The sequence below is a fragment of the Streptomyces sp. NPDC030862 genome, from assembly GCF_055571835.1.
The window spans coordinates 1-43684 of record NZ_JBVIEN010000018.1 but is presented as its reverse complement, the minus strand read 5'-3'; the positions used below and the strand labels follow the sequence as shown (position 1 = coordinate 43684).

Below are 43684 nucleotides of genomic sequence, written 5' to 3'. Positions count from 1 at the left end.
CTTTCACGGGGGGGGGGGGGTTGCAAACTGAGGGGAGGGAGACGCGGAAAAAGGGCTTATAGAGGGGGGGGGGGGGGGGAAACCCCCCCCCCCCCCCCCCCCCGCCGTCGTCATGTGTCGCTACTTCTTCCGGCCGCGCTTCTCGCGCACCCGCACCGAGATGTGGATCGGCGTGCCCTCGAAGCCGAACTCCTCGCGCAGGCGCCGCTCGACGAAGCGCCGGTAGCCGTGCTCCAGGAAGCCGGAGGCGAAGAGCACGAACCGGGGCGGCTTGGTGCCCGCCTGCGTACCGAAGAGGATGCGGGGCTGCTTGCCGCCGCGGATCGGGTGCGGGTGGGCCGCGACGAGCTCGCCGAGGAAGGCGTTGAGCCTGCCGGTCGGCACGCGGGTCTCCCAGCCCGCGAGCGCCGTCTCGATCGCCGGGACCAGCCGGTCCATGTGGCGGCCGGTGCGGGCGGAGACGTTGACCCGCGGGGCCCAGGAGACCTGCTGCATCTCGGTCTCGATCTCGCGCTCGAGGTAGTAGCGGCGCTCCTCGTCGAGGTCGTCCCACTTGTTGTACGCGATGACGAGCGCGCGGCCCGCCTCCACGGCCATGGTGATGATGCGCTGGTCCTGGACGGAGATGGACTCGGTGGTGTCGATCAGGACGACGGCCACCTCGGCCTTCTCCACGGCGGCGGCGGTACGCAGCGAGGCGTAGTAGTCCGCGCCCTCCTGGAGGTGGACCTTCTTGCGGATACCGGCGGTGTCGACGAACTTCCAGGTCGTGCCGCCGAGCTCGATCAGCTCGTCGACCGGGTCGCGGGTGGTGCCGGCCATCTCGTTGACGACGACCCGCTCCTCCCCCGCGAGCTTGTTCAGCAGGGACGACTTGCCGACGTTCGGACGGCCGATGAGCGCGATGCGGCGCGGGCCGCCCACAGCGGCGCCGAAGGTCTGCTCCGGGGCCTCCGGCAGCGCCTTGAGCACCTCGTCCAGCAGGTCGCCGGTGCCGCGGCCGTGCAGCGCGGAGACCGGGAACGGCTCACCGAGGCCCAGGGACCACAGCATGGCGGCGTCGGCCTCGGCGGAGGGGCCGTCGACCTTGTTGGCGGCGAGGACGACGGGCTTCCCGGCCCGGCGCAGCAGCTTGACGACGGCCTCGTCGGTGTCGGTGGCGCCCACGGTGGCGTCCACGACGAACACGACGGCGTCGGCGGCCTCGATGGCGTACTCGGCCTGGGCGGCGACGGAGGCGTCGATGCCGAGGACGTCCTGCTCCCAGCCGCCGGTGTCGACGACCTTGAAGCGGCGGCCGGCCCACTCGGCCTCGTACGTGACGCGGTCGCGGGTGACGCCGGGCTTGTCCTCGACGACGGCCTCGCGGCGGCCGATGATGCGGTTGACGAGGGTCGACTTGCCGACATTCGGCCGGCCGACGACGGCGAGGACCGGGAGCGGGCCGTGCCCGGCCTCCTCGATCGCGCCTTCGACGTCCTCGATGTCGAAGCCCTCTTCGGCGGCGAGCTCCATGAACTCCGCGTACTCGGTGTCGCCGAGTGCCCCGTGGTCGTGCTGGTCGTTCATGAAGTCCGTTCCTCGTTCATCATCATCGGCGGATCGAGTGATCCGCTACTCAAGTCTCGCTCAGCGCCCGGTGAGGCGCTTGGCGTTTTCCAGGTGCGCGGTGAGCCGCTCCTGGATGCGTACGGTGGCGTCGTCCAGCGCCTTGCGGGTGCGGCGGCCGCCGGGCTCCCCCGCCTCGAAGGCGTCGCCGAAGACGACGTCGACGCGGCTGCGCAGCGGCGGCAGCGCCTTTATCAACCGCCCGCGGCGCTCGGTGCTTCCCAGCACGGCGACCGGGACGATCGGCGCGCCGCTGCGCACGGCGAAGTACGCCAGCCCGGCGCGCAGCGAGGCGAAGTCGCCCTCGCCCCGCGTGCCCTCCGGGAAGATGCCCAGCACGCCGCCGCCCGCCAGCACCTCCAGAGCGCCGGTGATGGCGGTGCGGTCGGGCGCCGAGCGGTCCACCTTCAGCTGCCCGATGCCCTCCAGGAACGGGCCCAGAGGCCCTATGAAGGCCTCCTTCTTGATCAGGAAGTGGACGGGCCGGGGCGCGGTGCCCATGAGCATGGGGCCGTCGAGGTTGTGCGCGTGGTTGACGGCGAGGATCACGGGTCCGGAGGCCGGGACGCGCCAGCCGCCGAGGACGCGGGGCTTCCACAGCCCGTACATCAGGCCGATGCCGATGCCCCGGCCGACCGCGGCGCCCTTCTCGGACGGGGTCACTTGGCGGCTCGCTTCTCCTCGACGAGGGTGACGACGCACTCGATGACCTGCTGGAGGGTGAGGTCGGTGGTGTCGACCTCGACCGCGTCGTCCGCCTTGGCGAGCGGCGACGTCTTGCGGCTGGAGTCGGCCGCGTCCCGCTTGATGAGCGCCTCGCGGGTGGCGTGGACGTCCGCGCCCTTGAGCTCGCCGGAGCGACGGGCGGCGCGGGCCTCGGGGGACGCGGTCAGGAAGATCTTGAGGTCGGCGTCCGGGAGGACGGTCGTGCCGATGTCGCGGCCCTCGACGACGATGCCCTCCACGGCGCTCGCCGCGATGCTGCGCTGGAGCTCGGTGATCCGGGTGCGCACCTCGGGGACCGCGCTGACGGCGCTGACCTTGGAGGTGACCTCCTGAGTGCGGATGGGCCCGGAGGCGTCCACGCCGTCGACCGTGATGGTGGGGTGGGACGGGTCGGTCCCGGAGAGGATGGTGGGCTTGCCGGCGGCCGAGGCGATGGCCTCGGGGTCGTCGGTGTCCACGCCGTTGCTGATCATCCACCAGGTGATCGCGCGGTACTGCGCGCCGGTGTCCAGGTAGCTGAGCCCCAGCTTGGCGGCGACCGCCTTGGAGGTGCTCGACTTGCCCGTGCCGGAGGGCCCGTCGATGGCGACGATCACGGTTTCCACGGTGTCGGACACCTTCCTGGTACGCGGGAGAGGGGCCGGCCGGTTGCCAAGGGGCCCGGCACAAGGTTACCGACTGCGGGCCGAACCCCTTGCACCCGTTCGGAGGACCCTCCGTGTCGGGCGCCCGCCCGGGCACGGGAGCGACCCCGGCACGGGGCCCCCGGGCACGGGCGCCCGTCCGGCATGGGCGCCCGCCGGCACGGGAGCCGCCCCCGCACGGGAACCACCCGGACACCGGGCGCCGGGCTCCGTCCGCCGGGTCGTCGCTACGGCCGCAGCCCCCAGCCCCGCTCCCGCAGGGCCGCCGCGAGGACCGGGGCCGCGCTCGGTTCGACCATGAGCTGGATGAGGCCGGCCTGCTGGCCCGTGGCGTGCTCGATGCGGACGTCCTCGATGTTGACGCCCGCCCGGCCCGCGTCGGCGAAGATCCGGGCCAGCTCGCCCGGCTGGTCGCTGAGCAGGACCGCCACCGTCTCGTACGCCACCGGCCCGCCGCCGTGCTTGCCCGGTACGCGGGCGCGGCCGGCGTTGCCGCGGCGCAGGACGTCCTCGACGCCGCTGGCGCCGTCGCGCCGCTTGTCGTCGTCGGCGGACTGGAGCGAGCGCAGGGCCTGGACCGTCTCCTCCAGGTCGGCGGCGACGCCCGCGAGGACGTCGGCGACCGGGCCCGGGTTCGCCGAGAGGATCTCCACCCACATGCGCGGGTCGGACGCCGCGATGCGCGTCACGTCCCGGATGCCCTGCCCGCAGAGCCGTACCGCCGTCTCGTCGGCGTCCGCCAGCCGCGCGGCGACCATCGAGGAGACCAGCTGCGGGGTGTGGGAGACGAGCGCGACGGCCCGGTCGTGGGCGTCCGCGTCCATGACGACCGGCACGGCCCGGCACAGCGCGACGAGCTCCAGGGCCAGGTTCAGCACCTCGGTGTCGGTGTCGCGGGTGGGCGTCAGCACCCAGGGGCGGCCCTCGAAGAGGTCGGCGGTCGCGGCCATCGGCCCCGACTGCTCCTTGCCGGACATCGGGTGCGTACCGATGTACGCCGTCAGGTCGAGGCCCATCTCCTCCAGCTCCCGCTTGGGACCGCCCTTGACGCTGCCCACGTCCAGGTACGCGCGGGCCACGCCGCGGCGCATCGCGTCGGCGAGCGTGGCGGCGATGTGCGCGGGCGGTACGGCGACGACCGCGAGGTCGACCGGGCCCCCGGGCGCCTCGTCGGTGCCGGCTCCGCGCGCCGCGGCGGTGCGCGCGCGGGCCGGGTCGTGGTCCACGAGGTGGACGGTGACGCCGCGCCCGGTCAGCGCGAGGGCGGCCGAGGTGCCGATCAGGCCGGTTCCGATGACGAGTGCGGTTCTCACTGGGCGATGTCCTTGCGCAGGGCGGCCGCGGCACCGAGGTACACGTGCGCGACGGCGGATTTGGGCAGATCGGTCTCGACGTGCGCGAGCAGCCGTACGACGCGCGGCATGGCGCCGTCGACGTCCAGCTCCTGCGCGCAGATGAGGGGTACGTCCACGATGCCGAGGTCGCGCACCGCGGCGGCGGGGAAGTCGCTGTGCAGGTCCGGCGTGGCCGTGAACCAGATGCTGATCAGGTCGTCCGTGGTGAGGCTGTTGCGCTCCAGTACGGCGGTGAGCAGCTCGCCGACCTGGTCCCGCATGTGCCCGGCGTCGTCCCGCTCCAGCTGGACGGCCCCTCGGACCGCTCGTACCGCCACGTCCCGCTCCTTCGTCGGCTTGGGTGCTGCTGTGATCAGCCTAGTCAGGCACGGTGGGTTAGAACTGTCCGCATGCTCTTTCACGTCGTCCCCCTCGCCCAGTGGTCCGCCGATCCGGAGGGTCCGTACGCGCCCGGCTCACTCTCCGCCGAAGGCTTCGTGCACTGCTCGCCCGACGAGGCGGCGGCGCTCGCCATCGCCGACGCCCACTACCGGGACGCGCCCGGTCCGCTGCTGGTGCTGCGGATCGACGAGGAGCTGCTGTCGTCGGAGGTCCGCTGGGAGGGCGGGTTCCCGCATGTGTACGGGCCGGTCGACCGCGCCGCCGTGACCGGGGTCCTGGAGGTACGCCGGGAGGCGGACGGCACGGCGACGGGGCTGCTCCCCCGGGCGTAACCGGCGGCCCGGGCGACCGCGCGGCTCCTTCGCGCGGTGCGGCCGGGGCGTCAGGATGCGGCGCATGAACGCAGCGAACGCAGCCTCCACCTCCCGCCGTACCGTCCTGGCGGCCTCGGCCGCCGCGACCGCCGCCGCCCTGGTCACCGCCTGCGGCGGCGGGGGCGACGGCCCGGCGGACGGGGACCCCACGGACGGCGGGTCACCGGCCGGTGAGGAGCTCGCGAAGACCGCGGACATCCCCGTCGGCGGCGGCCGGGTCTTCGCCGACCGGCAGGTCGTGGTGACCCAGCCCAGCGAGGGCGAGTTCAAGGCCTTCTCGGCGATCTGCACGCACCAGCGCTGCACGGTGGGCTCGGTCGCGAACGGCGTCATCCGCTGCCCCTGCCACGGCAGCACCTTCCGCGTGGAGGACGCGTCGGTCGTGACGGGCCCGGCCACCAGGCCGCTTCCGGCCAGGGAGATCTCGGTGTCGGAGGGCGCCGTCCGCCTGGGATGATCCCGGTCATGACACCGCCGACCCCGCCGACCCCGATGACCCCGCCGGTCCCCGAAGACCTGGTGCGCGACCACACCGTCTACTCCTGCGTCATGGGGTCGCGCGCCTTCGGGCTGGCCACGGACGGCAGTGACACCGACCGTCGCGGTGTGTTCCTCGCACCCACGGCGCTCCAGTGGCGCTTCGCCAAGCCGCCGACGCACATAGAGGGCCCGGCGGAGGAGCAGTTCAGCTGGGAGCTGGAGCGCTTCTGCGAGCTCGCGCTGCGCGCCAACCCGAACATCCTGGAGTGCCTGCACTCCCCGCTCGTCGAGTACGTCGACGACACCGGCCGCGAGCTGCTCTCGCTGCGCCGCGCGTTCCTCTCCCGCCAGGCCCACCAGACGTTCGTCCGGTACGCGGTGGGCCAGCGCAAGAAGCTCGACGCGGACGTCCGCCGGCACGGGGCCCCGCGCTGGAAGCACGCCATGCACCTGCTGCGGCTCCTGATGAGCTGCCGCGACCTGCTGCGCACGGGCGAGCTGGTCATCGACGTCGGCGACGCCCGCGGGCGCCTGCTGGCGGTCAAGCGCGGCGAGGTGCCGTGGCCGGAGGCCGAGGCGTGGATGGCCCGCCTGGCGGCGGAGGCGGACGAGGCGGCCGTACGCTCCCCGCTCCCGGCGGAGCCGGACCACCGGGCGGTGGAGGACTTCCTCTACCGCACCCGCCGGGCCTCAGCCCTCCAGGCCCTCCGGGGGCTGGAGACGCTCCAGGCGCACCCGTACGACGAAGTCGTGGAGGGCGTCGTAGGCGGCGGAGGCGGGCGCGTCCGGTAGCGCCGACCCCGCCTGCGCCTCGTCCAGCACGGCGTGCAGTCCCTCCACGTCCGCGCGCACCCGCTCGGTGTCCACGCCGGTGGCGGGTCCGTGCTCGGCGTCGGACTTGGCGGCGATCAGCTCGGCCACGTACTCCGGCGCCGGTACCGACCCGAGCAGCGTCGGCAGGTGGGCCACCACTTCGCCCGTGCGCATCAGGTGGATGCCGGTCAGCAGCACCCGGAAGGTGTACAGCAGCGGCTTGAGCTCCCCGCTCTTCTCGAACAGCCGCCACTGGGTGGCCGCGAACCCACGGTAGTGGTGCGCGTGGTGGGTGGTGAGCACACCCGGCGCGAGCGCGGCCAGCTCGGCGTGCGCGTCCGAGGTGTGGGCCACCAACGGGGACAGCAGCTGCTCCAGTACGTAGCCGTTGCGCCGCAGCATGAGCCGGACGAACTTGCGCAGGTCGTGCGTGACCAGGTGCATCTCCACGCCGTCCCGCTCCCACATCCGGGACCGGGTCTCCTCGGGCTCGCGCAGCCCGATCACCGCGTCGACCGGCAGCAGGTGCACCCCGCGCAGGTCCACGTCCGAGTCGCGGGACGGGAAGCCGTACAGGTGGGCGCCGGAGACGGTCGCGAAGAGCAGCGGATCGGGCTGCTCGGCGACGATGGAGGCCAGGTCGGGCAGGTCAACGAGGTGGGTCATGCGCTCAAGCGTCCCAGAGCGCACCCAGCGTCGACAGCTCGCTCCCGTACTCGACCCGGTCCGCCCAGTCCCTCGGCCACGCCCCGGCCCCCAGGTGCGCCCCGGCGAAGGCGCCCGCGAGGCACGCGAGGGAGTCGGAGTCGCCCTTGGTGCAGGCGGCCCGGCGCAGGGCCGTGAGCGGCTCCTCCGGGAACAGCAGGAAGCACAGCAGACCGGTGGCGAGGGCCTCCTCGGCGATCCAGCCGTCGCCCGTCAGGAGGCACGGGTCGGCCTCCGGGTCGGCGGTGCGCAAGGCGGACTGCAGGGTGGTGAGGGCGGCGACGCACTCGTCCCAGCCGCGCTCGATGAACGCCTGCGGCGTGGCGTCGTGCGCGTACGTCCACAGGTCGCCGAGCCACTTGGCGTGGTAGCGGGAACGGTTCTCGTGCGCGTACGCGAGCAGCTGCCCGACCAGGCCGGCCGGGTCCGCGCCGCGCGACAGCAGGTACACCGCCCGCGCGGTGAGGTCCGAGGCGGCGAGCGCGGTCGGGTGCCCGTGCGTGAGGGCGGCCTGGAGCTGCGCGGCGCCGGCGCGCTGTTCCGCGTCCAACCGGGGTACGAGCCCGAGGGGCGCCACCCGCATGTTGGCGCCGCAGCCCTTGGAGCCGATCTGGCTGGCCTCTTGCCAGGGCAGGCCGCTGTCGAGCCTGCCGCAGGCCACCAGGCACGTACGGCCGGGGGCGCGGTTGTTCTCCGGGGAGTGGTACCAGCTGACGAACTCGTCCCGCACCGGCTGGAGCAGCCGCTGCGGGGTGAACGGTCCCCGGTCCATCGCGGTGCGGATGCCCCGTGCCAGCGCCAGCGTCATCTGGGTGTCGTCCGTGACGAGGGCGGGCCGGGGCAGCTCCATCTCCCGCCAGGGGCCGCACTTCGCGAGGATCGACGGCACGTCGTTGAACTCGGTCGGGAAGCCCAGCGCGTCACCGAGCGCCAGCCCGATGAGCGAGCCGGTGGCCGCCCGCTTGATGGTGGTGGTCCTGGCGGTGGTCGTTCCAGCCGTCATGCCTGCCGTCCTTCCGGTCGCAGCAGTGGCGGGTGCAGGGCCGTGGCCCCGCCCGCCCGGTACAGGGCGGCCGGTTTCCCCCGTCCGCCGGTCAGGCGCGGCGGCCCCTCCACGGCCTCGACGAAGCCGGGCGTGGCGAGGACCTTGCGCCGGAAGTTGGGGCGGTCGAGCTCGACGCCCCACACCGTCTCGTACACCTGGCGCAGCTCGCCGAGCGTGAACGCGGGCGGGCAGAAGGCGGTGGCGAGGCAGGTGTATTCGAGCTTGGCGCCCACGCGCTCGCGCGCGTCGGCGAGGATCGTGTCGTGGTCGAAGGCGAGGGGCCCGTACGAGCCGTACGGCAGCCACTGCGCGTGCGCCGCGTCGCCGCCGCCCCGGGGCTCCGGCAGGTCCGGTACGAGGGCGGTGTACGCGACGGAGACGACCCGCATCCTCGGGTCGCGGTCCGGGTCGCTGTAGGTGCGCAGCTGCTCCAGGTGGAGGCGGGCGGCGGTGGCGCCGGAGATTCCGGTCTCCTCGGCCAGCTCGCGCCGCGCGGCCTGTTCGGCGGACTCGCGGGGCAGGACGAAGCCGCCGGGCAGGGCCCAGCAGTCCTTGTACGGCTCTTGCCCCCGCCGTACGAGCAGGACCTGCAGCCGCTCCTCGCGGACGGTGAGGACGGCGAGGTCGACGGTGACGGCGAAGGGTTCGAAGGCGTGCGGGTCGTAGCCCTCGGGACGCTCCGCCTTCGGTGCGTTCGGCGTGCTCATACCCGCACCACCCCCGCCACGCGGGTGCCGGAGCCCGGGCCACCCCCGTGGGTCCAGGTTCGCCGCCCGTGCGCGGCAGGGGTGATGGGGAGTCGCAACGCCGCCTCCTTAAGAGTCACTATGACTATAAAGGCGGGAAGGTGCGTCCCACAAGCGCGAAAGCCCGCGCTCCTCGGGGAGACGCGGGCTTTCGTACGGGAACGTGCGGTTACAGGCCGACTTCCTTCATCAGCATGCCGACCTCGGTGTTCGTCAGGCGCCGCAGCCAGCCCGACTTCTGGTCGCCCAGCTGGATCGGGCCGAACGCGGTCCGGACGAGCTTGTCGACCGGGAAGCCCGCCTCGGAGAGCATGCGGCGCACGATGTGCTTGCGGCCCTCGTGGAGGGTGACCTCGACGAGGTAGTTCTTGCCGGTCTGCTCGACGACCCGGAAGTGGTCGGCGCGGGCGTACCCGTCCTCCAGCTGGATGCCCTCCTTGAGGCGCTTGCCGACCTCGCGCGGGAGCGGGCCGGTGATCGCGGCCAGGTAGGTCTTCTGCACGCCGTACTTCGGGTGCGTGAGGCGGTGGGCCAGCTCGCCGTGGTTGGTGAGCAGGATGATGCCCTCGGTCTCGGTGTCGAGCCGCCCGACGTGGAAGAGGCGCGTCTCGCGGTTGGTGACGTAGTCGCCGAGGCACTGGCGCCCGTCCGGGTCCTCCATGGTCGAGACCACACCCGCGGGCTTGTTGAGGGCGAAGAAGAGGTACGACTGGGTCGCCACGGTCAGGCCGTCGACCTTGATCTCGTCCTTCTCGGGGTCGACGCGCGTGCCCTGCTCGATCACGATCTTGCCGTTGACCTCGACACGGCCGGCGTCGATCAGCTCCTCGCAGGCGCGGCGCGAGCCCATGCCCGCCCGGGCCAGCACCTTCTGCAGGCGCTCGCCCTCCTGGTCCCCGAAGGTCTTCGGGGTCTTGATCTCGGGCCGGTTCGCGTACCGCTCGCGGTTGCGCTCCTCGATCCGGGCGTCCAGCTCGCGCGGGCGCGCCGGCGTCGTACGGCCGCCGCCGCGCTGCGGGGACTGCCTGGGGCCGCCCTTGGCGCCCCCGCGGGCCGCCGCGCCGCGTCCGCGCTTGGGGGCCTCGGAGGGGCCGCCGCCTACGTCGTAGCTGCGCTCCTCGGGGCGGGGCTTGCGCGGGTTGCTCCCGCGCGGAGTGCGGTCGTCGCGGCTGTTACCGGCACCCCGGTAATTGCCGCGGCCGCCGCTGCTGCCGCGGCCGCCGCTGTTGCCACCACGGCTCCCGCCGTTGTTTCCGCTGCTGTTCCTGCCGCTGCTGCTTCGCATCAAAGTTCCGTCTTGTCGTCGTCTGGATCGAACGACGGGAGCCCTTCCTGACTCTCCGCCTCGATCGCGTCCGCCTCGGGGAGGAAGGGCGCGAGCTCCGGGAGTTCGTCCAGGCCGCGCAGGCCCATCCGCTCCAGGAAGTAGTTCGTCGTCCTGTACAGGATCGCACCTGTTTCGGGTTCCGCGCCCGCCTCCTCCACCAGACCGCGCTGGAGGAGGGTGCGCATGACCCCGTCACAGTTCACGCCGCGCACCGCCGAGACCCTCGACCGGCTGACCGGCTGGCGGTACGCGACGACCGCGAGGGTCTCCAGGGCGGCCTGGGTGAGCCGGGCCTGCTGCCCGTCGAGGACGAAGCGCTCGACGGCCTCGGCGTACTCGGGGCGCGTGTAGAAGCGCCAGCCGCCCGCCACCAGCCGCAGCTCGAAGCCGCGCCGCTGCACGTCGTACTCGTCGGCCAGCTCGCGCAGCGCGTCGGCGACCTCGCGGCGGGGGCGATCCAGCACCTTGGCGAGGTGCTCCTCGGTCGCCGGCTCGTCGACGACCATGAGGACGGCCTCCAGGGCCGGCTTCAGCTCCATCACGTCTCCTCCCGGCCGCTCTCGCGGTCGAACTCGTCGGTCACGGCGACGGCGGCACCGCCGTCCGCACCCGTCCACCGCACGGTGAGCTCCCCGAGGGCGTCGTCCTGCTCCAGGGCGACGGCCTTCTCCCGGTACAGCTCCAGCAGCGCGAGGAAGCGGGCGACGACGGTGAGGGTGTCGGGCGCGTCCTCGGCGAGCTCCCGGAAGGTCGCCTCGCCGCGCTCCCGCAGCCGCGCGACCACCACTTCGGCCTGCTCCCGCACGCTGACCAGCGGGGCGTGGATGTGCTCCACGTACACCTGGGGCTTGGCCTTGGGCTGCATGGCCTTGACGGCCAGCTTGGCGAACCCCTCGGCGCCGATGCTGATCACCACGTCCGGCAGCAGCTCCGCGTGGTGCGGCTCCAGTCCGACGGTACGCGGGTAGCGCCGGCCCTCGCTCTCCAGCCGCTCGCTGAAGATGTCCGCGACCTGCTTGTACGCGCGGTACTGGAGCAGCCGCGCGAAGAGCAGGTCCCGCGCCTCCAGGAGCGCGAGGTCCGCCTCGTCCTCCACCTCGGCGGCGGGCAGCAGGCGGGCCGCCTTGAGGTCGAGCAGGGTCGCGGCCACCACCAGGAACTCGGTGGTCTGGTCCAGGTCCCAGTCGGGGCCCATGGCGCGGATGTGGGCCATGAACTCGTCGGTGACCTTGGAGAGGGCGACCTCGGTGACGTCGAGCTTGTGCTTGGAGATCAGCTGCAGGAGCAGGTCGAAGGGCCCCTCGAAGTTCGCCAGCCGCACGGTGAACCGCCCGTCGCCCTCACCGGACCTCTCGGGCTCCGGCGGTACCGGCGGCTCCGGCTCCTCGGGCGGTACCGGCGGCTCCGGCTCCTCGGGCGGTACCGACGGCTCCGGCTCCTCGGGCTGCTGCGCGGGCGAGGCCCCCGGGCCGCGGCCCAGGGGGCGGCGTGTGCGGCGGGGCGGGTCGTCGGTCGGGGGCATCGTGGTCCAGGAGCGTGGCGAGCGGGGCCCGGCCGGGGCAACCGGCGGGCTAGGGGCGGCTCGCGCAGGCTACCGCCGGGGCCGCCGTCAGCGCCCGCGCAGCCGCCGTACGAGGATGCTCGCGTCGCCGCGCGACTCCAGGTCCGCCAGGACCACGGCGACCGCCTCGCGGACGATGCGGCCGCGGTCGACGGCCAGGCCGTGCTCACCGCGCAGGACCAGGCGCGCGTGCTCCAGGTCCATGAGCTCCTCGGCGGAGACGTACACCGTGATCTTCTCGTCGTGGCGTTCGCGCCCGCTGGGCCGCCGGCTCGCGGACCGGCCGCGGCGCCGGGGCGCCGGAGCGCCCGCAGCCGCGGCGGCGGCCGGCTTCGCGGGAGCGGTGGCGGGCTCGGTCTCGCGGGTGCGCGGCTCCGCCGCCGCCTCGGCCTCGGCGGCCGCGTGCTCCTCGGCGGGCGCCGGAGGGGCGGAGGCCGCCGCCGTGGGGTCGCTCTCGCCCGCCGGCGCCGGCACCCGCGGCTCGCCGTTCGCCGCGCTCGCCTGGCGCCTGGGGGTCGACGCCTGCAGCGCCATGCCCCCGGTCGTACGGAACAGCTCGTCGGCACCGGGCAGACTCACTCGGCGTGACACCGGGCGAGCACCTCCCTGGCGAGCTGGCGGTAGGCGGCCGCGCCGACCGAGTTCGAGGCGTACGTGGTGATCGGCTCACCGGCGACCGTGGTCTCCGGGAAGCGCACGGTCCGGCCGATCACCGTGTGGTAGACGTGGTCGTCGAAGGCCTCGACGACCCGGGCCAGCACCTCGCGGCTGTGCACGGTGCGGGAGTCGTACATCGTGGCGAGGATGCCGTCGAGCTCCAGGTCGGGGTTGAGCCGCTCCTGGACCTTCTCGATGGTCTCGGTCAGCAGGGCCACCCCGCGCAGCGCGAAGAACTCGCACTCCAGCGGCACTATCACCTTGTGAGCGGCCGTCAGCGCGTTGACGGTCAGCAGACCGAGCGAGGGCTGACAGTCGATCACGATGTAGTCGTAGTCCGGCAGCAGGGGCTTCAGGGCCCGCTGGAGCGTGGACTCGCGCGCGACCTCGCTCACCAACTGCACTTCCGCCGCAGACAAATCGATATTGCTGGGCAGCAGGTCCATGTTGGGCACGGCGGTCTTCAGCAGCACCTCGTCCGCCGACATGCCCCGCTCCATGAGCAGGTTGTAGACGGTGAGGTCGAGCTCCATGGGGTTCACGCCGAGGCCGACCGACAGGGCACCCTGCGGGTCGAAGTCGACGAGCAGGACCCGCCGTCCGTACTCCGCGAGCGCGGCGCCCAGGTTGATGGTCGACGTCGTCTTGCCGACGCCGCCCTTCTGGTTGCACATCGCGATGATCTTCGCGGGGCCGTGGTCGGTCAGCGGGCCCGGGATCGGGAAGTACGGCAGGGGACGCCCGGTGGGGCCGATCCGCTCGCGGCGCTGACGGGCAGCGTCCGGGGCGAGGGTGGCCGCGTACTCCGGATCGGGCTCGTACTCGGCGTCGGGGTCGTAGAAGTGCCCCTCGGGCACCTCGTCGTAGGCGGCGAAGTGGGTGGACTCTCGGCCACTCTCGTTGCCGGCCATGGCGTTCACGTGTTGGCCGTCCATCATCTTCATCGTGTGGGCTGTCGTCAGGTGCTGTGGGCCGGTCTGACTGGTCGCGAAGGGGCGGACAGCGACGGAACCGGCATCGCCGACCGATCCTGGCTGACCACCTCCTGGAGTAAATGTCGACTCATTCACAAGTCGTCTTACCTCCTTGGAAGTGGCCAGGGGACTTATCGATAGGTCAGCGTGGCACCATGCCGACGGTTGGCGACTCTATGGCGTGTCACCGCTCCGCAGCAACACAATCGCCCGGACGCGAGCCGATGTGTCGGCAAAGAAACACTCCTCTGTCAAGGGTGCACGGCCACGCATCGACACGTTTCCCGGGTGTGCGAAACGGTTAAAGGGTTACGTTCGAGACGACTTGAACGACGGTCAGGAAGCGTCCGGACACACGTCCGGCCGGACCTTGCGCACAAGGTCCGGCCGGATGTGTGAGGTTGACGGCAACCGTTGACGGTCGGTCCCCGTCAGCCCCGGGCTCGTCAGCCGATGAAGGTGGCGGGGTCCACGTACTCCAGGTCGTGGGCCTCGGCGACCTCCTTGTAGACGACCTTGCCGTCGTGGGTGTTGAGACCCTTGGCGAGCGAGGCGTCGCGGCGCAGCGCCTCGACCCAGCCGTTGTTGGCGAGCGAGACGATGTACGGCAGCGTGGCGTTGGTCAGCGCGTACGTCGACGTGTTCGGGACGGCGCCCGGCATGTTGGCGACGCAGTAGAAGACCGAGTCGTGGACCTGGAAGGTCGGCTCGGCGTGCGTGGTCGGACGGGAGTCCTCGAAGCAGCCGCCCTGGTCGATCGCGATGTCGACAAGGACACTTCCGGGCTTCATCTTGGCGACGAGCTCGTTGGTGACCAGCTTCGGGGCCTTGGCGCCCGGGATGAGGACGGCGCCGATGACGAGGTCGGCCTCGATGACGGCCTTCTCCAGCTCGTAGGCGTTGGAGACGACCGTCTGCACCTGGGTGCCGAAGATCTTGTCGGCCTCGCGCAGCTTGTTGATGTCACGGTCGAGCAGGGTCACGTGGAAGCCCATGCCGACGGCGATCTGGGTGGCGTTCCAGCCCGAGACGCCGCCACCGATGACCACGGCCTTGCCGGCGTGCGTACCGGGGACACCGCCGGGCAGGACGCCGCGGCCGCCGGCCGAGCGCATCAGGTGGTAGGCGCCGACCTGCGGGGCCAGGCGGCCCGCGACCTCGGACATCGGGGCGAGCAGCGGAAGGGCGCGGTTCGCGGTCTCGACCGTCTCGTAGGCGATCGCGGTGGTGCCGGAGGCGAGCAGCGCGTCCGTGCACTCGCGGGAGGCGGCGAGGTGGAGGTAGGTGAAGAGCGTCTGGTCCTTGCGGAGGCGGTGGTACTCCTCCGCGATGGGCTCCTTGACCTTGAGCAGCAGGTCGGCGGTGGCCCAGACCTCGTCGGCGGTGGGCAGGATCTGCGCGCCGGCGGCCACGTACTCGCCGTCCGTGATCGAGGAGCCGACGCCGGCGTTCTGCTCGATGAAGACCTGGTGGCCGTTGCGGACGAGCTCGTGCACGCCGGCGGGGGTGATGGCCACCCGGAACTCGTTGTTCTTGACCTCGCGGGGGATGCCGACCTTCACGTCGATCACGGTCCTTGGCTCGGGGGGGTACTGGGGGCAATGCAATACATACCCGGATGCAGTGGACGCATCGGGATAGACCGCGGTCAATCGCGGCTCACCCAGTCTATTGAAGGACTTCCCGTTGTCTAGCCTTGCAAAGACCTAATCTTTGGCTGAAGCACTGCGGATTTCGTAGGCGGAGCTTTCACTTCCCAGCATGCGCTCGGCGGTCGCGCGGTGCAGCCGGGCCGCCGCCGGATCGCCGAGCCGGTCGAGCGTGTCGGCGAGCCGCAGCTGGAGCGCGGCGAGAAGCCGCATGTCGTCGGCGCGCCGGGCCCACTCGATCGCCTCCTCGCAGGTGCGCAGCGACTCGTGCGGCCGACCCGCGTACTCCTGGACCCGGGCGATTTCGCTCAACGCCCGTGCGTGGCCCGGGAGATCGCCGAGGCGGCGATATCCGGCCGCGGCCGCCCGCCAGCTGCGCAGCGCCTCGCCGTACCGCCCGGCATAGGTGTGTACGGCGCCGAGCCTGCCGTACAGCCGGGCCTGGTCGGCGCGCTCGTCACGGGCGAGGCGCTGGGAGAGGGCCCGCCCGTACCAGTCGGCGGCCCGCTGCCAGTCCCCCAGCTCCTGGTATGCGCCACCTACGGATTCCATCGCGCGACCGGTCGCGTACGGGTCATTTGCGTCGCGTCCGGCGTCCAGAGCTGCGCGATACCGCATCAAAGCGTCCTGGGTCCGCCCGGTGGCGGCGTCCAGATCGGCGAGGTTCAGCAGGGCCGCGGCCCGCTCGCGATGCAGGCCGCGCCGCTCGGCGACGTCGAGCACCAGCTGGTGCAGCCCGTACAGCTCGGGCGCCGCCGTCTCGGGGCCCCGGTGCGCGGTGAGCGCCCGGACGAGCGCGGCGATCAGCCGGCGGGCCAGGGTGTCGAGCTCCCCGTCGGCGACCGCGAGCCGGGCGGAGGCCAGCAGCGCGGGCTGCCGGGTGCGCAGCCACTGGCTGGCGGTGCCCACGCTGGGGAAGCGCAGGGCGCGCGGCAGCCCGGCGAGCCGGCGCCGCGCGGCCGAGCCCTCGGGCTCGGTGACCGCCCGGCACGACTGGAGCAGCCGGACGGTCCGCTCCAGCATCCGCGCCCGCGCCAGCTGCACCTCGGCGGGCCGGTCCTCGCTCTCCAGCAGCTCCCTCAGCAGCGGCACGAGGCAGCCGGGGACCTCGTACTGGCCGCCCCGCTCCCCGTCCCGTACGAGCCCGAAGGCGACGAAGCCCTCCAGCGTGGAGCGGGCGGCCGACACCGAGCAGCCGGCCAGCGCGGAGGCGGTCTGGGCGTCGGCGAGGCCCAGCGGCGCGAGGGCGAGGAGCCGCAGCAACCGGGCGGCGGGCGGCGGCAGGGCCTCGTAGGCGAGGCGGAAGGCGCGGGCGAGCGGGCGGGCGGCGGCGGGCCGGCCGGGGTCGTCGGGCAGGGACCGCAGCCGTTTGGCGAGGTCGGCGACGGACGACATGGGGCGGGCGGCGAGCCAGCCGCCGGCCAGTACGAGCGCGGCGGGCTGCCCGCCGCACAGCTCGGTGAGCGTCTCGGCGGCCTGCGGGTCGACGGTGATGCGTACGGAGCCGGTGAACCGGTTGAGGAGCTCGATGGACGACTTGGCGTCCAGCCCGCCCAGCGTGCAGGGCCGTACGCCGGGCAGCCCGGTGAGCGGTCCCTGGGCGACGGCCACCACCAGGCACGCGGAGGTGTCGGGCAGCAGCGGGGCGACCTGCCCGGCGTCGGTCGCGTCGTCGAGCAGGATCACCATGCGCCGCCGGGCGAGGGCGCCGCGCAGCAGCTGGGTCAGCTCGTCCTCGTCGGCCCCGGCGGGCGCGTCGATGCCGAGGTCGGTGAGGAGGTCCCGGGCGGTCCGCTCGGTGGGGATGGGCGCGCCGCCGGGCTCGGTCAGCCGGGCCCGCAGCACCCCGTCCTCGTACGCGCCCTCGGCGAGGAGCCCACGCACGAGCTCACCGGCGAGCGCGGTGCGCCCGCTGCCCGGCCGCCCGGCGATGAGCAGCACCCGGGGGCGGGGTGTGGTGCGCCCGGCGATGGTGTCGAGCCCGGCGTTCTCGATGTCGGCCCGCAGTGCCTTCAACTCGCGCTGGCGGCCGAAGAACCGGCCGTTCTCCGGCTCAGCGCCCTCGTCGAAGTCCACCGCCTGCTCCGCCACGGGTCACGCTCCCGTCCACTGCGCCACGTGCTGTCCCGCCGGGTCTCCGGCGGGTGATCCGAGCGTAGTTCAGCCGGGTGGGCCTCCCCCGCGGAGCGGGGCGGACAGGTCCCTCTTTCGGATCAGCAGATCGTCACACCAGCGGGTCAGGCGTCGAACGGCCTGGCCGGCCAGGGCGCGTCCGCGGGGCGGAGGGCGTCCAGGCCGTCGCCGGCCCGGGCCGCCAGCAGGGAGAGGACGCCCACCACCAGGCAGGTGTTGTGCAGGTCGCCGGCGAGCACGCCGCGGGCCAGCTCGTCGAGCGGTACGCGCGCGAGCTCCATGTCGGCCTCCTCCTCGGCGACCTCGAAGCGCTCGCCCTCCGCCGCCGACAGACCCTGCGCGAGGAAGATCCGTACGGCTTCGTCGCAGCCGCCGGGCGTGGTGTAGACGTCGGTGAGGACGTTCCACCGGTCGGCCTTGACGTGCGCCTCCTCGTACAGCTCGCGCACCGCCGCGTTCAGCGGGTTCTCGCCGGGCACGTCCAGCAGGCCGGCCGGGATCTCCCACAGCTTGTGCCGCACCGGGTGGCGGTACTGGCGCAGGACGAGGACCCGGTCCTCGTCGTCGAGCGCGAGGACGGCCACCGAGCCGGGGTGGACCTGGTAGTCCCGGCGTACGACGGACCCGTCCGGCATGACCACGTCGTCGGTGCGGACACTCGTCTTGTTGCCCCGGAACGGCACCTCGGTCGCGGTGACCTGCCACTCCTCGGGCGTGTCCTTGATGGTCATGAAAGACGTCCTCCCTCGTACACAAGAAAACCGGGGCACGTGCCCTGATCAGGCCCGTACCCCGGTCAACCGTATCGCTAGCGCATCACTTGCCCGTCTTGCGCTCCACAGCGGCCTTCACCAGGCCCGCGAAGAGCGGGTGCGGGCGCGTGGGGCGCGAGCGCAGCTCCGGGTGCGCCTGGGTGGCGACCAGGTAGGGGTGCACCTCGCGGGGGTACTCCACGTACTCGACGAGCTTGTTGTCCGGGGAGGTGCCGGAGAAGACGATGCCCGCCTTCTTCTCCAGCTCCGCGCGGTAGGCGTTGTTCACCTCGTAGCGGTGGCGGTGGCGCTCGTCGACGTACGGCTGGTCGCCGTAGACCTCGCGGACGATGGAGCCCTCGGCGAGCTTCGCCGGGTACAGGCCCAGGCGCATGGTGCCGCCGAGGTCGCCGGCGCCCTCGACGTACGCCAGCTGCTCCTCCATCGTCGAGATGACGGGGTGCGAGGTGGCGGGGTCGAACTCGGTGGAGTTGGCGTCCGCGATGCCGGCGAGGTTGCGCGCGGCCTCGACCACGATGCACTGCAGGCCCAGGCACAGGCCGAGCAGCGGGATCCTGTTCTCGCGGGCGTACTGGATGGCGCCGACCTTGCCGTTGACGCCGCGCTCGCCGAAGCCGCCGGGGATGACGATCGCGTCGACGTCGCCGAGCTGCTTGGCGGCGCCCGCCTGGGTCTTGCAGTCGTCGGAGGTGACCCACTTGACCTTGACGCGGGCCTTGTTCGCGAAGCCGCCGGCGCGCATCGCCTCGGTCACCGAGAGGTACGCGTCGGGCAGGTCGATGTACTTGCCGACGAGCGCGACCGTGACCTCGTGGTCGGGGTTGTGGACGCGGTCCAGCAGGTCGTCCCACGTCGTCCAGTCGACGTCGCGGAAGGGCAGGTCCAGCTTGCGCACGACGTACGCGTCGAGGCCCTCGGTGTGCAGCACCTTCGGGATGTCGTAGATCGACTTGGCGTCGATGGCCGCGACCACGGCCGCCTCGTCGACGTCGCACATCAGCGAGATCTTGCGCTTGATCGCGGTCGGCACGTCGCGGTCGGCGCGCAGCACGATCGCGTCCGGCTGGATGCCGATGTTGCGCAGGGCGGCGACCGAGTGCTGGGTCGGCTTGGTCTTCAGCTCGCCGGAGGGGCCGATGTAGGGCAGCAGCGAGATGTGCACGACGAAGACGTTGTCCCGGCCGACCTCGTGGCGGACCTGGCGGACGGTCTCCAGGAACGGCAGCGACTCGATGTCGCCGACGGTGCCGCCGACCTCCGTGATCACGACGTCGACGTCGTCCGTCGCCATGCGGCGGATGCGGTGCTTGATCTCGTTGGTGATGTGCGGGATGACCTGGACGGTGTCGCCCAGGTACTCGCCGCGGCGCTCCTTGGCGATGACCGTGGAGTAGACCTGGCCGGTGGTGACGTTGGCCGAGCCGTCGAGGTCGACGTCGAGGAAGCGCTCGTAGTGGCCGATGTCCAGGTCGGTCTCGGCGCCGTCGTTGGTGACGAACACCTCACCGTGCTGGAACGGGTTCATGGTGCCGGGGTCGACGTTCAGGTACGGGTCGAGCTTCTGCATCGTGACCCGCAGGCCCCGCGCCTTGAGCAGCGCACCCAGGCTGGAGGCGGTCAGCCCCTTGCCGAGGGAGGACGCGACACCCCCGGTGACGAAGATGTGCTTGGTCGTCGTTGTTTTGGGCGGCATGGCCAAGAGGGGGCTCCCGTGGTCGCGGTTGGAGGTGCGTACCGGCGTCCGGTCCGGAGTGCTCCGAGGAGTTCCGGGGGGTGCCGTCGCTGCGGTTCGGGGGCCGCCGATTCGTTGTGCGGCGCCCACCGGTCCACGGGCTACCAGGGTATCAGCGCCAGGGGGAGACCGCTCCCGGCCACGCGCGGCACCTGGATTGGCACGGCGTGCGACGGGCACGAGAGTGGGCACCCGTCAGCCACCCGTCGGGCACCCGATCGGCTCAAGGAGGACATTGGATGGAGGCGAACGCCCCACCAGGACGATCACACGGAGGAGCTGGCAGCATCGTATTCTGCTCTGACATTCTCCCCTGACACCCCAGACCAGTAAGCGCCCCACGGGGCGAACGTGGCCGTTCGACTGGAGATGCACGTGGCCGGGCGCATCGAAGACTACGCACTCATCGGAGACATGCAGACCGCTGCCCTGGTCTGCCGGGACGGCACGGCCGACTGGCTGTGCCTGCCGCGCTTCGATTCGCACGCCGTCTTCGCGGGCCTCCTCGGCACCGAGGAGCACGGCTTCTGGCGGATCGGACCGGCGCACGCCGACGACGCCGAGCCGCCGACGGCCGACCGGCGCCGGTACGTCGGCGACTCGCTGATCCTCGAATCCGAGTGGGACACACCGGGCCGGGGCACGGTCCGCGTCACCGACTTCATGCCGCCGCGCGACGGCGCGCCGCAGCTGGTGCGGATCGTGGAGGGCGTCAGCGGCCGGGTGCGGATGCGCTCCGCGCTGCGCATGCGGTTCAGCTACGGGCGTGTGGTGCCGTGGGTGCACCAGGTGGACGGCCGGACCGTCGCCGTCGCCGGTCCCGACTCCATCTGGCTCGACACCGAGGTGGAGACCCACGGCGAGGACCTCACCACGTACTCGGACTTCACGATCAAGGAGGGCGACCGGGTCGCCTTCACCATCAGCTGGCAGCCCTCGCACCACGCGCCGCCGCCGCTGGCGGACCCGATGGGCGCGCTGGAGACGACCTCCGCGTTCTGGCGCGAGTGGGTCGAGCACTGCACCTACCGGGGCCCCTACCGCGAGGCCGTGGTCCGCTCGCTGATCACGCTGAAGGCGCTGACGTACGCCCCGACGGGTGGCATCGTCGCCGCGCCGACCACCTCGCTGCCCGAGGACATCGGCGGCGTGCGGAACTGGGACTACCGCTACACCTGGCTGCGGGACGCCGCGATCACCCTCTCCTCGCTGCTGCGCACCGGCTACCGCGAAGAGGCCCGCGCCTGGCGCGAGTGGCTGCTGCGCGCGGTCGCCGGCGACCCGGAGAACCTGCAGATCATGTACGGCATCGCCGGTGAGCGCGAGCTCGGCGAGGCCGAGCTGGACTGGCTGCCGGGGTACGAGAACTCCGCCCCGGTCCGGGTCGGCAACGGCGCGGCGGCGCAGCTCCAGCTGGACGTGTACGGCGAGGTCACCGAGGCGCTGCACCTGGCGCACATGACGGGCCTGGCGCGCAACGACTACGCCTCGCTGCTCCAGCTGAAGCTGATCCGCTACCTGGAGGACCACTGGGACCAGCCCGACGAGGGCATCTGGGAGGTCCGCGGGCCGCGCCGCCACTTCACGCACTCCAAGGTCATGGCGTGGGTCGCGGTGGACCGGACGATCAAGCTGATCGAGTCGGGTGACGCGGACGGGCCGCTGGAGCGGTGGCGCGCGCTGCGCGACGAGATCCACCGGGACGTGTGCGAGAAGGGCTACGACCCGGAGCGCAACACCTTCACGCAGTCGTACGGCTCGAAGGAGCTGGACGCCTCGCTGCTGCTGATCCCGCAGATGGGCTTCCTGCCGCCGGACGACAAGCGCGTCATCGGCACCATCGAGGCGATCCAGCGGGAGCTGTCCACGGAGGACGGCTTCATCCTGCGCTACCCGACCGAGGGCGCGGAGGAGGGCGTGGACGGCCTGCCCGGTGACGAGGGGGCGTTCCTGGCGTGCTCGTTCTGGATGGCCGACGACCTGGCGATGATCGGGCGGGTCGACGAGGCGCGCCGGCTCTTCGAGAAGCTGCTGGCGCTGCGGAACGACCTGGGGCTGCTGGCGGAGGAGTGGGATCCGCGCCTGCAGCGCCAGGTCGGGAACTTCCCGCAGGCCTTCAGCCACGTGCCGCTGATCGACACGGCACTGCGGCTGACGGCCTCGGGCGCGTACGGCGGCTGACGGCCGGTCGGCGGCCGGTCGGCGGCCGGTCGGTCGGCGGCTAACAGGCGGCGATCACCTCGCGGGCGGCGCGCTCACCCTCGGTCGCGCCGCCTTCCATGAATCCCTGGAAGTCGTAGGAGCAATGCTCGCCGCCGATGTGGACGCGGCCGCCGGGGCCCTGGGGGGTGCCCTCGTAGCCCGCGTACCGGTGCAGGTAGCCGACGGGCCACATCGAGTACGCGCCGAGCGTGTACGGGTTGCGGTGCCAGGCGGAGAGCTGGGCGCGGCCCGTCCACGCCTTGGAGGTGCCGGGGAAGAAGGCGTCGATGCCGCGCAGGCGGCGGGCGACGAGGTCGCGGACGTACGGGTCGGACTCGGTGGAGAACGGCCCGGCCGGGGTGAGGGTCCTGGCGAGGGTGCCGCCGGCGTACTGGATGAGGATGCCGCCCGTGCCCGGCTGGATCTTGGTGGTGTCCCAGGTCTGCTGGACGTCGGTGTCGGTGAAGCAGTCGCCCGCGGAGACGCCCGGCCAGGGCCCGGTACCGCGCCAGGGGCGGGTGCCGAACTGCATGTTGAGCTTGGTGCAGTGGCCCATGCGCGCGTCGCGCAGCAGGTCCCGCATGCGCGGGTCGAAGCCCGCCTGGGTGGTGTCGAGCCGCTGCAGGACGGGGAGCGGCACGCACAGGACGGTGTGGTCGGCGGTGACCGTGCGGGTGGTGCCGCCCTCGCTGAAGGTGAGGGTCTGCGTGCCGTCGGAGTTGGCGCGTACGGCCGTCAGCGACCAGCCCATGCGCAGGGTGCCGGAGGGCAGTGAGGCGGCGATGGCGCGCGGGAGTTGGTCGTTGCCGCCCTTGATGTGGTAGCGCTCGTTGGACAGGCCCCAGACGTTGAAGTTGCCCGGGTTCGTCTGGTAGCCCATCAGCAGGACGAGCGCCAGGGACGACTGCTCGGTGGTGTCGGCGCCGTACTCGACGTTGTAGGCGACGTCGATGAAGCGGCCGAGCGGTGAGGAGTGCCCGCCGGGGACGCGGCTCTCGATCCAGTCGTATATCGACATGTTGTCCAGGGCGGTGCCGTGCGGAGTGGTCTGGTTCCACTTCACCTCGCCGGCTTCCTGGAGGTCCCGGTGGAGCTGCTGGTAGACCGCCTTGAAGTCCTCGTCGGCCTGGTGGCGCGGGTAGTAGGTGCCGTTGAACCACAGCACCTCCTCGGCGCCGGTGGGGCCGCCGCCGAGGAAGTCCTCCAGGGGCAGGCCGAAGCGGCGGCAGAGCTCCTGGATCTTCTTGTGGCTGGTGTCGATCAGCTCGCCGCCGATCTCGGAGATCTGGCCGTACGCCCAGTGGTCGCGCTGCGTCCACATGCGGCCGCCGACACGGGTGGGGTTGGCTTCGTAGAGCGTGCAGTTCAGGCCGGCGTCGCGGAGGGTGAGGGCGGCGGTGAGGCCGGCGATGCCGGCGCCGACGACGGCGATGCGGGGCGCGGTCGAGGCGTGCGCCTTCGTCGGCTTGGCGGCCACGGCGGTGCCGACGCCCGCCGCGAGGCCCAGGGCGGCGGCGCGCTGGAGCAGTTGGCGGCGGGTGGAGCCGCGGACTTCGGCGACGGGCATGTCGAGCCGCTCGGCGGCGGCGCGGTGGGTGGCGATGTCGCGCAGGGCGCGCATCAGGGGCGTACGGGACATGGGGGCTCCTCGGAGGGGGGATCCGCCCGGACGGTGGCGGGGTGACTCGGACGGCGGGGGGTAGGGGGTGGCGGGTAGTGGGGGTGGCGGGGGCTCAGACGGTGGCGGCGGGCCGGCCGTCGTGCTGCTCGTCGCCGTGCTGCTGGTCTTCGTCGTCGCGCTCGGCCGCGTCCTCGAGGACGATCCGGCCGATGATCTCGTAGCGCCGGGGCTGCTTGGCCCGCAGGTAGAAGCCGAGACCGAGGCCGCCGAAGAAGACGAGGCCGACGATCCACGGGATGAGGGTGAAGAAGAGGGAGTCGGCGGCGAGGCCGGCGGCGGTCTCCATGTTGAGCACCAGCAGCACGACGACCGCCGTCATGCCGATGCCGCCGAGGAGGGGCGCGGTGAAGGTCTTGAACCAGTGCCGGTCCTCGGGGTGGTTCTTGCGGAAGTAGCCGATGACGGCGAAGGAGCAGAGGGTCTGGACGATGAGGATCGCCATCGTGCCGAGGATCGCGAGCAGGGTGTAGAGATGGATGTACGGGTCCTGGCCGGTGAGCCAGAAGGCGCCCACGAGCGCGACGGCGATGGCGCTCTGGACGTACGAGGCGATGTACGGCGAGCCGTGCTTGGCGTGCGTACGGCCGAGGGCGGGGTGGAGGAAGCCCTCGCGGCCGATGGCGTACAGGTAGCGCGAGGCGCACTGGTGGAAGGCCATGCCGCAGGCGAAGGAGCCGGTGAGCAGCAGCCACTGGAAGGCGTCGACGGCCCAGGCGCCGATGTACGCCTGGGTGGGGTGGAAGAACAGGTCGAGCGGGGTGGCGGAGGCGGAGACCTCGACGGCGCCCTTGAGGCCGTTGCCCGCGATGGTCATCCAGGACACGTAGATGTAGAAGAGGCCGACGCCGATGACGGAGACGAGCGTGGCGCGGGGAATGACCCGCTTCGGGTCGCGGGACTCCTCGCCGTACATCGCCGTGGATTCGAAGCCGACCCACGACCAGAAGGCGAAGAAGAGGCCGAGTCCGGCGGAGGTGCCGGTGAAGGCGTTGGCCGGGTTGATGGGCTCGGTGGGTATGCCGTCGGGGCCGCCGCCCGCGATGAGCACCGCCGTGGCCACCGCGAACAGGACGGCGATCTCGGCGACGAGCATCACGCCGAGCGCCTTGGCGGTGAGGTTGATGTCGAAGTACGCGAGGACGGCGGTGACCGCGAGCATCCCGGCCGCGTACAGGATCCACGGGAGGTCCACGCCCAGCTGGTCGGCGACGGTCGTCTTGGTGAAGTAGGCGAAGACGCCGACGATGGACGCCTCGAAGACGATGTACGCGAGGACGGCCAGCATGCCGGAGGCCATGCCGGCGATCCGGCCGAGGCCGTGCGAGATGTAGCCGTAGAAGGCGCCGGCCGCGGTGATCCGCTTCGCCATGGCGACGTACCCGACGGAGAAGACGGTCAGGACGAGCGTCGCGAAGAGGTAACCGGCCGGGGCGCCGGTGCCGTTGCCGAAGCCGACCGCGATGGGGAGGTTTCCGGTCATCGCGGTGATCGGTGCGGCGGTGGCGACCGCCATGAAGACGACGCCGACCAGTCCGACGGAGTTCGCCTTGAGCCGTTGCACCTGGTGCGCTTCGGGGGTGTGGTTCTCTGCCATGCCGGGAGACCCTCCTCCAACGTGACGTACGCCACAAGCGACATGCGGTCATACAAATGCCGTGCCGGGGCGACGACTTGTCGAGGGGTGCGGCAGGTCGTCACCGGCGCGTGATGTCGGCGCGGCGGCGGGGCCGGTAGCGTCCGGCTGCATGAGCTCGATGGATGGTCAGGGCAGCCGGGGCGATCACGGTGGCGGGATCACCGTGCGGCGCGCGCTGGAGCTGCCCGGTCTGCGCGGTGGTCTGCCGGAGGTGGTGGCGGGCGCGGAACGGCTGCACCGCACGGTGCGCTGGGTGCACGCCGGTGAGGTGCCGAACATCGCGTCGCTGCTGAAGGGCGGCGAGCTGCTGCTCACGACGGGCCTCGGCCTGGGTACGCGCCCGGCCGAGCAGCGTGCGTTCGTGCGGCGGCTGGCGGAGCGGGGCATCGCGGCGCTGGTGGTGGAGCTGGGGCCGAGGTTCTCGCGGCTGCCGGCGACGATCGTGGAGACGGCCCGGGCGGCGGGCCTGCCGCTGGTGCAGCTGCACCGGGAGGTGCCCTTCGTCTCGGTCACGGAGGAGGTCCACACCGAGATCGTCAACGGCCACTACGCGATGCTGCGGCAGGCCGAGGAGGTGCACCGGCGGTGCACGGAGGCGCTGCTGGGCGGGGGCGGGGTGCCGCAGGTGCTCTCCATCCTGGCCGACTTCGCCGCCAACCCCGTCTTCCTGGAGACGGCGGACGGGCAGTTGCTGTACGCCGCCGGGACCGAGTCCGGCCCTTCGTGCGCCGATCCGCTCCAGGTGTGGGACGGGCTGCGCGGCCAGCGGGCGGCGCGGGAGGCGGAGCCGCCGGCGGGCGCGGTGCTGGTGGACGTGCCGGGCGGCGGCCCGGGCGCGGCGGCCGTCCGGGCCCGGCTGGTGATCCTGTCCGTCTCGGGGGTGCTGTCCCCCGTGCACCGCATGGCGGCCGAGCGGGCGGCGGGCATCCTGGCGGTGGTGCTGATGCAGGCCCGGCAGGAGGAGGAGCTCGCGGCGCGGGGCCGGGGCGACTTCCTGACGGACCTCGCGGAGGGCCGCATCCCCGCCGAGGAGGCGCCGGCGCAGGCCCGGGTGCTCGGCTTCAAGCCGGGCGACGGCCCCCTGCTGCCGGTCGTCATGCGCCTGGCCTCGGCGTCGCCGCCCGCCGGGAACTGGTCCCTGCTGACCCGGGCCGTCCTGGAGGAGCTGGGCGCGGTGGGCGTCCCCGTACTGCTGGGCGTCCGCCCGGTCGAGGGCCGGGTGCCGCTGCTGCTGGGCCTGCGCACCGAGTCCGAGCGCACGGCGGTCGCCGACCGCGTGGCGGCCGCGCTGCGGGCGGGCGTCTCCCGCGCGGGCCTCGAACCCACGGGCGCCGGGGCGCCGGTCGTCGTGGTCGGCGTCCCGGGCAACTGGGCCGCGGCCTCGGCGGGCCTGCGCCACGCGGCCGAGACCGCGACGGCCGCGCAGGGCCTCCCTGACCGCCCCTGGTACGACGCGCGGCGCCTCGACATCGACCTGCTCCTGTGGCGCCTGAGCCACCACGGCGAGGGCGCCGCCCTGGCCGCCTTCGTGGACCGCGCGATCGGCCCCCTCCGCGACCACGACCGCACCTCCCGCCCGCCCCTGCTCCCCACCCTGGAGACGTACCTGGCCCACGCGGGCCGCAAGGCGGAGACGGCCCGCGAACTCCACCTCAACCGCCAGACCCTCTACAACCGCCTGGCCCGCATAGGCGACCTCCTGGGCACGGACCTCGACGACCCCCAGACGGTCCTGGCCCTCTCCCTGGCCCTGCGGGCCCGGCGGCACACCTCCTGATGCGGGCCCGGCGCGACATCTCCCGCGGACAGGGGGAGTCCCGCACCTCCGGCGGGGACCCGGCCTATTCGCCGCGTAGCGTCAGGCGCCGGGTCCCGGGTCCGGGTGGACCGGCTCCTTGATGCCCGCCCTGGCGGCTTCGAGCTGAGCGGCGAAGGCGATACCGAGGAAGAGGGCGATGCCGGTCACGTTGGCCCACAGCAGCAGCGCGACAAAAGCCGTGAGGGGGCCGTACACGGCGCCGAACGAGCCGCTCCTGCCGATGTAGAGGGCGAGCAGCCAGGTGGCAACGACCCAGAGCAGCAGGTGGACACCCGAACCGAAGACGAGCCATGTGTAGCCGGGCTGGTCGCGGCGGGGTGCCCAGCGGAAGATCACGGCCGAGGCCAGCGCCGCGAGCAGTACCCCGACCGGAATGTGCAGTGGCTGCCACCAGTCGAGCAGCGACGGGGACCAGTGCAACGCCTGGACCACCGACTCGCCGATGTCCCGGCCGGCGACGATGGCCAGGAAGCCGCCGCCCAGGGGGAGCCCCGCACACACGGCCAGCAGCACACCCCGGCCGTACTTGGCGAGGAAGGGGCGATCGCGTTCGATGCCGTAGATCCGGTTGCAGCCACGCTCGATCTGCCCCATGGCGGAGGCGAGGTTGAGGATGGCGAAACCGAGCCCCAGCCACATGGCGACGGCGCCCGCGATGTCCGCCCCGGCGCTGCGCCGGGTGTCGCTCAGGGCCTGCCGGACCAGGTCCGCACTGGTTCCCGGCACGATCCTTGCCAACGCCAGTTCGATGGCCTGCCCGAGGCCCTCCCTGTGCATGGTCGTGGCCACTCCCACCAGGGCGATGGTGAACGGCACGATGCCGAGAACGACCTGGTACCCCAGGGAACGGGCGAAGCTGAAGCCGTCCGCGTACCGGAAACGGACGAAGGAGTCGAGGAACAGCTCGCGTCCTCCGTAGTGGCGCAGCGCGGTGAACGCCTCGTCACCGGAGAGCTCCTCCCCGACCATGTCCCGCGTCTGCGGCACATGCACGACCGTGCCCATGTCGTCCCTTCCGCCGAGGCGCCGGCAGTCTCTTCCCCGCGTGCGGCAGTCCCCACCGCATGGATAGTGCCTGCCATGTGCCCCCTGGGGGAGGGCGTATACCCACGCGGTCCTCAGTCCTGCCCGTCCCGCCGGTGCGGACCGCCCTTGCCCCCGCCGCCCGCGGCGCACAGGTGAGGGGGCGCACAGCGGGGGCGCGCCCTCGTCAGGGGCTCTGAGGGGGCTGTCTACGGATTCGTGAACGCGCGCACAGCTCGTCGTACACGCTCAGCACCTGCACCACCGTCTCGTCCTCCGTCGGCCACGTCCCCGCCTGCACCCGCCCCGCGGCCGCCAGCTCCGCCCGCCGCACCGGGTCGGCGAGGAGCCCCGACACCGCCTGGGCCAGCGCGCCCGCGTCCCCGTACGGCACCAGGACCGCCGCGTCGCCGACGAGTTCCGGCACTCCGCCCACCGCCGTCGCGACCAGCGGGACGCCGAGGCGCAGGGCCTCCTGGGCCAGTGGGGCGCGGGCCTCCCAGCGACTGGGGAGGAGCGCCACGTCGGCGGCGGCGAGCAGGGAGGTGACGTCGTCGCGGCGCCCGAGCAGCCGTACCGGCAGGCCGTCGGTGTCGATGCGCCGCTGCAGCGCGCCCCGCTGCCGCCCCTCGCCGGCGACGGCGACCAGCGGCACGGGGTCGTGGCGCAGCCACAGCCGGGAGGCGTCCAGCAGCGTGCCGTAGCCCCGGTGGGTTTCGAGCGCGCCGACCGCCATGAGCAGCGGCCGGTCCATCACGCCGAGGTCGGCGCGGGCCTTGCCGTCCGGGGCCTCGGGGCCGCGCCGGGGCGCGGGGATCGAGACGGGGCCGAGGCGGGCGTCGCGGGCGCCGCGCCGCCGCGCGCGGTCCACCAGTTCGGACGACGTACCGAGCACGACGGCCGCCGCCCGCACGGCCTTGCGCTCCATCAGCCGGAGCAGCCTCGCCCGGGCGGGCCCGTCCGCGAGCGTACGCGTGTGCCAGGTGACGACGAGCGGCACGCGCCGGCGCTGCTGCGCCTGCGAGCCGAGCGCCAGCGCCGCCCGCACTCCGGCGTGCACGCCGTGCGCGTGCACCACGTCCGCGCCGGCGCACGCGGCGCGCAGCACGGCGATGGCGAGGGGGTCACTGCGCCGCGGCACGGGCACGAAGTGCGCGCCGGTGCCGAGGTAGTCGTAGTCGTGGTCGAGTTCGGCCGGGGCGCACACGGTCACCCGCACGCCCCTCGCCACCAGCCCGGCGGCCAGTGATCTGACATGAGCGCTGCTGCCCGCGCTGCCGCCGCCGAGCACTTGGACCGTACGCAGCTGTGTCACGCGCCCAAGAATGCCAGTCCGTACGCGCGTTCCGGCACCAGCGAGGCCCCGTTCCCGTGTCCGGTGGCGTAACCTCGCAGCCCGCATCACTCACATGGGTGAACCTGCGATACGTCGGCTGACTTGGTCCCCGTACACCGCCGCCGCGACGACCCCGGCCGCGTGGACCACCAGTCCCACCCGGCCGTTGGCGGCGGCGATCGCTGTGCCGAGTGCCGCGCCCAGCGCGTGGGCGCCCGCGTCGCCGAGCATGGTGCGCTCCCCCAGGTCGTCGCCGACGATGGCTGCGGCGGCCCCCATGGACGCGAGGGCGAGCGGTTCGGGCCCGCGCAGCAGCCCCGGCGTACTGAGCGTGAGCACGGCGAGGGCGGCCCGCCCGGGGCGTACGTATGAGGTTGACGAGGTGCGCGGTACCGGCGATGACCACGCCCGCGAGGACCTTGTCGACGGGCCGCGCCTTGAGCAGTGCGCCCGCGGCGAGCCCGGCGGCCCCGATCCCGAAGAGCTTGACGGCGCCGCTGGTGACCTCCCCGTCGCGCAGGGCCCCGAGGTGGGCGCGGAAGCCGCGCCGGTGGTCGCCGTTGCGGTCGTCGTACGCTCCGCAGACCCCGGCCGCGAGAACGGCCGGCGCGGCGGCGGCGCGCGTGGGGGCGGGGAGCGCGCCGAGGGCGGCGCCCACGGCCACCGCGGGCCCGGCGTACAGATCGACGGCCCGCCCGGCGTAGTTGGTCCGCTCCCACCGCCGGTCGCCGCCCCGGCGCCGCCGCAGCCCGGCGTAGACGGCACGGGTGGCCCCGGCGGCGAGCCCGAACGCGATGGCACTCCTGCGCAAGTTCTCGATCATGAGTGCCAGCCTAGGACGCGGTCAGGGCCCGTTGTCAGTGGCGTCTGTCACTCTCTGTCACGTACCGATCGAATTCGTGAGGAGGGCCTACCCATGACGAGGTCCAGCTCCAGGAAGCACCCGTCGTCGGCGCGGCAGGAGGCCGGGCGAGCCCGGCGGGCGCGGCGGGACCCGCAGGCCCCGCCGGGCGCCCCTCAGCCGTCCGCCCGCGCCGCCGCCAGCAGCTCCTCCGCGTGCGCCCGCGCCGTCTCGGAGTCCTCCTGGCCGGCCAGCATCCGCGACAGCTCCCGCACCCGGTCCTCGCCCTCCAGGACGGTGACGCCGGAGCGGGTCACGGAGCCGTCGTTGGTCTTCTCGACCAGCAGCTGGCGGTCGGCGAAGGCCGCCACCTGCGGCAGGTGTGTGACGACCACGACCTGCGCCGACTTGGCGAGCTTGGCCAGCCGCCGCCCGATCTCCACCGCCGCCTTACCGCCGACACCCGCGTCGACCTCGTCGAAGAGGTACGTCGGCACCGGGTCCGTGCCGGCGAAGACCACCTCGACCGCGAGCATCACGCGCGAGAGCTCACCGCCCGAGGCTCCCTTGGCGATCGGCCGGGGCGGGGCGCCCGGGTGCGGGGCGAGCAGCAGCTCGACCTCGTCGGCGCCGTGCGGCCCGTACGCCACCGTCCGGCCGTTGACCTCCACACCCTCCGGATCCTCGGTCTGCCGGATGGCGAAGGACACCCGCGCGTGCGGCATGGCGAGCGACGCCAGCTCCGCCGTGACCGCGTCGGCGAACCGCGCCGCCGCCTCGGTGCGCGCGTCCGTGAGCGCCTGCGCCAGCCCGGAGAGCTCGTCGCGCAGGGTGTCCCGCTCGGCCGTCAGCTCGCCGATCCGGTCGTCGTCGCCGTCCAGTTCGGTGAGCCGGGCGACACCGTCCTCCGCCCACGCCAGTACGGCGTCGATGTTCTCGCCGTACTTGCGGGTGAGCGAGGTGAGCGCGGCCCGCCGCTCCTCGACGGCGGCCAGCCGCCGCGGGTCGGCGTCCAGGTTGTCGGCGTATCCGGCGAGCTCGCCCGCCACGTCCGCGAGGAGGATCGAGATCTCGCCGATCCGGTCGGCCAGCGCCGCCAGCGCGGGGTCGTGCGACCGTACGGCCTCCAGGGCCCGGCCGGCGCCCGCGACGAGGGTGGTCGCGTCGACCGCCTCCGGGTCCTCCGGGTTGCCGGCGAGCGCGCCGTGCGCGAGCGCGGCGGCGGACGCGAGCGCCTCGGCGTGGCCGAGCCGCTCGGCCTCGGCGGCCAGCTCGGCGTCCTCACCGGCGCGGGGCTCGACCGCCTCGATCTCGGCGAGTCCGAAGCGCAGCAGATCGGCCTCCTGGGCCCGCTCCCGCGCCCGCGTGGTCAGCTCCTCCAGCTCGGCGGAGACGGCCCGCAGCCGCCGGTACGCCTCGCTGTACCCGGCGAGCGGCCCGGCGACCGCCTCCCCCGCGTACCGGTCGAGCGCGCCCCGCTGCCGGGCCGGCTTGAGCAGGCCCTGCTGGTCGGTCTGGCCGTGTACGGCGACGAGGTCGTCGGCGAGCTCGGCGAGGACGCCGACGGGCACGGAGCGCCCGCCCAGGTGCGCCCGCGAGCGGCCCTCCGCCGAGATGGTGCGGCTGACGATGAGGGCGCCGTCGTCGAGTTCGGCGCCCGCCTCCTCGGCCCGTACCGCCGCGGCGTCGCCCGGCGCCACGCTGATCCGGCCCTCGACGACGGCCGACGGCGAGCCGATCCGCACCAGGGCCGGGTCGGCGCGCCCGCCGAGCAGCAGCCCGAGGCTCGTCACCACCATGGTCTTGCCCGCACCGGTCTCGCCGGTCACCGCGGTGAAACCGGGTGACAGCTCGACCACCGCGTCGTCGATGACTCCGAGCGACCGTATCCGCATCTCCTCCAGCACGGAGAAGACCTTACGAGGTCCGGAGCCCGGAGTGCGACGGCCCCCGCCCCGCGTCGCCGATCCCGCAGGTCGCGCCCGCGTCATCCGGGCCCCGGTCAACCTACGTGCTCCCCGGATGTCACTCCACGGAGTGGCGGGGGCCGGCGGCGCCGCCGGAGTGCACCGGGTTGACCGCGCTCCAGTCGCGCCGTCCGCGGCCTTCGGCGAGCGCAGCGTCGAACTGCGCCAGCACGCCGTCGAGGAGCGGGTGCCGGTCCTCACCGGCTTCCCCGGCCATGCGGGCGGCGTAGGTGAGGTCCTTGTGGGCCCACTCCACCTGGAAGTTGGCGGGCTCCGGCGGGCTGAGGTAGCTGTCCCAGGCGAGCTGGGTGACCACACCGCCGGGGCGCTCCACCAGCGCGGGCCCGACCTGGAGCGGGTCGAGGCCCACCGCCTCCGCCAGACGCAGGGCCTCGCCCAGTCCGGCGAGGTGGACGGCCTGGAGGGCGTTGAGGACCAGCTTGAAGCGGGTGCCCGCACCGGCCGGTCCGAAGTGCTTGACCTCCTTGGCGATGGCGTCGAACACCTCGTGCAGCCCGGGGAGCCGGGAGGCGTCGCCTCCGGCGAGCAGCACCAGGTTCCCGGTCCTGGCGCCGGCGGCCCCGCCCGTCAGCGGCATGTCGAAGAAGACCGCGCCCTGCCGCTCGCACGCGGCGGCCAACTCCTCCACCCAGCCCACGGAGAGCGTCGCCGAGGCGACGAGCACCGCGTCCTCCCGCGCTCCGGCCAGGATGCCGTCCGGCCCCTGCCACACCTGCCGGGACGAGGCGTCGTCGGCCGTCACCTCGAAGACGACGTCGGCCCGGCCGGCGGCCTCGGCCGGGGTGGCGGCGATCACCGCGCCGGCGGCGGCAAGCCCTTCGACGCGCCGGGGGCTGCGGTTCCACACCACCACCTCGTGCCCGTGCCGGAGCAGGTTCTCGGCCATGCCCCCGCCCATGATGCCCACGCCCACCACGGCGACCTTCGCCATCGGAACCTCACTTCACTCGTACGACCGCGCCCGCCCGAAAGTCTGCGCCATCGCCCTCGCGCGGCGCACACCCGCCCAAGGCGGGCCCGCCGCCGCCCCGGTGGCACGCCTTCGCGCAGCCAGGAGCCGCGACGTCCAGGACGTCCGGCACGGGCCGGAGCAGGCCCCGGACAGGGTCGCCGTCCACCGCCCCTAGTGCGGCGCCCCCCGCCACCCCGACACCGGCAGGGCGAACTTCGCCACCAGCCGGTCGGTGAACGACGCGTGGTGCAGCCGCGCCAGCCGTACGGGCACGGCGCCCCGGCGGACCTCCACCCGCGCGCCGGCGGGCAGTTCGACGGTGCGGCGCCCGTCGCACCACAGCACGCCGTGCGGCGTGTGCGGCTCGACCTCCACCGCCAGCACCGAGTCGGGCGTGGTCACCAGCGGCTTGGCGAAGAGCGCGTGCGCCCCGATCGGCACCATCAGCAGCGCCTCCACCTCGGGCCAGATCACCGGCCCACCCGCCGAGAAGGCGTACGCCGTCGAGCCGGTCGGCGTCGCGCAGATCACGCCGTCGCAGCCGAACCCGGTCACCGGCCGCCCGTCGATCGCGAGGACGACCTCCAGCATGCGCTCGGCCGACACCTTCTGGACGGCGGCTTCGTTGAGCGCCCAGTCGGTGTGCAGCACGTCGCCGTTCTCGTACACGGCGACGTCGAGGGTCATGCGCTCCTCGACCTCGTACGCCCGTGTCACCACCCGGTCCACGACCTTGTCGAGGTCGTCGCGCTCGGCCTCGGCGAGGAAGCCGACCCGCCCCAGGTTGACGCCCAGCATCGGCACGCCGGAGGCGCGCGCGAACTCGGCGCCGCGCAGCAGCGTCCCGTCACCGCCGAGCACGATCAGCAGCTCGCAGCCGTCGAGCACGCCGGGCGTCGCCTCGGGGACCGTCTCCACGGTCGGCGGCAGCGGCAGGTCCGCCGCCTCCGCCGCCAGGACGCGTACGCCGATGCCGCTGCGCAGCAGCCCGAGGACGACCAGCTCGGCGCTGCGCACCGCAGCCGGCCGGCCGGTGTGCGCGAGCAGGAAGACGGTCCGTCCGGTCGTCGCTTGTGGTGCCGCTGTCGTCGATGTCACCGAGGTCCCTCCGCCACAGCCCGGTCCACATCCGCCGGATCCAGGGCGGGCGCCCCCGCCCGCAGCCACAGAAAGTACTCGACGTTGCCGGACGGCCCGGGCAGCGGGCTCGCCGTCACGCCCAGCACACCGAGCCCCCGCTCGGCGGCGTGGCGCGCCACGCCCCGCACCGCCTCCGCGCGCAGCTCCGGGCTGCGGACCACTCCCCCGCTGCCCAGCCGCTCCTTGCCCACCTCGAACTGCGGCTTCACCATCAGCACCAGGTCGGCGTCGGGCGCGCAGACCCGCACCAGGGCGGGCAGCACGAGCCCGAGGGGAATGAAGGAGAGGTCTCCCACGACCAGGTCCACCGGCTCTCCGTCGATCGCGTCCAGCGTCAGCTCACGTACGTTCGTACGGTCCTTGACGGTGACGCGTTCATCGCTCTGCAGCGACCAGGCGAGCTGCCCGTACCCGACGTCGACGGCGACGACGTGCGCGGCCCCGGCGCGCAGCAGCACGTCGGTGAAGCCGCCGGTGGACGCGCCGGCGTCCAGCGCCCGCCGTCCCTCCACCTTCAGCCCGCGCGGTACGAACGCCTCCAGCGCCCCGGCCAGCTTGTGCCCGCCGCGCGAGACGTAGTCGGGGTCGGTGTCGTCCTGGGCGACCACGATCGCGGCCGCGGTCTCCACCTGGGTGGCGGCCTTGGTCGCGGTGGCGCCGCCGACGGTCACCCGCCCCGCCGCGATCAGCTGGCTCGCGTGCTCGCGCGAGCGGGCGAGCTTGCGGCGTACCAGCTCGGCGTCGAGACGGCGGCGTGCGACTCCTGCCACGTTCGGTTCAGCTCCTGTGTTCGTACGGCGAAGGCATCGGCGGGCGCGCGTCGAGCGCGGTCAGCGCGTCCCGCAGCCCCCTGTGTACATCCTCGTACACCTCGAGGTGACCGTCCGCAGGGAGGTGGTCGGCGTCGCCCAGCCGCTCGAGACCGGCGTCGACCCCGGGATGGCCGGTGGGCACGCGCTCCACGCCGAGGGGCGCAGGCGCCGCCGGCTCGTGCGCCCCGGGCTCGTGCGCGCCGGAGTCGTGCGCGCCGGAGTCGTGCGCGTCGGGCTCGTACGCCTCCGCCGGCGCGGGCGTCACCGCCGGCGCGGGCGTCACCGTGGCCGTCACCGGGCCCGTCGCCAGGGCCGTCCCCGGGCCCCCCTCCTCGGGCATCACGTCGCTCATGCCCAGACGCTACCGCGAAGCGCTGGGGTACGGTCGGTGGCGATGGCCACGATCGAGGAGTGCCGCAGCGCACTCGACAGACTTTCCGACAGCCTCACGCGGGCGAACGGCGAGGTGCGCGACGCCACCGCCCTCGACCGCACGCTCAGCTGCCACATCACGGACCTCGACGTCACCTTCACCGGCCGCCTCGCGGGCGGCCGGATCGAGGTCGGCGACCAGGTCGAGGGGCCGCCACCGGAGCGGGCCGAGATCCGGCTGGCGATGACCGGTGACGACCTGGTGGCGCTGGTGGACGGCGGGCTGAACTTCGCCAGGGCCTGGGCCTCCGGCCGCGTCAGGCTGGAGGCCGGCTTCCGCGACGTCCTGCGGCTGCGCTCACTTCTGTAGCGCGGGCGCCACCCGGGCCTTGCGCGCGGCCGGCACCACCAGCGGAGTCCCGGTCTCCGGGTCCTCGATGACCTGGCAGCGCAGCCCGAAGACCCGCTCGACCAGCTCCGCGGTGACGATCTCGCTCGGCGGACCCTCGGCGATGATCTCCCCGCCCCGTACGGCGATGAGGTGCGTGGCGTACCGCGCCGCGTGGTTCAGGTCGTGCAGGACGGCGACCAGGGTGCGTCCCTGCGTCTCGTGCAGCTCGGCGCACAGGTCCAGCACGTCGATCTGGTGCTGGATGTCGAGGAACGTCGTGGGCTCGTCGAGCAGCAGCAGCGGCGTCTGCTGGGCGAGCGCCATCGCGATCCACACGCGCTGGCGCTGGCCGCCGGAGAGCTCGTCGACGTACCGGTCGCCGAGCTCGCCGACGCCGGTCGCGTCCATCGACTCCTGGACGATCCGCTCGTCCTCCGGGGACCACTGCCGCAGCAGCCCCTGGTGCGGGTAGCGGCCGCGGGCGACGAGGTCGGCGACGGTGATGCCGTCGGGCGCGATGGACGACTGCGGCAGCAGGCCCAGCGTGCGGGCGACCTTCTTGGCGGGCATGGAGTGGATGGCCTGGCCGTCGAGGAGCACACGGCCCTCGGCGGGCTTCAGCATCCGGGACAGCGCGCGCAGCAGCGTCGACTTGCCGCAGGCGTTGGGGCCGACGATCACCGTGAAGGAGTTGTCCGGGATCTCGACCGACAGATCGCGGGCGATGATCCGCTGCTCGTAGGCGAGCGTGACCGACTCGGCGCTGAGCCGCTGGTGCTGGCGCTGCATGGACGTACTCCTGGCGTTCTCGTGGTTCGTGGGGGTCATATCCGGCCTGCCCTGCGCTCCGTGACCAGCAGCCACAGCAGGTACACACCGCCGACGACGCCGGTCACCACGCCCACCGGAAGCTGCCGGTCCCCGAAGGCGTTCGTGGCGGTCCAGTCCGCGATCAGCAGCAGCGCGGCACCGGTGAGCAGGGAGGCGCCCAGGTTCGGCCCGGGCGAGCGGGTGAGCCGGCGGGCGACCTGCGGGGCGCTGAGCGCGACGAAGGTGATGGGTCCGGCGGCGGCGGTGGCGACGGAGACCAGCAGGACGGCGGAGGCCGTGAGCGCCACGCGCGTGCGCTCCACCTTCACGCCGAGGGCGTACGCCGCGTCGTCGCCCATCTCCAGCATCCGCAGCGGCCGCCCGTACGCGAGGACCACGGGGATCAGCACGCAGGACACGGCGAGCAGCGGCCAGAACTGGGTCCAGTCGCGCCCTTCCAGCGAGCCGGTCATCCAGACGGTGGCGCGGGTGGCGTCCACCAGGTTCGCCTTGGTGATCAGGTAGTGGATGACGGCGGTGAGCATGGCCGCCACACCGATGCCGACGAGGACGAGCCGGAACCCGTGGACGCCCCGCTTCCAGGCGAGCAGGTACACGGCCGCGCCGGTCAGCAGGCCGCCGACGACGGCCCCGGCCGCGACGGCGGCGGAGTCACCGTCGAAGAGCACGATCACGGTGAGCGCGCCGACGGTCGCACCCTGCCCGAAGCCGATCATGTCGGGGCTGCCGAGCGGGTTGCGGGTGAGGGACTGGAACACCGCGCCGCCCAGGCCGAGCCCCGCCCCGACGAGGACCGCCACGAGGACGCGCGGCAGCCGCAGGTCCCACACGACGAAGTCCTGCACCACCGTGCCGTCGCCGAGGAGCGTGGCGACGACGTCGCCGGGGGCGAGGGGGAAGTCACCGCTGCCGATGAGGACGACCCCGGCCGCGAGCGTCACCAGGAGCAGGCCGAGGGCGACGCCGAGGCCGCGCGGCTCGACCCGTACGGAGAGCCCGCCGGGCATGCGTATCACGCGTGTCGCTTTCACAGCTGGGCCATCCTCTTGCGGCGTACGAGGTGGATGAAGACGGGCCCGCCGATGACCGCGGTGACGATGCCCACCTGGAGCTCGGCCGGCCGGGCCACGACCCGCCCGATGACGTCGGCGCCGAGCAACAGCACCGGCGAGAGGACGGCCGCGTACGGCAGGATCCACCGCATGTCGGGGCCGGTGAGCGCCCGTACGAGATACGGCACCGCGAGCCCGACGAAGACGATGGGCCCGCAGGCGGCGGTCGCGGCGCCGCACAGCAGCGTCACCGCGACCATCGCGAGCACGCGCGTGCGGTTGAGGTTCGCGCCCAGCGCGCGGGCGGTGTCGTCGCCCATCTCCATGGCGTTGAGCGGCCGCGCGATCAGCAGCGCGAGGACGACCCCGACCACGACGAACGGCGCGACCTTGCCGACGGTCGCCATGTCGGCGGTGGCCAGCGAGCCCACGGTCCAGAACCGCAGCCGGTCCAGCGCCGCCGCATCCAGCAGCTGTACGGCGTTGACGTAGCCGTACAGCGCGAAGGTGGCGGCGGTCCCGGCGAGCGCGAGGCGCACGGGCGTGGCGCTGCGGCTGCCGCCGAGGACGTACACGACGACGGAGACGAGCGCCGCCCCGGCGAACGCGAACCACACGTACCCGGACAGGGAGGTGATCCCGAAGAAGCTGATGGCGGTGACGACGGCGGCGGCGGCGCCCGCGTTGACGCCCATGAGCCCCGGCTCGGCGAGCGGGTTCCGGGTCAGCGCCTGCATGACGGCCCCGGACAGCCCGAGCGCGACACCGACGAGCAGTCCCATCAGGGTGCGCGGCATGCGCAGCTCGGCGATGACGACGTCGTTGCCGGTACCGGAGTTGTGGAACACGCCGTGCCACACATCCCCGACGGGAACCGGCTTGGCACCGATCACGATGCTCGCGACACACACCAGCAGCAGGACACCGACGGCCCCCAGCAGCCCCAGCGCACGCACCGAATGGCGCCTGCGCGGCTGGGCGGCGGGTATCGGCTCCGCGCTCACTTCGGAAGGACTCTCGACCAACACCCGGTTAGGTTAGCCTATCCTCCTTTCGCCACCAGCCGCCTGACCTGCACAGCCGCGGCGTGGCAGCCGAGGAGAGTACGGAACCAACGGCTGCAAACAGACGGAAGGGGCGGACCGCGGAGCCGACGCGCCGACGGCGGAACGACGAACGGCCGCCGATCGGGCCACCGGACCGGCGGGCCACGGCGGGACCGCGCCGAAGAGCCCCATTCCCACGTCCGGCCGCTCACGCGACCGCCCGCCCCGCGAGGGATCGCTCCCCTGACGAACCCTCACCACCCCAGCCGCGCCAGCGCCTTCCCGGCGTCCAGCCCGCACGCCCCCGCACCCGCCTGGGCCCACGCCGCCGCGCACAAGGCCCGCAGCCCGTCCAGGGTCTCGCCCTCGCCCTCCAGCGCCAGCGCGCCGCCCCCGCTCACCGACGCGGTCCAGCCCCCGCAGACGAACCCGTCCGTCGCCGACCCCGTCACCTCGGGCTGCCCGGTAAGGAGCCCCCGCAGATCCGCGTCCACGTACGTCGGCCGGTGCTCCGGCACGGCCGCGAGCAGCTGCGCCGGGTCGGTCACTCCGGTCAGCACGAGCAGCGAGTCCACGCCCCCGTTGAAGGCGCCCTCGATGTCCGTGTCGAGCCGGTCCCCGACCACCAGCGGCCGCTCCGCGCCCGTCCGCAGGATCGTCTCGCGGTGCATCGGCGTCAGCGGCTTGCCGGCGACCTGCGGCTCCGCGCCCGTCGCGATGCGGACGACCTCCACCGCCGCGCCGTTCCCGGGCGCGATGCCCCGCGGGCCGGGGATCGTGAGGTCGGTGTTGGACGCGAACCACGGAACCCCGCGCGCGACGGCGTACGCCGCCTCCGCGAACCGCCCCCACGGCAGCTCCGGCCCCCCGTACCCCTGCACCACCGCCGCCGGGTCGTCGTCCGCGGACTCCACGGGCACCAGCCCGCGCTCGCGCAGCGCGACCCGCAGCCCCTCACCGCCGATCACCAGCACCCGCGACCCCTGCGGCACCTGCTCGGCGATCAGCCGCGCGACGGCCTGCGCGGAGGTGACCACGTCCGTCGCCTCCGCCGGCACGCCCAGCTCCGTCAGATGCGCCGCCACGGCCTCCGGTGTCCGCAGCGCGTTGTTGGTGACGTACGCCAGGTGCATGCCACCGGCCCGCGCCGCCTCCAACGCGTCGACGGCGTACGCGATCGCCTCTCCGCCCGCGTACACCACACCGTCCAGGTCCAGCAGCGCGGTGTCGTACGCCTCGCTCAGCGCGGTCGCGCTTCCGCTCGGCCGCGTCCGGGCCGCCCCGGCCGCCGGAGCCTGCGCCGCCCGGTCCGTGCCGTCCATGCCGTCCGTGCCGTCGCCGTGCCGCTGCAGCGCCATGTCCGTCGTCCTCCCTGCGAATCCACTCCCTCGATCATCGCTCATGGCGCGTCCCACATACGATGCTGGGATGAACAGCACAGGTCCTGCGGCCAACGACGGTCTGCACCTGCTCCCCTTCCGTGGGCTGCGCTACGACGCCCAACGGGTCGGCAGCCTCGCCGCGGTGACCTCCCCGCCGTACGACGTCGTCGTACGGCCCGACGGCCTGAACCACCTGGAGTCGGCCGACCCCCACAACATCGTCCGGCTGATCCTCCCGCAGGCCGCCACCAACGGCGCCCGTCACCGCCAGGCCGCCGAGACCCTCGACGCGTGGCTCGCCGACGGCGTCCTCGCCCCGGAGCCCGAGCCCGCCCTGTACGTGTACGAGCAGCGCAAGGGCGACCTCCTCCAGCGCGGCCTCATCGGCGCCCTGGAACTCTCCACCCCCGCCGAGGGCGTCGTCCTGCCGCACGAGGACGTGATGCCGCACGTCGTCGAGGACCGCGCGGCCCTGATGCGGACGACCGCCGCCAACCTGGAGCCCCTGCTCCTCACCTACCGCGGCAACGGCAGCGCCACCGGCGCGACCGCCGTCATCGAACGCACCACCCTGCGCGCCCCCCTCCTCGCCACCACCACGGAGGACGGCTTCAGCCACCGCCTGTGGGCCATCACCGACCCGGCCGACATGGACAGGATCGCCGCCGACCTCGCCCACCACCAGGCCCTGATCGCGGACGGCCACCACCGCTGGGCGACCTACCTGCGCCTGCGCGAGGAACACCCCTCCCCCGGCCCCTGGAACTACGGCCTGGTCCTCCTCGTCGACACGGCCCGCTACCCCCTCCAGGTCCGCGCCATCCACCGCCTGCTGAACCGCCTGCCCGTCACCGACGCGCTCGCCGCCCTCGACACCCACTTCCGGATACGCACCCTGGACGAAGGCACTCCGCTTCCGGCGGCCATGGAGGCCCTCGCCTCCGCCGCCGAGGGCAACGCCTTCCTCCTCGCCGGCGACGACGGCCGCCTCCACCTCATCGACCGCCCGGACCCCGCCCTACTGGTCCGCACGGTGCGCGCCGATCGCCCGGAGGCGTGGCGCACTCTCGACGCCACGGTCCTGCACGCCACCCTGATCGACCACATCTGGCGTGTCCCGGACACGCCGGAGCACATCGCGTACATCCACGACACCGAGGCCGCCGTCGCCCTGGCCGCCCGCCGAGGCGGCACGGCGGTCCTGATGCATCCGGTACGCGAAGAGGTCGTGCGCGACCTCGCCCGCCAGGGCGTCACGATGCCCCGCAAGTCGACGTCGTTCGGCCCGAAGCCCGCGACGGGCCTCGTGCTCCGCAGCCTCACGCTGGGCTGAAACGCAAAAAAGGGCGGCACCCCGGGATGGGGTGCCGCCCTTTCGTTGTCAGCGCTGGTCGCTCTGGTCGCCGTCCTCGGCGTCCGGCTCGTCCGCGTCGTCCTCCGCGTCCTCGTCCAGGACCTCGTCGTTCACGGCGGCGTCGACGAACTCGACGCCGTCCATCTCGGCGAGCCGGTCGGAGGCGTCGGTGCTGCCGTCCTTGTCGGCCTCCAGCGCCTTGGCGAACCACTCCCGCGCCTCGTCCTCGCGGCCCGCCTCCAGCAGCGCGTCGGCGTACGCGTACCGCAGGCGCGCGGTCCACGGCTGGATGGAGTTCGAGGCCAGCTCCGGGCTCTGCAGGGTCACGATGGCGGCGTCGAGCTGCCCCATGTCCCGGCGGGCCCCGGCGGCCACGAGCCGCATCTCGACCTGGCCGGCCTTGTCGAGCTTCTGCACCTCGGGCTCACCGGCCATCGCCATCGCCCGCTCCGGCCGGCCCAGCCCGCGCTCGCAGTCCGCCATGACGGGCCACAGCTCCACGCTGCCGGTCATCCGCCGCGCCGCCCGGAACTCGGCCAGGGCCTCGGCGTACTTCTGCGTGGCGTAAGCGGCGAAACCGGCGGCCTCCCGTACCGCGGCCACGCGCGAGGCGAGCCGCAGCGCGATGCGCGAGTACGCGTACGCCTGCTCCGGGTCCTCGTCGATGAGCTTGGCGACCATCACGAGGTTCCTGGCGACGTCCTCGGCGAGCGTCTTCGGCAGGCTCATGAGCTCCTGCCGCACGTCCTTGTCGATCTCGTCGCCGGTGACGTCCGCCGGAATGGGCAGCCGCTTGATGGGCTCCCGGTCCCGGTCCTCGCGCCGGAACCCACCGCGGTCGTCCCGCCCCCGGTAGCCGCCACCGCCGCCACCACGCCGGTCGTCACGCCGGTCATCCCGACGGGGCCCACGCGCCCGGTCATCCCGACGGAACCCGGGCCGGTCGTCACGGCGGTCATCGCGCCGGTCGTCCCGCCGCTGCATGCGGTCGTCGCGGGGGAAGGTGCCGCGGTCGCGGTCGTCGCGCCGGTCATCGCGACGGAACCCACCACGGTCGCGGTCGTCGCGCCGGTCGTCACGCCGCGGCGCCCGGTCGTCCCTGGGGAACGCCGGCCGGTCGTCACGACGGAAACCGGCACCGCGGTTGTCGTCACGCCGGTCATCGCGACGGAACCCACCACGGTCGCGGTCGTCGCGCGGAGCGTCACGCCGATCATCCCGCCGGAACGCCGGGCGGTCATCACGGCGGTCGTCACGACGGAAGCCGCCACCGCGGTTGTCATCGCGCTGGTACGCCGGCCGGTCATCACGACGGTCGTCACGGCGGAAGCCACCACCACGGTTGTCATCCCGGCGGAAGCCGCCGCCGCGGTTGTCATCGCGCCGCGGAGCCCGGTCGTCACGGCGGTCGTCCCGGGGGAACGCCGGCCGGTCGTCACGACGGAAACCGCCGCCACGGTTGTCATCGCGCCGCGGAGCCCGGTCGTCACGGCGGAAGCCGCCACCACGGTTGTCGTCCCGCCGATCGTCGCGGCGGAAGCCACCGCCACCGCCACGGTTGTCGTCACGACGCTCATCCCGCCGGTCGTCGCGACGGAAGCCACCGCCGGAAGGACGCGCGCCCCGGTCGTCGCGGCGCCCGTAGCCGCCCCGGTCGTCGGTACGACGGGGCCCACGGTCACGGTCGTCCCGACGGTCATCACGCGGAGCGTCCCGCCGGTCGTCCCGCCGGAACGCCGGGCGGTCATCACGGCGGTCGTCGCGACGGTCGTCGCGGCGGAAGCCACCGCCACCGCCACGGTTGTCGTCACGACGCGGCCCGCGGTCATCGCGCCGGAAGCCGCCCCGCTCGCCACCGTCCCTACGACGCGGCTCGCGCTCCGGACGATCGTCGGAGGAGTTGGTGGACATGGGCATGGCTCCTGTCATTCGGGTACCGCAGTCATTCTCGCGCAATCGGCCGTCCGACGCGCTTCGGGAAAATCCCGCGCAATTGAAAAAGGACCCTTGGTCCCAGCATGCACGCTGGGACCAAGGGTCCTTGAAAGATTGTTCGGCGGCGTCCTACTCTCCCACAGGGTCCCCCCTGCAGTACCATCGGCGCTGAAAGGCTTAGCTTCCGGGTTCGGAATGTAACCGGGCG

39 protein-coding genes, 1 rRNA gene and 1 pseudogene are annotated in these 43684 nt (G+C 73.3%); 7 read left to right on the top strand and 34 right to left on the bottom strand.

Features of this window, described 5'->3' with window-relative positions; all coding sequences use genetic code 11:
* Positions 1-120: 120 nt before the first annotated feature.
* The 5 genes from der to aroH all read right to left on the bottom strand — a co-directional run bounded on the left by der (position 121) and on the right by aroH (position 4650).
* Complete coding sequence (gene der / locus ACZ42X_RS32470; RefSeq protein WP_355357025.1) at positions 121-1569, bottom strand: ribosome biogenesis GTPase Der; 1449 nt, start codon at positions 1567-1569, stop codon at positions 121-123.
* Positions 1570-1629: 60 nt separating this feature from the next.
* Entirely contained in the window at positions 1630-2310 is a 681-nt protein-coding gene (locus ACZ42X_RS32465; protein ID WP_468297750.1) for a lysophospholipid acyltransferase family protein, read from the bottom strand.
* On the bottom strand, positions 2268-2930 hold the full coding sequence (cmk, locus tag ACZ42X_RS32460) for a (d)CMP kinase (protein ID WP_361422460.1): 663 nt from the start codon (positions 2928-2930) through the stop codon (positions 2268-2270). The genes ACZ42X_RS32465 and cmk overlap by 43 nt, the downstream gene beginning before the upstream one ends.
* Before the next feature lie 275 nt (positions 2931-3205).
* Positions 3206-4291 carry a prephenate dehydrogenase gene (locus ACZ42X_RS32455; RefSeq protein ID WP_468297748.1) on the bottom strand — a complete coding sequence of 362 codons (1086 nt, stop codon included), beginning with the start codon at positions 4289-4291 and terminating at the stop codon, positions 3206-3208.
* On the bottom strand, positions 4288-4650 hold the full coding sequence (gene aroH, locus ACZ42X_RS32450; protein ID WP_468297745.1) for a chorismate mutase: 363 nt from the start codon (positions 4648-4650) through the stop codon (positions 4288-4290). The genes ACZ42X_RS32455 and aroH overlap by 4 nt, the downstream gene beginning before the upstream one ends.
* A gap of 72 nt (positions 4651-4722) precedes the next feature.
* Between aroH and ACZ42X_RS32445 the strand changes: the two genes are divergently transcribed.
* The 3 genes from ACZ42X_RS32445 (at position 4723) to ACZ42X_RS32435 (ending at position 6360) form a co-directional block, all read left to right on the top strand.
* Positions 4723-5046 carry a DUF952 domain-containing protein gene (locus ACZ42X_RS32445; protein ID WP_468297742.1) on the top strand — a complete coding sequence of 108 codons (324 nt, stop codon included), beginning with the start codon at positions 4723-4725 and terminating at the stop codon, positions 5044-5046.
* A 64-nt stretch (positions 5047-5110) separates the two neighbouring features.
* Positions 5111-5545 carry a Rieske (2Fe-2S) protein gene (locus ACZ42X_RS32440; RefSeq protein WP_468297739.1) on the top strand — a complete coding sequence of 145 codons (435 nt, stop codon included), beginning with the start codon at positions 5111-5113 and terminating at the stop codon, positions 5543-5545.
* A gap of 8 nt (positions 5546-5553) precedes the next feature.
* Positions 5554-6360 (top strand): nucleotidyltransferase domain-containing protein, encoded by an 807-nt coding sequence (locus ACZ42X_RS32435; RefSeq protein WP_468297736.1) that lies wholly within the window; start codon positions 5554-5556, stop codon positions 6358-6360.
* Here the strand turns inward: ACZ42X_RS32435 and ACZ42X_RS32430 are convergent.
* From ACZ42X_RS32430 to ACZ42X_RS32375, 12 genes are all read right to left on the bottom strand, one after another.
* The gene (locus ACZ42X_RS32430) at positions 6259-7047 is read right to left on the bottom strand and encodes a nucleotidyltransferase domain-containing protein (protein ID WP_468297733.1); all 789 of its coding nucleotides are present in this window, start codon (positions 7045-7047) and stop codon (positions 6259-6261) included. The genes ACZ42X_RS32435 and ACZ42X_RS32430 overlap by 102 nt on opposite strands.
* Before the next feature lie 4 nt (positions 7048-7051).
* Positions 7052-8089: an ADP-ribosylglycohydrolase family protein gene (locus ACZ42X_RS32425; protein ID WP_468297731.1), complete on the bottom strand. Its 1038-nt coding sequence runs from the start codon at positions 8087-8089 to the stop codon at positions 7052-7054.
* Complete coding sequence (locus ACZ42X_RS32420) at positions 8086-8838, bottom strand: NUDIX hydrolase (protein WP_468297728.1); 753 nt, start codon at positions 8836-8838, stop codon at positions 8086-8088. Before ACZ42X_RS32420 ends, ACZ42X_RS32425 begins: the two co-directional genes overlap by 4 nt.
* Before the next feature lie 208 nt (positions 8839-9046).
* Entirely contained in the window at positions 9047-10162 is a 1116-nt protein-coding gene (locus ACZ42X_RS32415) for a pseudouridine synthase (RefSeq protein ID WP_468297725.1), read from the bottom strand.
* Positions 10162-10743, bottom strand: coding sequence for an SMC-Scp complex subunit ScpB (scpB, locus tag ACZ42X_RS32410; protein WP_468297722.1), 582 nt, complete (start codon positions 10741-10743; stop codon positions 10162-10164). The genes ACZ42X_RS32415 and scpB overlap by 1 nt, the downstream gene beginning before the upstream one ends.
* Positions 10743-11726 (bottom strand): segregation and condensation protein A, encoded by a 984-nt coding sequence (locus tag ACZ42X_RS32405; protein WP_468297719.1) that lies wholly within the window; start codon positions 11724-11726, stop codon positions 10743-10745. The genes scpB and ACZ42X_RS32405 overlap by 1 nt, the downstream gene beginning before the upstream one ends.
* 87 nt (positions 11727-11813) lie before the next feature.
* The gene (locus ACZ42X_RS32400; protein WP_468297716.1) at positions 11814-12356 is read right to left on the bottom strand and encodes a hypothetical protein; all 543 of its coding nucleotides are present in this window, start codon (positions 12354-12356) and stop codon (positions 11814-11816) included.
* Complete coding sequence (locus ACZ42X_RS32395; protein WP_355357000.1) at positions 12341-13366, bottom strand: ParA family protein; 1026 nt, start codon at positions 13364-13366, stop codon at positions 12341-12343. Before ACZ42X_RS32395 ends, ACZ42X_RS32400 begins: the two co-directional genes overlap by 16 nt.
* 476 nt (positions 13367-13842) lie before the next feature.
* The gene (gene ald / locus ACZ42X_RS32390) at positions 13843-14958 is read right to left on the bottom strand and encodes an alanine dehydrogenase (RefSeq protein ID WP_468297771.1); all 1116 of its coding nucleotides are present in this window, start codon (positions 14956-14958) and stop codon (positions 13843-13845) included.
* A 144-nt stretch (positions 14959-15102) separates the two neighbouring features.
* Entirely contained in the window at positions 15103-17136 is a 2034-nt protein-coding gene (locus tag ACZ42X_RS32385) for a tetratricopeptide repeat protein (RefSeq protein ID WP_468297714.1), read from the bottom strand.
* Positions 17137-17282: 146 nt separating this feature from the next.
* Complete coding sequence (locus ACZ42X_RS32380; protein ID WP_468297711.1) at positions 17283-17909, bottom strand: NUDIX domain-containing protein; 627 nt, start codon at positions 17907-17909, stop codon at positions 17283-17285.
* Between the two features lie 85 nt (positions 17910-17994).
* Positions 17995-19644 carry a CTP synthase gene (locus ACZ42X_RS32375; RefSeq protein WP_468297708.1) on the bottom strand — a complete coding sequence of 550 codons (1650 nt, stop codon included), beginning with the start codon at positions 19642-19644 and terminating at the stop codon, positions 17995-17997.
* 414 nt (positions 19645-20058) lie between these two features.
* Here ACZ42X_RS32375 and ACZ42X_RS32370 point away from each other — a divergent pair, with 414 nt between their 5' ends.
* Entirely contained in the window at positions 20059-21864 is a 1806-nt protein-coding gene (locus ACZ42X_RS32370) for a glycoside hydrolase family 15 protein (protein ID WP_468297769.1), read from the top strand.
* Between the two features lie 40 nt (positions 21865-21904).
* On the opposite strand, the gene ACZ42X_RS32365 is transcribed toward ACZ42X_RS32370, so the two are convergent.
* Together ACZ42X_RS32365 and ACZ42X_RS32360 are read right to left on the bottom strand one after the other, a co-directional pair.
* Positions 21905-23524, bottom strand: coding sequence for a flavin monoamine oxidase family protein (locus ACZ42X_RS32365; protein ID WP_468297705.1), 1620 nt, complete (start codon positions 23522-23524; stop codon positions 21905-21907).
* A 94-nt stretch (positions 23525-23618) separates the two neighbouring features.
* Positions 23619-25160 carry an APC family permease gene (locus tag ACZ42X_RS32360; RefSeq protein ID WP_468297702.1) on the bottom strand — a complete coding sequence of 514 codons (1542 nt, stop codon included), beginning with the start codon at positions 25158-25160 and terminating at the stop codon, positions 23619-23621.
* A gap of 160 nt (positions 25161-25320) precedes the next feature.
* Here ACZ42X_RS32360 and ACZ42X_RS32355 point away from each other — a divergent pair, with 160 nt between their 5' ends.
* Positions 25321-26979, top strand: a complete 1659-nt coding sequence (locus ACZ42X_RS32355) for a PucR family transcriptional regulator (RefSeq protein ID WP_468297765.1) — start codon at positions 25321-25323, stop codon at positions 26977-26979.
* A gap of 81 nt (positions 26980-27060) precedes the next feature.
* Here the strand turns inward: ACZ42X_RS32355 and ACZ42X_RS32350 are convergent, their stop codons facing one another.
* The 8 genes and pseudogenes from ACZ42X_RS32350 to ACZ42X_RS32315 form a co-directional block, all read right to left on the bottom strand.
* Entirely contained in the window at positions 27061-28026 is a 966-nt protein-coding gene (locus ACZ42X_RS32350; RefSeq protein ID WP_468297700.1) for a YihY/virulence factor BrkB family protein, read from the bottom strand.
* Positions 28027-28231: 205 nt separating this feature from the next.
* Positions 28232-29359, bottom strand: coding sequence for a glycosyltransferase family 4 protein (locus tag ACZ42X_RS32345; RefSeq protein ID WP_468297697.1), 1128 nt, complete (start codon positions 29357-29359; stop codon positions 28232-28234).
* A gap of 90 nt (positions 29360-29449) precedes the next feature.
* Positions 29450-30203, bottom strand: a pseudogene (locus ACZ42X_RS32340) (hypothetical protein).
* A 194-nt stretch (positions 30204-30397) separates the two neighbouring features.
* Complete coding sequence (recN, locus tag ACZ42X_RS32335; protein WP_468297762.1) at positions 30398-32116, bottom strand: DNA repair protein RecN; 1719 nt, start codon at positions 32114-32116, stop codon at positions 30398-30400.
* A gap of 130 nt (positions 32117-32246) precedes the next feature.
* Positions 32247-33140 carry an NAD(P)-dependent oxidoreductase gene (locus ACZ42X_RS32330; protein WP_468297694.1) on the bottom strand — a complete coding sequence of 298 codons (894 nt, stop codon included), beginning with the start codon at positions 33138-33140 and terminating at the stop codon, positions 32247-32249.
* Between the two features lie 192 nt (positions 33141-33332).
* Complete coding sequence (locus ACZ42X_RS32325) at positions 33333-34259, bottom strand: NAD kinase (protein WP_468297691.1); 927 nt, start codon at positions 34257-34259, stop codon at positions 33333-33335.
* Positions 34256-35071: a TlyA family RNA methyltransferase gene (locus ACZ42X_RS32320; RefSeq protein ID WP_468297688.1), complete on the bottom strand. Its 816-nt coding sequence runs from the start codon at positions 35069-35071 to the stop codon at positions 34256-34258. Before ACZ42X_RS32320 ends, ACZ42X_RS32325 begins: the two co-directional genes overlap by 4 nt.
* 7 nt (positions 35072-35078) lie before the next feature.
* Positions 35079-35465: a hypothetical protein gene (locus tag ACZ42X_RS32315; RefSeq protein WP_468297685.1), complete on the bottom strand. Its 387-nt coding sequence runs from the start codon at positions 35463-35465 to the stop codon at positions 35079-35081.
* A 42-nt stretch (positions 35466-35507) separates the two neighbouring features.
* On the opposite strand from ACZ42X_RS32315, the gene ACZ42X_RS32310 reads away from it, so the two are divergent.
* A complete protein-coding gene (locus ACZ42X_RS32310) occupies positions 35508-35855 on the top strand; it encodes an SCP2 sterol-binding domain-containing protein (RefSeq protein WP_468297681.1) in 348 nt (115 codons plus the stop codon).
* Here ACZ42X_RS32310 and ACZ42X_RS32305 read toward each other — a convergent pair.
* The 4 genes from ACZ42X_RS32305 to ACZ42X_RS32290 form a co-directional block, all read right to left on the bottom strand.
* Complete coding sequence (locus tag ACZ42X_RS32305) at positions 35844-36665, bottom strand: ABC transporter ATP-binding protein (protein WP_468297678.1); 822 nt, start codon at positions 36663-36665, stop codon at positions 35844-35846. The two genes, ACZ42X_RS32310 and ACZ42X_RS32305, sit on opposite strands and share 12 nt — an antisense overlap.
* A gap of 35 nt (positions 36666-36700) precedes the next feature.
* Positions 36701-37714 carry a FecCD family ABC transporter permease gene (locus tag ACZ42X_RS32300; protein WP_468297759.1) on the bottom strand — a complete coding sequence of 338 codons (1014 nt, stop codon included), beginning with the start codon at positions 37712-37714 and terminating at the stop codon, positions 36701-36703.
* A 20-nt stretch (positions 37715-37734) separates the two neighbouring features.
* Entirely contained in the window at positions 37735-38748 is a 1014-nt protein-coding gene (locus tag ACZ42X_RS32295) for a FecCD family ABC transporter permease (RefSeq protein WP_361422436.1), read from the bottom strand.
* A gap of 311 nt (positions 38749-39059) precedes the next feature.
* Positions 39060-40127, bottom strand: coding sequence for an HAD-IIA family hydrolase (locus ACZ42X_RS32290; RefSeq protein WP_468297756.1), 1068 nt, complete (start codon positions 40125-40127; stop codon positions 39060-39062).
* Positions 40128-40233: 106 nt separating this feature from the next.
* On the opposite strand from ACZ42X_RS32290, the gene ACZ42X_RS32285 reads away from it, so the two are divergent.
* A complete protein-coding gene (locus ACZ42X_RS32285) occupies positions 40234-41520 on the top strand; it encodes a DUF1015 family protein (protein WP_468297675.1) in 1287 nt (428 codons plus the stop codon).
* A 48-nt stretch (positions 41521-41568) separates the two neighbouring features.
* Here ACZ42X_RS32285 and ACZ42X_RS32280 read toward each other — a convergent pair whose 3' ends face one another.
* From ACZ42X_RS32280 to rrf, 3 genes are all read right to left on the bottom strand, one after another.
* On the bottom strand, positions 41569-42330 hold the full coding sequence (locus tag ACZ42X_RS32280) for a tetratricopeptide repeat protein (RefSeq protein WP_468297753.1): 762 nt from the start codon (positions 42328-42330) through the stop codon (positions 41569-41571).
* Complete coding sequence (locus ACZ42X_RS32275; protein ID WP_468297774.1) at positions 42267-43352, bottom strand: hypothetical protein; 1086 nt, start codon at positions 43350-43352, stop codon at positions 42267-42269. The genes ACZ42X_RS32280 and ACZ42X_RS32275 overlap by 64 nt, the downstream gene beginning before the upstream one ends.
* A gap of 240 nt (positions 43353-43592) precedes the next feature.
* Positions 43593-43684, bottom strand: a 5S ribosomal RNA gene (gene rrf / locus ACZ42X_RS32270); the annotation flags it as partial.

Coding starts and splice junctions, on each gene's coding strand:
- der (WP_355357025.1), bottom strand. CDS start 1,569: ATGAACGACCAGCACGACCACGGGGCACTCGGCGACACCGAGTACGCG.
- ACZ42X_RS32445 (WP_468297742.1), top strand. CDS start 4,723: ATGCTCTTTCACGTCGTCCCCCTCGCCCAGTGGTCCGCCGATCCGGAG.
- ACZ42X_RS32440 (WP_468297739.1), top strand. CDS start 5,111: ATGAACGCAGCGAACGCAGCCTCCACCTCCCGCCGTACCGTCCTGGCG.
- ACZ42X_RS32435 (WP_468297736.1), top strand. CDS start 5,554: ATGACACCGCCGACCCCGCCGACCCCGATGACCCCGCCGGTCCCCGAA.
- ACZ42X_RS32430 (WP_468297733.1), bottom strand. CDS start 7,047: ATGACCCACCTCGTTGACCTGCCCGACCTGGCCTCCATCGTCGCCGAG.
- ACZ42X_RS32425 (WP_468297731.1), bottom strand. CDS start 8,089: ATGACGGCTGGAACGACCACCGCCAGGACCACCACCATCAAGCGGGCG.
- ACZ42X_RS32420 (WP_468297728.1), bottom strand. CDS start 8,838: ATGAGCACGCCGAACGCACCGAAGGCGGAGCGTCCCGAGGGCTACGAC.
- ACZ42X_RS32415 (WP_468297725.1), bottom strand. CDS start 10,162: ATGCGAAGCAGCAGCGGCAGGAACAGCAGCGGAAACAACGGCGGGAGC.
- scpB (WP_468297722.1), bottom strand. CDS start 10,743: ATGGAGCTGAAGCCGGCCCTGGAGGCCGTCCTCATGGTCGTCGACGAG.
- ACZ42X_RS32405 (WP_468297719.1), bottom strand. CDS start 11,726: ATGCCCCCGACCGACGACCCGCCCCGCCGCACACGCCGCCCCCTGGGC.
- ACZ42X_RS32395 (WP_355357000.1), bottom strand. CDS start 13,366: ATGAAGATGATGGACGGCCAACACGTGAACGCCATGGCCGGCAACGAG.
- ACZ42X_RS32380 (WP_468297711.1), bottom strand. CDS start 17,909: ATGACCATCAAGGACACGCCCGAGGAGTGGCAGGTCACCGCGACCGAG.
- ACZ42X_RS32375 (WP_468297708.1), bottom strand. CDS start 19,644: ATGCCGCCCAAAACAACGACGACCAAGCACATCTTCGTCACCGGGGGT.
- ACZ42X_RS32365 (WP_468297705.1), bottom strand. CDS start 23,524: ATGTCCCGTACGCCCCTGATGCGCGCCCTGCGCGACATCGCCACCCAC.
- ACZ42X_RS32360 (WP_468297702.1), bottom strand. CDS start 25,160: ATGGCAGAGAACCACACCCCCGAAGCGCACCAGGTGCAACGGCTCAAG.
- ACZ42X_RS32355 (WP_468297765.1), top strand. CDS start 25,321: ATGGATGGTCAGGGCAGCCGGGGCGATCACGGTGGCGGGATCACCGTG.
- ACZ42X_RS32350 (WP_468297700.1), bottom strand. CDS start 28,026: ATGGGCACGGTCGTGCATGTGCCGCAGACGCGGGACATGGTCGGGGAG.
- recN (WP_468297762.1), bottom strand. CDS start 32,116: ATGCGGATACGGTCGCTCGGAGTCATCGACGACGCGGTGGTCGAGCTG.
- ACZ42X_RS32330 (WP_468297694.1), bottom strand. CDS start 33,140: ATGGCGAAGGTCGCCGTGGTGGGCGTGGGCATCATGGGCGGGGGCATG.
- ACZ42X_RS32315 (WP_468297685.1), bottom strand. CDS start 35,465: ATGAGCGACGTGATGCCCGAGGAGGGGGGCCCGGGGACGGCCCTGGCG.
- ACZ42X_RS32310 (WP_468297681.1), top strand. CDS start 35,508: ATGGCCACGATCGAGGAGTGCCGCAGCGCACTCGACAGACTTTCCGAC.
- ACZ42X_RS32305 (WP_468297678.1), bottom strand. CDS start 36,665: ATGCAGCGCCAGCACCAGCGGCTCAGCGCCGAGTCGGTCACGCTCGCC.
- ACZ42X_RS32300 (WP_468297759.1), bottom strand. CDS start 37,714: ATGCCCGGCGGGCTCTCCGTACGGGTCGAGCCGCGCGGCCTCGGCGTC.
- ACZ42X_RS32290 (WP_468297756.1), bottom strand. CDS start 40,127: ATGGACGGCACGGACCGGGCGGCGCAGGCTCCGGCGGCCGGGGCGGCC.
- ACZ42X_RS32285 (WP_468297675.1), top strand. CDS start 40,234: ATGAACAGCACAGGTCCTGCGGCCAACGACGGTCTGCACCTGCTCCCC.